This window comes from Neisseria perflava (assembly GCF_002863305.2).
Classification (GTDB): domain Bacteria; phylum Pseudomonadota; class Gammaproteobacteria; order Burkholderiales; family Neisseriaceae; genus Neisseria; species Neisseria perflava_A.
This window is the reverse complement of the sequence record NZ_CP136962.1, coordinates 1,491,139-1,548,809: the sequence shown is the minus strand read 5'-3', so window position 1 is coordinate 1,548,809 and position 57,671 is coordinate 1,491,139. Positions and strand designations below refer to the sequence as shown.

At 49.0% G+C, this 57,671-nt stretch carries 43 protein-coding genes, 3 tRNA genes, 3 rRNA genes and 1 riboswitch (2 of these 50 only partly in view); of the genes, 31 read left to right on the top strand and 18 right to left on the bottom strand.

Annotated elements, in window-relative coordinates:
- From glnA to CYJ98_RS07090, 12 genes are all read left to right on the top strand, one after another.
- Positions 1-440, top strand: the 3' end of a protein-coding gene (gene glnA / locus CYJ98_RS07145; RefSeq protein WP_101755960.1) for a type I glutamate--ammonia ligase. It extends 979 nt beyond the left edge of the window; 440 of the gene's 1,419 nt are visible here — the last part of the coding sequence; the start codon falls outside the window, past its left edge; the stop codon is at positions 438-440.
- Positions 441-650: 210 nt separating this feature from the next.
- The gene (locus CYJ98_RS07140; RefSeq protein ID WP_101755959.1) at positions 651-1,895 is read left to right on the top strand and encodes a hypothetical protein; all 1,245 of its coding nucleotides are present in this window, start codon (positions 651-653) and stop codon (positions 1,893-1,895) included.
- A gap of 62 nt (positions 1,896-1,957) precedes the next feature.
- Entirely contained in the window at positions 1,958-2,608 is a 651-nt protein-coding gene (locus tag CYJ98_RS07135) for a site-2 protease family protein (RefSeq protein WP_101755958.1), read from the top strand.
- A 131-nt stretch (positions 2,609-2,739) separates the two neighbouring features.
- Positions 2,740-3,744 carry a tRNA dihydrouridine synthase DusB gene (gene dusB, locus CYJ98_RS07130; protein WP_101755957.1) on the top strand — a complete coding sequence of 335 codons (1,005 nt, stop codon included), beginning with the start codon at positions 2,740-2,742 and terminating at the stop codon, positions 3,742-3,744.
- 54 nt (positions 3,745-3,798) lie between these two features.
- Positions 3,799-4,038, top strand: a complete 240-nt coding sequence (locus CYJ98_RS07125) for a Fis family transcriptional regulator (protein ID WP_101755956.1) — start codon at positions 3,799-3,801, stop codon at positions 4,036-4,038.
- A 43-nt stretch (positions 4,039-4,081) separates the two neighbouring features.
- Positions 4,082-4,816 carry a glutamine amidotransferase-related protein gene (locus CYJ98_RS07120; protein WP_101755955.1) on the top strand — a complete coding sequence of 245 codons (735 nt, stop codon included), beginning with the start codon at positions 4,082-4,084 and terminating at the stop codon, positions 4,814-4,816.
- 78 nt (positions 4,817-4,894) lie between these two features.
- Positions 4,895-5,767: a DMT family transporter gene (locus tag CYJ98_RS07115; protein ID WP_101755954.1), complete on the top strand. Its 873-nt coding sequence runs from the start codon at positions 4,895-4,897 to the stop codon at positions 5,765-5,767.
- Positions 5,768-5,832: 65 nt separating this feature from the next.
- Entirely contained in the window at positions 5,833-6,651 is an 819-nt protein-coding gene (locus CYJ98_RS07110) for a hypothetical protein (protein WP_101755953.1), read from the top strand.
- Between the two features lie 108 nt (positions 6,652-6,759).
- On the top strand, positions 6,760-7,929 hold the full coding sequence (locus CYJ98_RS07105; protein ID WP_180947879.1) for a chloride channel protein: 1,170 nt from the start codon (positions 6,760-6,762) through the stop codon (positions 7,927-7,929).
- Between the two features lie 163 nt (positions 7,930-8,092).
- Complete coding sequence (purH, locus tag CYJ98_RS07100) at positions 8,093-9,673, top strand: bifunctional phosphoribosylaminoimidazolecarboxamide formyltransferase/IMP cyclohydrolase (RefSeq protein WP_101755952.1); 1,581 nt, start codon at positions 8,093-8,095, stop codon at positions 9,671-9,673.
- A 199-nt stretch (positions 9,674-9,872) separates the two neighbouring features.
- Entirely contained in the window at positions 9,873-10,001 is a 129-nt protein-coding gene (locus CYJ98_RS07095; RefSeq protein ID WP_256388401.1) for a hypothetical protein, read from the top strand.
- Positions 10,002-10,767: 766 nt separating this feature from the next.
- Entirely contained in the window at positions 10,768-18,273 is a 7,506-nt protein-coding gene (locus CYJ98_RS07090) for a YadA-like family protein (RefSeq protein WP_317869911.1), read from the top strand.
- Between the two features lie 430 nt (positions 18,274-18,703).
- Here the strand turns inward: CYJ98_RS07090 and thrB are convergent, their stop codons facing one another.
- Positions 18,704-19,627 (bottom strand): homoserine kinase, encoded by a 924-nt coding sequence (gene thrB, locus CYJ98_RS07085; RefSeq protein WP_101755950.1) that lies wholly within the window; start codon positions 19,625-19,627, stop codon positions 18,704-18,706.
- Positions 19,628-20,149: 522 nt separating this feature from the next.
- Here thrB and CYJ98_RS07080 point away from each other — a divergent pair.
- From CYJ98_RS07080 to CYJ98_RS07050, 7 genes are all read left to right on the top strand, one after another.
- Positions 20,150-21,690: ribosomal RNA gene (locus CYJ98_RS07080) — 16S ribosomal RNA — on the top strand.
- Positions 21,691-21,795: 105 nt separating this feature from the next.
- Positions 21,796-21,872 (top strand) — tRNA-Ile (locus tag CYJ98_RS07075).
- 5 nt (positions 21,873-21,877) lie between these two features.
- Positions 21,878-21,953: transfer RNA gene (locus CYJ98_RS07070), tRNA-Ala, on the top strand.
- A 348-nt stretch (positions 21,954-22,301) separates the two neighbouring features.
- Positions 22,302-25,190: ribosomal RNA gene (locus tag CYJ98_RS07065) — 23S ribosomal RNA — on the top strand.
- A gap of 95 nt (positions 25,191-25,285) precedes the next feature.
- Positions 25,286-25,399: ribosomal RNA gene (gene rrf / locus CYJ98_RS07060) — 5S ribosomal RNA — on the top strand.
- The 16S, 23S and 5S rRNA genes sit together here with 2 tRNA genes alongside, the layout of an rRNA operon.
- Positions 25,400-25,778: 379 nt before the next feature.
- Positions 25,779-26,066: a ComEA family DNA-binding protein gene (locus tag CYJ98_RS07055; protein WP_317869910.1), complete on the top strand. Its 288-nt coding sequence runs from the start codon at positions 25,779-25,781 to the stop codon at positions 26,064-26,066.
- Positions 26,067-26,248: 182 nt separating this feature from the next.
- Positions 26,249-26,743, top strand: coding sequence for a type IV pilin protein (locus CYJ98_RS07050; protein WP_167382852.1), 495 nt, complete (start codon positions 26,249-26,251; stop codon positions 26,741-26,743).
- Between the two features lie 72 nt (positions 26,744-26,815).
- Here the strand turns inward: CYJ98_RS07050 and CYJ98_RS07045 are convergent, their stop codons facing one another.
- The 6 genes from CYJ98_RS07045 to metK form a co-directional block, all read right to left on the bottom strand.
- A complete protein-coding gene (locus tag CYJ98_RS07045) occupies positions 26,816-27,640 on the bottom strand; it encodes an undecaprenyl-diphosphate phosphatase (protein WP_101755248.1) in 825 nt (274 codons plus the stop codon).
- A 44-nt stretch (positions 27,641-27,684) separates the two neighbouring features.
- Positions 27,685-28,326 carry a thiol:disulfide interchange protein DsbA/DsbL gene (locus CYJ98_RS07040; RefSeq protein WP_101755418.1) on the bottom strand — a complete coding sequence of 214 codons (642 nt, stop codon included), beginning with the start codon at positions 28,324-28,326 and terminating at the stop codon, positions 27,685-27,687.
- Positions 28,327-28,337: 11 nt separating this feature from the next.
- Complete coding sequence (locus CYJ98_RS07035; protein WP_101755249.1) at positions 28,338-29,405, bottom strand: SPOR domain-containing protein; 1,068 nt, start codon at positions 29,403-29,405, stop codon at positions 28,338-28,340.
- Positions 29,406-29,559: 154 nt separating this feature from the next.
- Complete coding sequence (locus CYJ98_RS07030; RefSeq protein WP_101755250.1) at positions 29,560-31,056, bottom strand: YifB family Mg chelatase-like AAA ATPase; 1,497 nt, start codon at positions 31,054-31,056, stop codon at positions 29,560-29,562.
- A 13-nt stretch (positions 31,057-31,069) separates the two neighbouring features.
- Positions 31,070-31,390 (bottom strand): accessory factor UbiK family protein, encoded by a 321-nt coding sequence (locus tag CYJ98_RS07025; protein WP_101755251.1) that lies wholly within the window; start codon positions 31,388-31,390, stop codon positions 31,070-31,072.
- Positions 31,391-31,499: 109 nt separating this feature from the next.
- The gene (metK, locus tag CYJ98_RS07020) at positions 31,500-32,669 is read right to left on the bottom strand and encodes a methionine adenosyltransferase (protein ID WP_049351011.1); all 1,170 of its coding nucleotides are present in this window, start codon (positions 32,667-32,669) and stop codon (positions 31,500-31,502) included.
- 173 nt (positions 32,670-32,842) lie between these two features.
- Positions 32,843-32,953, bottom strand: a riboswitch (SAM-I-IV-variant riboswitch).
- Positions 32,954-33,061: 108 nt separating this feature from the next.
- Here metK and CYJ98_RS07015 point away from each other — a divergent pair.
- Positions 33,062-33,940: a lysophospholipid acyltransferase family protein gene (locus CYJ98_RS07015; RefSeq protein WP_070625949.1), complete on the top strand. Its 879-nt coding sequence runs from the start codon at positions 33,062-33,064 to the stop codon at positions 33,938-33,940.
- Positions 33,941-33,988: 48 nt separating this feature from the next.
- Here the strand turns inward: CYJ98_RS07015 and CYJ98_RS07010 are convergent.
- Positions 33,989-34,065: transfer RNA gene (locus tag CYJ98_RS07010), tRNA-Pro, on the bottom strand.
- A gap of 199 nt (positions 34,066-34,264) precedes the next feature.
- Between CYJ98_RS07010 and recC the strand changes: the two genes are divergently transcribed.
- Complete coding sequence (gene recC, locus CYJ98_RS07005) at positions 34,265-37,564, top strand: exodeoxyribonuclease V subunit gamma (RefSeq protein WP_101755252.1); 3,300 nt, start codon at positions 34,265-34,267, stop codon at positions 37,562-37,564.
- A gap of 3 nt (positions 37,565-37,567) precedes the next feature.
- The gene (locus CYJ98_RS07000) at positions 37,568-38,074 is read left to right on the top strand and encodes a thioredoxin family protein (RefSeq protein WP_101755253.1); all 507 of its coding nucleotides are present in this window, start codon (positions 37,568-37,570) and stop codon (positions 38,072-38,074) included.
- Between the two features lie 116 nt (positions 38,075-38,190).
- Here the strand turns inward: CYJ98_RS07000 and lapB are convergent, their stop codons facing one another.
- Together lapB and CYJ98_RS06990 are read right to left on the bottom strand one after the other, a co-directional pair.
- On the bottom strand, positions 38,191-39,360 hold the full coding sequence (lapB, locus tag CYJ98_RS06995; protein ID WP_003684462.1) for a lipopolysaccharide assembly protein LapB: 1,170 nt from the start codon (positions 39,358-39,360) through the stop codon (positions 38,191-38,193).
- A 25-nt stretch (positions 39,361-39,385) separates the two neighbouring features.
- Positions 39,386-39,709, bottom strand: coding sequence for a LapA family protein (locus tag CYJ98_RS06990; RefSeq protein ID WP_101755254.1), 324 nt, complete (start codon positions 39,707-39,709; stop codon positions 39,386-39,388).
- A gap of 212 nt (positions 39,710-39,921) precedes the next feature.
- On the opposite strand from CYJ98_RS06990, the gene ilvE reads away from it, so the two are divergent.
- Both ilvE and CYJ98_RS06980 read left to right on the top strand, forming a co-directional pair.
- Positions 39,922-40,920 (top strand): branched-chain-amino-acid transaminase, encoded by a 999-nt coding sequence (gene ilvE, locus CYJ98_RS06985; protein WP_101755255.1) that lies wholly within the window; start codon positions 39,922-39,924, stop codon positions 40,918-40,920.
- A gap of 831 nt (positions 40,921-41,751) precedes the next feature.
- A complete protein-coding gene (locus CYJ98_RS06980) occupies positions 41,752-44,247 on the top strand; it encodes a right-handed parallel beta-helix repeat-containing protein (RefSeq protein WP_419150081.1) in 2,496 nt (831 codons plus the stop codon).
- Positions 44,248-44,339: 92 nt separating this feature from the next.
- On the opposite strand, the gene metE is transcribed toward CYJ98_RS06980, so the two are convergent.
- From metE to iscX, 3 genes are all read right to left on the bottom strand, one after another.
- Complete coding sequence (gene metE / locus CYJ98_RS06975) at positions 44,340-46,616, bottom strand: 5-methyltetrahydropteroyltriglutamate--homocysteine S-methyltransferase (RefSeq protein ID WP_101755256.1); 2,277 nt, start codon at positions 46,614-46,616, stop codon at positions 44,340-44,342.
- A gap of 89 nt (positions 46,617-46,705) precedes the next feature.
- Entirely contained in the window at positions 46,706-47,587 is an 882-nt protein-coding gene (gene metF, locus CYJ98_RS06970; protein ID WP_049330686.1) for a methylenetetrahydrofolate reductase, read from the bottom strand.
- Positions 47,588-47,758: 171 nt separating this feature from the next.
- A complete protein-coding gene (gene iscX, locus CYJ98_RS06965; RefSeq protein WP_003682097.1) occupies positions 47,759-47,956 on the bottom strand; it encodes a Fe-S cluster assembly protein IscX in 198 nt (65 codons plus the stop codon).
- A 312-nt stretch (positions 47,957-48,268) separates the two neighbouring features.
- Here iscX and CYJ98_RS06960 point away from each other — a divergent pair, with 312 nt between their 5' ends.
- Entirely contained in the window at positions 48,269-48,889 is a 621-nt protein-coding gene (locus tag CYJ98_RS06960) for a hypothetical protein (protein WP_101755420.1), read from the top strand.
- A 76-nt stretch (positions 48,890-48,965) separates the two neighbouring features.
- Here CYJ98_RS06960 and fdx read toward each other — a convergent pair whose 3' ends face one another.
- The 4 genes from fdx to hscA all read right to left on the bottom strand — a co-directional run bounded on the left by fdx (position 48,966) and on the right by hscA (position 52,330).
- A complete protein-coding gene (gene fdx / locus CYJ98_RS06955) occupies positions 48,966-49,307 on the bottom strand; it encodes an ISC system 2Fe-2S type ferredoxin (protein ID WP_003745561.1) in 342 nt (113 codons plus the stop codon).
- Between the two features lie 92 nt (positions 49,308-49,399).
- The gene (locus CYJ98_RS06950) at positions 49,400-49,762 is read right to left on the bottom strand and encodes a TIGR02328 family protein (protein WP_101755257.1); all 363 of its coding nucleotides are present in this window, start codon (positions 49,760-49,762) and stop codon (positions 49,400-49,402) included.
- Positions 49,759-50,388, bottom strand: a complete 630-nt coding sequence (locus tag CYJ98_RS06945) for a GIY-YIG nuclease family protein (protein ID WP_070814300.1) — start codon at positions 50,386-50,388, stop codon at positions 49,759-49,761. Before CYJ98_RS06945 ends, CYJ98_RS06950 begins: the two co-directional genes overlap by 4 nt.
- An 82-nt stretch (positions 50,389-50,470) precedes the next feature.
- Entirely contained in the window at positions 50,471-52,330 is a 1,860-nt protein-coding gene (hscA, locus tag CYJ98_RS06940) for a Fe-S protein assembly chaperone HscA (RefSeq protein WP_101755258.1), read from the bottom strand.
- Between the two features lie 245 nt (positions 52,331-52,575).
- Here hscA and rpsF point away from each other — a divergent pair, with 245 nt between their 5' ends.
- The 5 genes from rpsF (at position 52,576) to mltB (ending at position 55,234) form a co-directional block, all read left to right on the top strand.
- A complete protein-coding gene (gene rpsF / locus CYJ98_RS06935) occupies positions 52,576-52,947 on the top strand; it encodes a 30S ribosomal protein S6 (RefSeq protein WP_004519252.1) in 372 nt (123 codons plus the stop codon).
- Complete coding sequence (gene priB / locus CYJ98_RS06930; protein ID WP_180947864.1) at positions 52,944-53,246, top strand: primosomal replication protein N; 303 nt, start codon at positions 52,944-52,946, stop codon at positions 53,244-53,246. Before rpsF ends, priB begins: the two co-directional genes overlap by 4 nt.
- 6 nt (positions 53,247-53,252) lie before the next feature.
- A complete protein-coding gene (rpsR, locus tag CYJ98_RS06925) occupies positions 53,253-53,483 on the top strand; it encodes a 30S ribosomal protein S18 (protein ID WP_003678863.1) in 231 nt (76 codons plus the stop codon).
- 16 nt (positions 53,484-53,499) lie between these two features.
- Complete coding sequence (gene rplI, locus CYJ98_RS06920; protein ID WP_036490126.1) at positions 53,500-53,952, top strand: 50S ribosomal protein L9; 453 nt, start codon at positions 53,500-53,502, stop codon at positions 53,950-53,952.
- A gap of 202 nt (positions 53,953-54,154) precedes the next feature.
- Positions 54,155-55,234, top strand: a complete 1,080-nt coding sequence (mltB, locus tag CYJ98_RS06915) for a lytic murein transglycosylase B (RefSeq protein ID WP_070825675.1) — start codon at positions 54,155-54,157, stop codon at positions 55,232-55,234.
- 58 nt (positions 55,235-55,292) lie between these two features.
- Here mltB and CYJ98_RS06910 read toward each other — a convergent pair whose 3' ends face one another.
- Entirely contained in the window at positions 55,293-56,006 is a 714-nt protein-coding gene (locus CYJ98_RS06910; protein WP_101755421.1) for an aldose epimerase, read from the bottom strand.
- A 198-nt stretch (positions 56,007-56,204) separates the two neighbouring features.
- Here CYJ98_RS06910 and dnaX point away from each other — a divergent pair, with 198 nt between their 5' ends.
- Positions 56,205-57,671, top strand: the 5' portion of a protein-coding gene (gene dnaX, locus CYJ98_RS06905) for a DNA polymerase III subunit gamma/tau (protein ID WP_101755259.1). It continues 537 nt past the right edge of the window; 1,467 of the gene's 2,004 nt are visible here — the first part of the coding sequence; its start codon is at positions 56,205-56,207; its stop codon lies beyond the right edge, outside the window.

Sequence of the window (57,671 nt, the reverse complement as noted above, 5' to 3'; positions counted from 1 at the left end):
TGCCGCACTTTGAAGCACCGACCAAACTGGCATATTCTGCTAAAAACCGTTCCGCTTCCATCCGCATTCCGTCTGTGAACAGCAGCAAAGCACGCCGCATCGAAGCGCGTTTCCCTGACCCGACCGCCAACCCATACTTGGCGTTTGCCGCTTTGTTGATGGCCGGTTTGGACGGTATTCAAAACAAAATCCATCCGGGCGACCCTGCCGATAAAAACCTGTACGACCTGCCGCCAGAAGAAGATGCATTGGTGCCGACCGTTTGCGCTTCTTTGGAAGAAGCCCTCGCCGCCCTCAAAGCCGACCACGAATTCCTCCTGCGCGGCGGCGTGTTCAGCAAAGACTGGATCGACAGCTACATCGCCTTCAAAGAGGAAGACGTACGCCGTATCCGCATGGCGCCGCATCCGCTGGAATTTGAAATGTATTACAGCCTGTAAAACAGCTGAAACATTTTAAATAGGAAATCAAAGGCCGTCTGAAACTGGATTTGAAGTTTCAGACGGCCTTTAGGCTTGAAATAAATGGGGTGCTCGAATTGGGCATGATAGCGAGAAGCAATAAATCATGCCGTTGGAAAGCCTTTATGGAATCGGTGCCTTGTGTTAAATTGTGCTAATGAAATCATTTCGTCAAAAAGGTTGGGCAGAATGAAGAAGATAATTGGTTTGGCCATTGCTGCGGCATTTGGTTTGAGCGCGTGCAGTAATTTGGATCACAAAACCGCACACGAGGTCATGTCGATTTCCAATGACCGTATTTTAAAAGAAGACCGCAGCTTTAACATCACAGGCAGCTCTCGAATATATATCAGCCCATTGGCTGAAGCTGTATTGGCAGATGAAAAGGTGGAAAAGAAAGCCGAAGCGAAAGCAGAGGATGCCAAAGCCAAAGAGGGGGAGACGGCAGCCTCTATGAAGGTTGCTCAAGAAGACGACGCTGCTTTGAAGCAGGAGTTTTCTGAACGAGAAGAGGCTGAGTTCCGCACTGCAATGCTTGATGCCTTGCCGGACGGCAATATCGCACAAGTTGCCGTTGATTATCTGGATAAATATCCTGCCATATCCAGTTATATAGAAGGGGTTCATCTGAATTATGAGTCGGCAGTTGATTTGTCAACGCGTCAATTTGAGTTGATTCCTGAATTGACCATCAACAACCACAATGAAAAACTTAGTATCAAACTTCCTATGAAACTGGATGCGGAAAAATGGGAAATTTATATAGATCCGCCCGCCAGTGCTGCTGCCATTATTAGTGTGTACACCGATGAGAAAATCGGTAAACGTTTAATCAAAGAACCTTTAAAATTGAGTTTGAAAGAAATCGGTGATTCGAAACGTATGCCTTTTGATCATGTTGCAGAGGCGGGAGTACGTGCTTTTTTGAGTGCCAATAAGGCTATGCCTGCCGATGCATATGTATTTAAAGAAATGGATGCCTTTGGTAAGGCAAACCATGCACGCTATCGTGTACGTCATGTCATGAAACCGGAGTATGATTCTGTCGTAATGAAGGCAATGGCTAAGGCTTTTGATGAAGAATTGTCGAAATTACAGAAAACGCCTCAACCAGGGTCAACAGAAGAAGATTATAAAAATGCGCGGGAATTTTTCAGTATGTCTGTCAACATAAGTGATAACCAGCCACTTAGCGTCCAGCGGATATTCGGTAACAATCTTGTTGTCGACTATTATCTCGACCGCAAAGGCCGCATGTTGGCTTCCCGCATGTATATGCAAATCAACGGCACACATAAGGCCATTAATATTATCGGCGACAGTGTGTACAGCAATTACGGCAAACCGGTCTTCAAATTGAATCCGCAAGGTAAGGGTATTACTTGGAAAGAGCTGAAAGAGTTTTTCAGTTCGAATAAAAAAGAAGACGATTAAAGCCTCGGGCTGTCTGAAAGGATATTTTCTGTTTTCAGACGGCGTGTTTGATAAGGAAAAACATGTTTGCAAATTTTGATTTAGGCGTATTTTTGCTGGCAGTATTGCCCGTGTTGTTGGCCATTACCGTGCGCGAAGTGGCACGCGGTTATACGGCGCGTTATTGGGGCGACCATACCGGCGAGCAGCTTGGGCGTTTGACCCTCAATCCGCTGCCGCACATCGACCCTGTAGGTACGATTGTCGTGCCGCTGGTGTGTCTGATGATAGGCAGTTTTTTGTTTGGTTGGGCGCGTCCTATGCCCATTGATTCGCGCAATTTCCGTGATCCGCGCCGCGCGTGGCGTTGGGTGTCGATTTCAGGTCCGATTGCCAATCTGATTTTGGCGTTCTTTTGGGGCTTTGTCGTCGTATTTTCTGCGTATGTGCCTGAGTCTTATCAAGCGCCATTGGTGCAGATGGCAGGTTACGGCGTGATGGTGAACTCGATTTGGGTCGCATTCAGCCTGATTCCGATTTTGCCTTGGGACGGCGGTATTTTTATTGATACCTTCCTTAATGCCAAGCAGTCCATGCAGTTCCGTAAAATCGAGCCATACGGTACATGGATTATCCTGATCCTGTTGTTTACCGGCCTGCTGGCCAAACTGATTTGGCCGATTATCGCCATGATTCAGGCCGCAGTGCAGATGGTTGTTATGTTGTTTATTTAAATGTTTTGTCTGAAAAGGCCGTCTGAAACCCAGTTTCAGACGGCCTTTTTCATTGTGCAACATGTAAATACGATTGGAAAAGTTGCTTAAAAATTGTACAATTTCAGCCCTTTCAATTTGGCGCACACATCATGTACATCAGCGGTTATTTCATTGACAACCCCATCGCACTCGCCCCCATGGCAGGCATTACGGACAAACCGTTCCGCCGGATTTGCCGCGAGTTTGGCGCAGGGTGGGCGGTGTGCGAAATGCTGACCAGCGATCCGAGCTTGCGCCATACCAAAAAAACCTTGCGCCGCAGCGATTTTGAAGGCGAGGGCGGAGTGGTGGCCGTGCAGATTGCCGGCAGCGATCCGCAGCAGATGGCGGAAGCCGCGCGGTATAACGTCGGCTTGGGCGCTCAGGTCATTGATATAAACATGGGCTGTCCGGCCAAAAAAGTCTGCAATGTGCAGGCAGGCAGCGCATTGATGCAAAACGAGCCTTTGGTTGCCGAAATCTTGAAAGCCGTTGTCAACGCGGTGGACGTACCCGTTACCCTCAAAACCCGTTTGGGCTGGCACGACGAACATCAAAACTTGCCGACCATCGCCAAAATCGCCGAAGAATCAGGTATTGCAGCCCTTGCCATCCATGGCCGCACCCGTACGCAGATGTACAAAGGTGAAGCGCGTTACGAACTGATTGCCGAAACCAAAGGCCGTCTGAACATTCCCGTTTGGGTCAACGGCGATATTACTTCGCCGCAAAAAGCCGCCGCCGTCCTCAAGCAAACCGCCGCAGACGGCATCATGATAGGGCGCGGCGCACAAGGCAGTCCGTGGCTTTTCCGTGATTTAAAACATTATGCCGAACACGGCGTTTTGCCGCCGGCCTTGAGCTTGGCAGAATGCAACGCCACCATTTTGAACCACATCCGCGCCATGCATGAATTTTATGGCGAAATTGCCGGCGTACGCATCGCACGCAAACACATAGGCTGGTATATCGACGAAATGCCCGACGGCGAGCAAACACGCCGAGAAATCAACCGCTTGGACAGCGCCTCAGTACAATACGACACCCTTGCCGCCTATCTTGAGACGCTTTCAGAGAAAACCGACCACTGGGTATGCCACTATCGGGAAGGCTGAAGAGTTTCGGACGGCCTCATCATTTAAAAACAAATCTAAAGAAAGACAATCACGATGAATCAAAAGACGACTGACATTACGCAATGTATTGAACAAAACTTACGACAATACTTCAAAGACTTGGATGGTACGGAACCTTGCGGCGTGTATGATATGGTGTTGCATCAAGTGGAAAAGCCGATGCTTGCCTGCGTGATGGAGCAATGCGGCGGCAACCAGTCTAAAGCGGCGGTCATTTTGGGTTTGAACCGCAATACCCTGCGTAAAAAATTACAACAGCACGGTATGCTGTAATGCGGCATGGCAACTCGTCCTGACGGTCGAAGGAGAAATAACAATGCAAAATCCGAATAAATTAAATATCCATTTCATCCTGCACGAGGCATTTGAAGTGCCGGGCGCATATTTGAAATGGGCGCAATGGCGCGGACATAACATCAGTGCAACCAAAGTGTACGAAAGGGAAGCCCTGCCTGACAATGTGGACGATATAGATTTTTTGATTGTGATGGGCGGGCCGCAATCGCCTGATGAAGACAGGCAGGCATTCCCGTATTACGACCCCCAATCCGAGCTGCGCCTGATGCGTCAGGCGATGGCGGCGGATAAATATATTGTCGGCGTGTGTTTGGGTGCGCAGCTTTTATCCGTTGCCTACGGCGCGCGACACACGCGCAGCCCTGAGCGTGAAATCGGCATTTATCCGATTGAGCTGACGGCGGAAGGTTTGGCGGATGCCCATGTTTCCCTGTTGGGCAAAACCCTGAATACCGGCCATTGGCACGGTGATATGCCCGGTTTGACGGATGAGGCGGTTGTGTTGGCAACCAGCAAAGGCTGTCCGCGCCAGATTATCCGTTTTGCGCCCAAACATTATGCCTTCCAGGCCCATTTGGAGTTTGACCGCGAAGCCGTCGGGCTGCTGATTGCGGCGGACGGGCGCGACAATGTGGCCGAACAAAGCCAAGCCCAAACTTATATCCAACATCCGGATAAAATCGAAGCGGCGGATTTCAGTGAAATGAATGCCAAACTCTTCGACTTTTTGGATTCGCTGACGCAGACAAAATAAAAAAAAGGCCAACCCTCCAGGCCGTCTGAATAATAAATATAGAGAAGAAACGATTAACCCTTTTTAAAAGGTCGGACCATGTTCTATCAAATACTTGCCCTGCTGATTTGGGGCAGCTCTTTTATCGCTGCCAAGTATTCTTACGAGATGATCGACCCGGCGCTGATGGTCGAGGCGCGTTTGTTGATTGCCGCGTTGATGGTGCCGTCGTGCCGCCGTCATTTGGGCAGGATTCCGCGGAGCGAGTGGAAGCCCTTGTTGTGGATTTCCTTTGTCAACTACGTTGTCGTTTTGATGCTCCAGTTTATCGGTTTGAAATACACATCTGCCGCCAGCGCGATTACCATGGTCGGGCTGGAACCTTTGCTGGTCGTCTTTGTCGGTCATTTCTTCTTCAACGACAAAGCCAAACTGTACCACTGGATTTGCTGCGCGGCGGCATTTGCCGGCGTGGGCATGATGGTATTGGGCGGTGCGGAAGAGGGCGGTACGATTGACTGGTTCGGCTGTTTGCTGATTTTGCTCGCGGGGTTCGGTTTCGCCGGCGTGATACGCCCGAGCCAAAAAATGATTGCCCGTATCGGTGCGCCCGCATTTACTGCGGCTTCCATGGCGGCGGCGGCGCTGTTGTGCCTGCCGTTTTCGCTGGTGTTGGCAGACAGTTATCAAATCAACTGGTCATGGGGCGGTACGCTGTCGATTTTATATATGGGGATCGGTTGCAGTTGGCTTGCCTATCTGTTGTGGAACAAAGGCATGAACAAAGTCCCTGCCAACGTCTCCGGCCTGCTGATTTCGCTTGAGCCTGTCATCGGCGTTATCATGGCGGTGTTAATTTTGGGCGAACATTTAAGCGCTATGTCTGCGATGGGCATTACCGTCGTTATTGCGTCCACTTTTGTCGCCGGTATGTTGGCGCGTGTCAGCAACAAACACAAAAAGGCCGTCTGAAAACGGTTTCAGACGGCCTGAAGTAAGCAGTACTTTTTTCAATAAAACATTTTGGGAAAATTTCTATGAAACGCATTATCTCCCTGCTTTTGCTTGCCTGCCCCGTTTTGGCGTCGGCTGCACCCGATAACGACAAAGCCGCCGTACAGGCCGTCATTGCCAAGTATTACAACCGACCGCTTGCCGCGCACAAATGCCAGCTCGCCAAGCCGCCGAAAGACAGTGAGACAGCATCTGACAACATCATGTATTGCATGAAACCTGTCGCCGACCATACCGTAACACGCAACGGCAAAGCCGCGCGCTATGTGTTGTACACAGGTTTTGCCTACGATATGGAACAAAAAGTAAAACAAGACGCTCATGCTTCTTCCGGTCTGGCAGAATTGTTTGTTTTGGAAAAAGCAGACGGCAAGTGGGCAATCAAACAGCACGGAAAAGATAAAATCGGCGCATGGGGCGAGCCGCCGGAGAATAAGGCGTGGAAGTTTGTTCAGGTAGGCGCGCAAAACTGGGGCTATGTTGCCGAATCAAGTTATACAGGCCAAGGCGACACGACGACTTCGCAAAACTTCCTGTTTACCGATGATAGCAACCGAATCCGCAACAGTGTCATGATCAGCGGTAACGATAACGGCGCATATTACGGCAATTGCGATGAATATAAAGGGCGCGAAAAACGCCTCTGCGAAGACACGTTTGTCAGCCTGGAAGCCAAAATTGCTTTTGACAAAAGCCGTCCTGCCGTATCCGGCGTATGGGCGTTGACTGCAAAACTCAGCGGCGTATCAGGAAAGAAAAATTATAAAAATCAGAAATATATTTTCCCTTATAACGGCAAAACCCACGTTGCCCCCAAAAACTATCCCTTGGGCGGACAATAGTTTCCCCGAAAAACGCTTTGATCAAACCATTACTACCTCAAGTCAAAACCCGTGAAAGACACTCATAAACTCTGGGTCGCCCTCATCATTACCGGCATCATCGGCGGCATGGTCGGCATTGTATTAACCGAAATCATGCATACAATTCAACATCTTGCCTATGGTTACGGTTCAGACGGCCTATACGTTTCATTCCGAGAGGGCGTAGCGCAGGCAAGTCCTGCGCGGCGTATCGTGGTCGTGGCCTTTTGCGGCGTGGTGGTCGGCTTGGGGTGGTGGTTGCTCAAACGCTACGGCAGGCCGCAACCGGGTATCAAAGCCGTGGTTAAAAATCCGCTTGCCGGTTTTCCGTTTTTTGAAACCGTCAGCCATGCCCTGTTGCAAATCATCACCGTCGGGCTGGGTTCGCCGCTCGGCCGAGAAGTTGCGCCGCGCGAAATGACCGCCGCTTTCGCTTCAGTCGGCGTCAACCGTTTCGGGATGAACGAAGACGATGCAAGGCTGGTCATCGCGTGTGCCTCGGGTGCAGGTTTGGCGGCCGTGTATAACGTGCCGCTTGCCTCCACACTTTTCATCCTCGAAGCCATGCTGGGCGTATGGACGCAGCAAGCCGTCGCCGCTGCATTGCTGACTTCCGTCATCGCCACCGCCGTCGCACGCATCGGCTTGGGCGACGTACAGCAATATCATCCGGCCAACCTTTCCATCAACACCTCATTACTTTGGTTTTCCGCCATCATCGGCCCGATACTGGGCGCAACCGCCGTCTTTTTCCAGCGCACCGCCCAAAAATTCCCCTTTATCAAGCGCGACAACATCAAAATCATTCCCTTGGCCGTCTGTATGTTTGCACTCATCGGCGCGATTGCCGTTTGGTTCCCCGAAATTTTGGGCAACGGCAAAGCAGGCAACCAATTGACCTTTGGCGGCATGACCGACTGGCAACACAGTCTTGAGCTGACCGCCGTCAAATGGCTGGTCGTCTTGATGGCGCTGGCGGCAGGCGCATACGGCGGCCTGATTACCCCGTCCATGATGCTCGGCAGTACCATCGCCTTTGCCACCGCAGCCGCATGGAATACTTTCTTTCCTGCCATGTCGTCCGAAAGCGCGGCCGTTGTCGGCGCCGCCGTTTTCCTCGGCGTTTCCCTCAAAATGCCCCTGACGGCCATCGTCTTTGTTTTAGAACTCACCTACGCCCCCGTTGCCTTGCTCATGCCCTTATGCGCAGGCATGGCAGGCGCAGTATGCGTGGCGAAGAAAATGGGATTTAAATAGGCAAAAACATCAGGCCGTCTGAAACCAAGTTTCAGACGGCCTTTTACAATAAAATTGTCAACAATATCTATAAAAACCTACTGCCAAAAAGGCGAAAATAGCGGATAATACCGCCCTGAAAATTCATCCCATATCGATTAAACCTTCAACAAAGGAAATCCAAATGTCTTCCATCAAACGCGCCCTGATCAGCCTGTCCGACAAGACAGGCGCAGTCGAATTTGCCCAAACCCTGACCAAGCTCGGTGTTGAAATCCTCTCTACCGGCGGTACAGCAAAGCTCTTGGCTGATGCAGGCGTTCCCGTTATCGAAGTCGCCGACTATACCGGTTTTCCCGAAATGCTCGACGGCCGCGTGAAAACCCTGCATCCGAAAATCCACGGCGGCATCCTCGGCCGTCGCGATTTGGACGAACACGTCGCCAAGATGGAAGAACACGGCATCGGCAATATCGACCTCGTGTGCGTCAACCTCTACCCCTTCGCCGCCACCATCGCCAAACCAAACTGCACACTGGAAGACGCGATTGAAAACATCGACATCGGCGGCCCGACCATGGTGCGCTCTGCCGCGAAAAACTGGAAACACGTCGCCATCGTTACCGACACCGCCGATTTCCCGGCCATCGCCGCCGAACTCGAAGCCAACAACGGCGCATTGAGCGACAAAACCCGTTTCAACCTCTCACGCAAAGCATTCAGCCATACCGCCCAATACGACGGCATGATTTCCAACTATCTGACCTCGCTTTCAGACGACGTCTTGAGCAGCCAGCCCAAAATCGGCGAATTCCCAAGCCAGTTCAACCAAAGCTGGATTAAAGTGCAAGACATGCGCTACGGCGAAAATCCGCACCAACGCGCCGCGTTCTACCGCGATATTTACCCAGCCGCAGGCAGCCTTTCCGCCTACAAACAGCTGCAAGGCAAAGAATTGTCTTACAACAACATCGCCGATGCCGATGCCGCATGGGAAGCCGTCAAATCCTTTGACGCGCCAGCCTGCGTGATTGTGAAACACGCCAATCCGTGCGGCGTCGCCATCGCCTCCAATACCCTGGATGCCTACAAACTCGCCTACGCCACCGACACCACCAGCGCATTCGGCGGCATCATCGCCTTCAACCGCGAAGTGGACGGCGAAACCGTCAAACAAATTACCGACAACCAATTTATGGAAGTCCTCATGGCGCCGAAGTTTACCGCCGAAGCCCTCGAAATCGCCGCAGCCAAGAAAAACGTGCGCGTATTGGAAGTGCCGCTTGAAGCAGGAGCCAACCGCTTTGAACTCAAACGCGTCGGCGGCGGACTGTTGGTACAAACCCCCGACATCCATCGCATCAACCGCGCCGATTTGAAAGTCGTCTCCAAACGCCAACCGACCGAGCAGGAATGGAACGACCTGATGTTTGTCTGGAACGTCGCAAAATACGTCAAATCCAACGCCATCGTCTTCGGCAAAGGCGGTCAAACCTACGGCATCGGCGCAGGCCAAATGAGCCGCGTGGACAGCACCCGCATCGCCGCCCGCAAAGCGCAAGATGCCAATCTCGACCTCAACGGCGCATGTGCCGCTTCCGATGCCTTCTTCCCATTCCGCGACGGCGTAGATGTCATTGCCGAGCAGGGCATCAAAGCCATCATCCATCCGGCAGGCTCCATGCGCGACCAAGAAGTCTTTGACGCAGCGGACGAACACGGCATCGCCATGGTCGTAACCGGCATCCGCCATTTCCGCCACTAATAAGCTGATATAAAATAAAGGCCGTCTGAAAACAAAGTTTCAATATCGTGAAACCAGTTTTCAGACGGCCTTTTCAATCATCAAACAATTTAGCGGTCTCACTGCAAATCAGGACAAAGCAACCAAGCCCCAGTCCGTCCGATTAATACGGCAACACAACGCCCAAGTCTAAAACCAACCCACTCAGAGAAAAAAAAACATGAAACACATCCTCCTCATCCTTACCCTCGCCACACTCACCGCCTGCGCCTCCAGCCATACCGGCGGCTACGGCTATGCCGGCAACAACGGCGCTTCCGCAGGCGTGACCCAAACATTCCGTTGGTAAGGCCGTCTGAAAAACAACACAGTTTTCTACAATAGAGAACAAACAAATCCCAAACGTAAAGGCAAGTTTTACACTTGCCTTTTTAACGCTGTCCATCGGCTTAATAGCGCATAAATTCGTATCATTTGTTCACTATTTATATGTTAGGAAACGTCAAAGGCCGTCTGAAAACAGGCCATACAAACCTATCACACGTTTTAAGCCGATCTTCAATACAAATTTCATTAATTCTCTAAATAAAAGCCCATACTTAAATCTATCACTAAAGAAACTATTTAAATCATATATTATTTATTAATCATTATTGTTTGAGAATAAAAAAGTAAAATCAAACAGCTAGAAAAACCGTTTAAAAAAAGCAACAAGTAAATTTAACGGGCATGACCGTTGAGGCCGAAAAAGTAACACTTTATCGGAAGAGTTGATTTGCGAAACCAAACGCATATAAAATTTGGACAAGGATTCCGAATGCATTGAAAGAAGCTGACAAAAAGTGACTTGTTAAGAAACAAGCTGACAAAAAACGGCACATCGTTTCCCAAACTTCACAAGCTTCTCAAAATGTATCAGCATAAAATCCCTTAAAACAGGCTTTTAGCTGCTATTCGGCCGAATGGAGACTTTTGGCACGGGAATTGCATACAGGAGATTACGGCATGAAACCGCATAAAGGGGAAACTCTGAAATGCGGCAAATGTGTGGACAGGCGGTTTACAGCCGAGCAACACGTCCCAAAAGAAATCAAACCCCTTACAGGAAAATCGATATGAATAAAGTCTTTAAAGTTATTTGGAATCACGCGACCCAGACATGGACCGCGGTTTCCGAAATCAGCCATGCACACGGCAAAAAATCCGCTTCCGATAAGCGTAAAGCCGTAGCTGCTGCAGTTGCAGCGGCAGGTGCCTTGATGGCTTCAGGCGCTGCTCAAGCTGGAGTGGATCTTGGAAATTCTGCAGTTAATATTTCTCCAAATGGCACTTATAACGGAAGTAACAACGTTGGCCAAAACTCTATTGTTGTAGGCTATCAAAACACAACTAATAATGAGTGGGGTACAACTGCGATCGGTGCTAATAATACTGCGACCGCAAACTCTGCATTGGCTGTAGGTAACAACAACCAAGCAACCAAAGGTGCTTCAACTGCAATCGGTGTAAGCTCTATTGCAAGTGGTGAAGCTTCTATTGCAATTGGTAACGTAGCCCAAGCAACTCAAATCCGTGCGACTGCAGTAGGTAACCGTGCGACTGCTACTCAAGACTCCGCAAGTGCATACGGTAACCGTGCAACTGCTGACGCACAATTTGCAACCGCTATCGGTGATAATTCTCATGCAAGTGCTGCGGCTGTTGCAGTGGGTACGCATGCAGATGCTTCACATCAAGATTCTATCGCGATTGGTAATAACGCTCATGGCGCTTGGACCAATGCGATTGCTGTCGGTAAAGATAGCGTAGCAAAACAAGACCACGCGATTGCAGCAGGTACTAGCGCAAATGCGTCAGGTATTCAAGCTATCGGCGTTGGTTCATATACAAAAGCAGAAGGTAATCTGACAGTTGCAGTTGGTCCATATGCGCAAGCCAATAAAGAAGCTGCAGTTGCTGTAGGTTCTAACGCTACTGCTGCTGAGTCTAACTCTATTGCCGTGGGTCAAACTGCTACTGCGTCTAACAATAACTCCATTGCTGTCGGTACTAAAGCGGTTTCTAGAGGCGATAACGCAATTGGTATCGGTGCTTATGCTGAATCAACTGCTCACCGTGCTACCGCTATCGGCGTATTGTCTCAAGCAAATGGCGAAGGCTCATTTGCTGGTGGTGCATCTGCTCAAGCTGTAGGTACTAACTCTGTGGCTATTGGCGGTGCGATGGATGGTACTGGAAGTAATAAAGCAGGTACTGCTGCTAAAGCCGTTGGTAATAACTCTATTGCAGTAGGTTCTAAATCAAATGCTTCTAAAGCTGCTGACGTTGCAGTAGGTTATGGTGCTACAGCAAATGGTACTTCTACCGGTTCTGATGGCGACGGCGTAGTAAATAATGCCGGTTCGGCAATGGCAATCGGTACAGAATCTCAAGCAACCGGTATCGTAGCTACAGCCATCGGTGAGCGCGCTCAAGCTCTGGCAAACGGCGCAGTAGCATTGGGTGGCGACGCTCAAGCGAAACAAGGTTCTGACGTCGCAATCGGTCGCGGTTCCGTAGCGAACGGTACTTCTGCTTCTGCATTCGGTCCTGCTGCTACAGCAACTGGTAAATACTCAGTAGCTTTGGGCGTACAAAGTAACGCTGCTTCTCAACAAGCGATTGCATTGGGCCGTGGCGCTAAAGCCAATGGTGGTGAATATGCAACTGCTCTGGGTAACGGTGCTCAAGCAACAGCTAAAAACACTCTGGCTTTGGGTACAGAAGCTAAATCTACTCTCGAAAACAGCGTAGCCCTGGGTAACGGCTCTACAACCAGCGCATTCGCACCTACTAACAGCGCTACTGTTGGCAACTACACTTACGGCGGTTTCGCAGGCGCAACCAGCATCTTAGGCAACGGCGCAGTATTGTCTGTAGGTTCTGAAGGTAAAGAACGTCAAATCCAAAACGTTGCCGCAGGCCGTATTTCTCAAACTTCTACCGATGCAATCAACGGCTCTCAATTGTTTGCCGTAGCAAGCCGCATCGAAAATCTGAATCCATTTGTATTCCAAGGCCACGATGGTAGCGGTAGCTCACCAGCTGCAGGTACATACAAATACGATCCTAAATCAAATGCCAATAACACCCTGAAACTGATCGCTGGTGAAGGTCTGAAAATGACTTCAAACGGCACTAACGAATACACCCTGAGCGTAGTAGGTGGTGGTGCTAAAGGCGAAAAAGGTGATGCTGGTCCTGCTGGCCCTAAAGGCGAAAAAGGCGATATTGGTCCTGCTGGCCCTAAAGGCGAAAAAGGTGATGCTGGTCCTGCTGGTGCTAAAGGCGAAAAAGGTGATGCTGGTCCTGCTGGCCCTAAAGGCGATACCGGCGAAAAAGGTGATAGCGCTCGCGGCTTAGCTGTTGGAGTTGAAGATAATAACGAAAACGGTACTCACACTATTACTATTACTAATTTAGATGATGGTTCAATCACTACTACTATCGTAAAAGATGGTAAGAACGGTAAAGACGGCGAAGCCGGCGCTAAAGGCGAAAAAGGCGACAAAGGTGACCAAGGTGAAGCCGGCGCTAAAGGCGAAAAAGGCGACAAAGGTGACCAAGGCGAAGCCGGCGCTAAAGGCGAAAAAGGCGACAAAGGTGACCAAGGCGAAGCCGGCGCTAAAGGCGAAAAAGGCGACAAAGGTGACCAAGGTGAAGCCGGTGCTAAAGGCGAAAAAGGCGACAAAGGTGACCAAGGCGAAGCCGGCGCTAAAGGCGAAAAAGGCGACAAAGGTGACCAAGGTGAAGCCGGTGCTAAAGGCGAAAAAGGCGACAAAGGTGACCAAGGCGAAGCCGGCGCTAAAGGCGAAAAAGGCGACAAAGGTGACCAAGGCGAAGCCGGTGCTAAAGGCGAAAAAGGCGACAAAGGTGACCAAGGCGAAGCCGGCGCTAAAGGCGAAAAAGGCGACAAAGGTGACCAAGGCGAAGCCGGTGCCAAAGGCGAAAAAGGCGACAAAGGTGACCAAGGCGAAGCCGGCGCTAAAGGCGAAAAAGGCGACAAAGGTGACCAAGGTGAAGCCGGTGCCAAAGGCGAAAAAGGCGACAAAGGTGACCAAGGCGAAGCCGGCGCTAAAGGCGAAAAAGGCGACAAAGGTGACCAAGGCGAAGCCGGCGCTAAAGGCGAAAAAGGCGACAAAGGTGACCAAGGCGAAGCCGGCGCTAAAGGCGAAAAAGGCGACAAAGGTGACCAAGGCGAAGCCGGCGCTAAAGGCGAAAAAGGCGACAAAGGTGACCAAGGTGAAGCCGGCGCTAAAGGCGAAAAAGGCGACAAAGGTGACCAAGGCGAAGCCGGCGCTAAAGGCGAAAAAGGCGACAAAGGTGACCAAGGCGAAGCCGGCGCTAAAGGCGAAAAAGGCGACAAAGGTGACCAAGGCGAAGCCGGTGCCAAAGGCGAAAAAGGCGACAAAGGTGACCAAGGCGAAGCCGGCGCTAAAGGCGAAAAAGGCGACAAAGGTGACCAAGGTGAAGCCGGTGCCAAAGGCGAAAAAGGCGACAAAGGTGACCAAGGCGAAGCCGGCGCTAAAGGCGAAAAAGGCGACAAAGGTGACCAAGGCGAAGCCGGCGCTAAAGGCGAAAAAGGCGACAAAGGTGACCAAGGCGAAGCCGGCGCTAAAGGCGAAAAAGGCGACAAAGGTGACCAAGGCGAAGCCGGCGCTAAAGGCGAAAAAGGCGACAAAGGTGACCAAGGTGAAGCCGGCGCTAAAGGCGAAAAAGGCGACAAAGGTGACCAAGGTGAAGCCGGCGCTAAAGGCGAAAAAGGCGACAAAGGTGACCAAGGCGAAGCCGGTGCCAAAGGCGAAAAAGGCGACAAAGGTGACCAAGGCGAAGCCGGCGCTAAAGGCGAAAAAGGCGACAAAGGTGACCAAGGTGAAGCCGGTGCCAAAGGCGAAAAAGGCGACAAAGGTGACCAAGGCGAAGCCGGCGCTAAAGGCGAAAAAGGCGACAAAGGTGACCAAGGCGAAGCCGGCGCTAAAGGCGAAAAAGGCGACACTGGTGAAAAAGGTAGCAGCATCACAGGTGAAGTTGTAGATAATGGTGATGGTACCCATACAATCACTGTTACTGATCTTGGTACCGGTTCAGTCACTACTACCATCGTTAAAGACGGTAAAGACGGTGTAGACGGTAAGAATGCTAAAGCCGACGTTAAAGACAATGGCAACGGCACTCACACTGTAACCATCACTGATGGCGAAGGTAATACCACTACCACTATCATTAAAGACGGAGCTAAAGGCGAAAAAGGCGACAAAGGTGACCAAGGTGAAGCCGGCGCTAAAGGCGAAAAAGGCGACAAAGGTGACCAAGGTGAAGCCGGTGCTAAAGGCGAAAAAGGCGACAAAGGTGACCAAGGTGAAGCCGGTGCCAAAGGCGAAAAAGGCGACAAAGGTGACCAAGGTGAAGCCGGTGCCAAAGGCGAAAAAGGCGACAAAGGTGACCAAGGTGAAGCCGGTGCCAAAGGCGAAAAAGGCGACAAAGGTGACCAAGGTGAAGCCGGTGCCAAAGGCGAAAAAGGCGACAAAGGTGACCAAGGTGAAGCCGGTGCCAAAGGCGAAAAAGGCGACAAAGGTGACCAAGGCGAAGCCGGCGCTAAAGGCGAAAAAGGCGACAAAGGTGACCAAGGCGAAGCCGGCGCTAAAGGCGAAAAAGGCGACAAAGGTGACCAAGGTGAAGCCGGCGCTAAAGGCGAAAAAGGCGACAAAGGTGACCAAGGTGAAGCCGGCGCTAAAGGCGATAAAGGCGATAAAGGTGACCAAGGCGAAGCCGGTGCCAAAGGCGAAAAAGGCGACAAAGGTGACCAAGGCGAAGCCGGCGCTAAAGGCGAAAAAGGCGACAAAGGTGACCAAGGTGAAGCCGGTGCCAAAGGCGAAAAAGGCGACAAAGGTGACCAAGGCGAAGCCGGCGCTAAAGGCGAAAAAGGCGACAAAGGTGACCAAGGTGAAGCCGGCGCTAAAGGCGAAAAAGGCGACAAAGGTGACCAAGGTGAAGCCGGCGCTAAAGGCGAAAAAGGCGACAAAGGTGACCAAGGTGAAGCCGGCGCTAAAGGCGATAAAGGCGATAAAGGTGACACTGGTGAAAAAGGTAGCAGCATCACAGGTGAAGTTGTAGATAATGGTGATGGTACCCATACAATCACTGTTACTGATCTTGGTACCGGTTCAGTCACTACTACCATCGTTAAAGACGGTAAAGACGGTGTAGACGGTAAGAATGCTAAAGCCGACGTTAAAGACAATGGCAACGGCACTCACACTGTAACCATCACTGATGGCGAAGGTAATACCACTACTACTATCATTAAAGATGGTAAGAACGCTGAAGCCGATGTTAAAGACAACGGCAACGGCACTCACACTGTAACCATCAAAGACGGTAACGGTAATACCACTACTACCATCCTTAAAGATGGTGCAACTGGTGCTACCGGCGCAACTGGTGCCGATGGTAAGAACGCTGAAGCCGATGTTAAAGACAACGGCAACGGCACTCACACTGTAACCATCAAAGACGGTAACGGTAACACTACTACTACTATCGTTAAAGACGGTGCAACTGGCGCTACCGGTGCAACTGGTGCCGACGGTAAGAATGCTGAAGCCGATGTTAAAGACAACGGCAACGGTACTCACACTGTAACCATCAAAGACGGTAACGGTAACACTACTACTACTATCGTTAAAGACGGTGCAACTGGTGCAGATGGTAAGAACGCTAAAGCTGACGTTAAAGACAACGGCAACGGTACTCACACTGTAACCATCACTGATGGCGAAGGTAATACCACTACTACTATCGTTAAAGACGGTAAGAACGCTGAAGCCGACGTTAAAGACAACGGCAACGGCACTCACACTGTAACCATCAAAGACGGTAACGGTAATACCACTACTACCATCGTTAAAGACGGTGCAACTGGCGCTACCGGTGCAACTGGTGCAGACGGTAAGAATGCTAAAGCTGACGTTAAAGACAACGGCAACGGCACTCACACTGTAACCATCACTGATGGTGAAGGTAATACCACTACTACTATCGTTAAAGATGGTACAGCTGCAGCTAAGGGTGATACTGGTGCTAAAGGTGAAGACGGTAAGAATGCTAAAGCCGACGTTAAAGACAATGGCAACGGTACTCATACAGTGACCATCGTTGACGGTGACGGTAAAACTACTACCACTATCGTTAAAGACGGTAAGAACGCTGAAGCCGACGTTAAAGACAACGGCAACGGTACTCACACTGTAACCATCAAAGACGGTAACGGTAACACCACTACTACCATCGTTAAAGACGGTGCAACTGGTGCTAAAGGTGAAGCTGGTAATACTGGTGCAACTGGTGCCGATGGTAAGAATGCCAAGGCCGATGTTAAAGACAATGGCGACGGTACTCATACAGTGACCATCGTTGACGGTGACGGTAAAACTACTACCACTATCGTTAAAGACGGTGCAACTGGTGCCAAAGGCGATACCGGTGCAACTGGTGCCAAAGGCGATACCGGTGCAACTGGTGAAAACGGTAAGAACGCTGAAGCTGAAGTTAAAGACAACGGCGACGGTACTCACACTGTAACCATCAAAGACGGTAACGGTAACACCACTACTACTGTCGTTAAAGATGGTGCAACCGGTGCAACTGGTGCCGACGGTAAGAATGCTGAAGCTGAAGTTAAAGACAACGGCGACGGTACTCATACTGTAACCATCAAAGACGGTAACGGTAACACTACTACTACTGTTGTTAAAGACGGTGCTAAAGGTGATACTGGTGCAACTGGTGCTAAAGGTGAAAACGGTAAGTCTGCTGAAGGTAAAGTTGAGCGTGATGAAGCTAAAGGTACTTCTACTATCACTATCAACAACTTCGATAAAGACGGTAAAGTCATCTCTACTACTACTGCAACCGTGAAAGATGGTAAAGACGGTAAAGATGGTAAAGATGCTGACGGCACCTTCGGTCTGGTTGACGAGACTGGTACTACTGACGGCTCTATCTCCAAAAAACTGAATAACACTATTCAGATTAAAGGTGATGCGGGTACTAAAGTCCAAGTATTCGACAAAGCAACCGGTAAGACTTCAGAGAAAGAAGTTCAAAACATCTTCGTTAAGAAAGACGGCGATGCGCTGAAAGTCAGCATGAACCCTGATCTGACCGTTAACAGTGTTACTACTAACGAACTGAAAGCAGGTCCTGTAACCATCAACCAAGGTGGTATCGATGCCGGCAACACTACTATCCAAAATGTTGCTCCAGGTAAGAAAGGTACCGATGCGGTTAACGTTGACCAGCTGAACCAAAAATTCGGCGATGTGAACAGCAATGTGAACAAGGTTGACAACAACGCCCGTGCAGGTGTGGCTCAAGCCTTGGCTACTGCCGGTCTGCCACAAGCCTACTTGCCAGGTAAGAGCATGTTGGCTATCGGTGGCGGTCACTACCGCGGTGAAACCGGTTACGCTGTCGGCTTCTCTAGCATCTCCGATGGTGGTAACTGGATCATCAAAGGTACTGCTTCCGGCAACTCACGTGGTCACTTCGGTGCTACCGCAGCAGTTGGTTACCAATGGTAATCTGACTTTCAGACGGCCTGAAAAGGCCGTCTGAAAAGACGAAGCAAAGTAAATGCGGCCTATTTAGGCCGCATTTTTTTATATCTTGAATTGGATTTGTTGGGTTTTTATAAGAAAGAACAATAAGAATGCCATGTGTAATATGCTCTCATGAGGAGTTGGGGGGATGGTGCGATTAATATGAAAAACTTACTTAAAAAAGTAGAGTGAGTTTTTCATATTAATAGATGAATTTAGGGTATGGGAGCAGTATCAAGCAAAATGTTTCATAACTTATGGATGAATAATGATTTGATAGGGGAGTGTTATTAGAGAATCTGGCAAAAGACACGTGAAAAATCCTCTAAATTTGAATAGAAAGAATTTAGAGGATTTTAAGGAAGAGAAAAACTTTTAAACTTATCTAAATTGGATTGTAATAGTTTTATGGCTATCTCTCATTAAGACTCAATAGCAGATCCCTAAATACATTTGGATCTTTAATAAACGTCATTTCTCCTGATTGAGGGAAATGGAAATCGAGCAGGCGAGATACCCAGAAACGAATACATCCGGCTCTTTGTGCCGTAGGGAAATATGCACGTTCTTCATCAGATAAAGGACGCACGCTTTCATAGCCATGGATAAAAGCATCATAAAGAGCAGGGTCTAATTTATTATCGGCTGTCCGCGCCCAGTCGTTAACTGCAATGGCCAAGTCGTACATGAAATTACCATTGCACGCATAATAAAAATCGATAAAGCCGGAAACTTCATCTCCATTAAGCAATACATTATCCTTAAATAAATCGGCATGGATAATACCGGAAGGCAAATGTTCTCCAAGATTTTCATCTAAAGCAGCAATTTCAGCTTGAAGCAGTTTGGCATCTTCGCTATCTAAAACCGGGAGCAACTGGGTGCAGGCATCATGCCACCAACCATCATAACGGGGATTTTTCATTTTTAAAGGAAAATCTTGGCCGGCTAAATGCATTTTGGCCAACATCGCACCAGTGTGGAAACATTGTGCCTCAGTCGGCCAGCCGGTATCGGAGCCATTCAAACAAGTTACCAAGCAAGCAGGTTTTCCGGCTAACATAGAATGCAGTCCGCCATCTTTACGAGCAATCGGAGCGGCGCAGGCAACGCCATTTTGGCTCAAGTGTTGGTTTAGCTCTAAAAAGAAAGGTAGTTCCTCTGATTTTAAAACCTCAAAAACAGTCAATACATAACGACCGGTTGAGGTAGTCAGAAAATAATTACTGTTAGTAATTCCTTGAGCAATCCCCTGCAAAGAGACAAAATCTCCCAAATCATATTGCAGCAAGAAATCGCGCATTTGAGCGTCGGAAACACTGGTATAGACAGACATAGCAAACTCGAAGCTGAAATAAAATCAAAGAAACATCATACCAAAAAACAAGCGTCAACAATATAAATTAAAGAATAGGTCAAATTTAAAAGGCCGTCTGAAATACTCTTTCAGACGGCCTTAGTATTGAATCGGGTTGGATTTGGGAAGCGAATAGGGAGGATTTGAGTGTTTTTAGAAAAATAAAAACCCTGTTAAAACAGGGTGGTGGTTAAATTTCTAGAAATAATTTTGCGAAAGGTGTTGACTGGTTTTGTTGGGAGGCGTATAGTTCGGTTCTTCGCTGCTGACGCGGTGAAGAAAACGAAGCAGACAGTATAACACAGTTAGTTAGAATTTTCGATAATTTTAGTTGACATTTGCTAAATGTACTGTATAATTCGATTCGCTCTTTAAAAAACAGATTACCGATAAGTGTGAGTGCATTAGGCCTCACACTGTTTAAAAGACAGACAAGATAATGTTTTAGACATTGTCCTGTCGGTTTCTTTGAAGCAGACCAGAAGTTATAAGTTAGAGATTGAACATAAGAGTTTGATCCTGGCTCAGATTGAACGCTGGCGGCATGCTTTACACATGCAAGTCGGACGGCAGCACAGAGAAGCTTGCTTCTTGGGTGGCGAGTGGCGAACGGGTGAGTAATATATCGGAACGTACCGAGTAATGGGGGATAACTAATCGAAAGATTAGCTAATACCGCATATTCTCTGAGGAGGAAAGCAGGGGACCTTCGGGCCTTGCGTTATTCGAGCGGCCGATATCTGATTAGCTAGTTGGTGGGGTAAAGGCCTACCAAGGCGACGATCAGTAGCGGGTCTGAGAGGATGATCCGCCACACTGGGACTGAGACACGGCCCAGACTCCTACGGGAGGCAGCAGTGGGGAATTTTGGACAATGGGCGCAAGCCTGATCCAGCCATGCCGCGTGTCTGAAGAAGGCCTTCGGGTTGTAAAGGACTTTTGTCAGGGAAGAAAAGGCTGTTGCTAATACCGACAGCTGATGACGGTACCTGAAGAATAAGCACCGGCTAACTACGTGCCAGCAGCCGCGGTAATACGTAGGGTGCGAGCGTTAATCGGAATTACTGGGCGTAAAGCGAGCGCAGACGGTTACTTAAGCAGGATGTGAAATCCCCGGGCTCAACCTGGGAACTGCGTTCTGAACTGGGTGACTAGAGTGTGTCAGAGGGAGGTAGAATTCCACGTGTAGCAGTGAAATGCGTAGAGATGTGGAGGAATACCGATGGCGAAGGCAGCCTCCTGGGATAACACTGACGTTCATGCTCGAAAGCGTGGGTAGCAAACAGGATTAGATACCCTGGTAGTCCACGCCCTAAACGATGTCAATTAGCTGTTGGGCAACTTGATTGCTTAGTAGCGTAGCTAACGCGTGAAATTGACCGCCTGGGGAGTACGGTCGCAAGATTAAAACTCAAAGGAATTGACGGGGACCCGCACAAGCGGTGGATGATGTGGATTAATTCGATGCAACGCGAAGAACCTTACCTGGTCTTGACATGTACGGAATCCTCCAGAGACGGAGGAGTGCCTTCGGGAACCGTAACACAGGTGCTGCATGGCTGTCGTCAGCTCGTGTCGTGAGATGTTGGGTTAAGTCCCGCAACGAGCGCAACCCTTGTCATTAGTTGCCATCATTTAGTTGGGCACTCTAATGAGACTGCCGGTGACAAGCCGGAGGAAGGTGGGGATGACGTCAAGTCCTCATGGCCCTTATGACCAGGGCTTCACACGTCATACAATGGTCGGTACAGAGGGTAGCCAAGCCGCGAGGTGGAGCCAATCTCACAAAACCGATCGTAGTCCGGATTGCACTCTGCAACTCGAGTGCATGAAGTCGGAATCGCTAGTAATCGCAGGTCAGCATACTGCGGTGAATACGTTCCCGGGTCTTGTACACACCGCCCGTCACACCATGGGAGTGGGGGATACCAGAAGTAGGTAGGGTAACCGCAAGGAGCCCGCTTACCACGGTATGCTTCATGACTGGGGTGAAGTCGTAACAAGGTAGCCGTAGGGGAACCTGCGGCTGGATCACCTCCTTTCTAGAGAAAGAAGAGGTCTGATGCATTCACACTTATCGGTAAACTGTAAAAGATGCGGAAGAGAAAAGCTTGAGTGAAGACAAGATTCGCTTAAGAAGAGAATCCGGGTTTGTAGCTCAGCTGGTTAGAGCACACGCTTGATAAGCGTGGGGTCGGAGGTTCAAGTCCTCCCAGACCCACCAAGAACGGGGGCATAGCTCAGTTGGTAGAGCACCTGCTTTGCAAGCAGGGGGTCATCGGTTCGATCCCGTTTGCCTCCACCAAGAACTTTACAAATCAAAGGAAGCCTGCTATACTTAGCAGCTTATTTTGATTTGCGAAGTGAAATATCGACGCATCGATCTTTAACAAATTGGAAAGCCGAAATCAACAAACAAAGACAATGAGTTTGTTTTGATTTTTTGTTCTTTGCAAAGGATAAAAAATCTCTTGCAAGAGAAAAGAAAACAAACACAGTATTTGGGTGATGATTGTATCGACTTAATCCTGAAACACAAAAGGCAGGATTAAGACACAACAAAGTAGTAAGCTTTATCAAAGTAGGAATTTCAAGTTTGCTTCCCTAGTCAACGGGTAGGCAAACGAAGTCAAAGAGGTTCTTGAAATGATAGAGTCAAGTGAATAAGTGCATCAGGTGGATGCCTTGGCGATGATAGGCGACGAAGGACGTGTAAGCCTGCGAAAAGCGTGGGGGAGCTGGCAATAAAGCTATGATCCCGCGATGTCCGAATGGGGAAACCCACCTCTTAGGAGGTATCCTTATCTGAATACATAGGATAAGCGAAGCGAACCCGGAGAACTGAACCATCTAAGTACCCGGAGGAAAAGAAATCAACCGAGATTCCGCAAGTAGTGGCGAGCGAACGCGGAGGAGCCTGTACGTAATAACTGTCGAGATAGAAGAACAAGCTGGGAAGCTTGACCATAGTGGGTGATAGTCCCGTATTCGAAATCTCAACAGTGGTACTAAGCGTACGAAAAGTAGGGCGGGACACGTGAAATCCTGTCTGAATATGGGGGGACCATCCTCCAAGGCTAAATACTCATCATCGACCGATAGTGAACCAGTACCGTGAGGGAAAGGCGAAAAGAACCCCGGGAGGGGAGTGAAATAGAACCTGAAACCTGATGCATACAAACAGTGGGAGCACCCTTGTGGTGTGACTGCGTACCTTTTGTATAATGGGTCAACGACTTACATTCAGTAGCGAGCTTAACCGAATAGGGGAGGCGTAGGGAAACCGAGTCTTAATAGGGCGAACAGTTGCTGGGTGTAGACCCGAAACCGAGTGATCTATCCATGGCCAGGTTGAAGGTGCCGTAACAGGTACTGGAGGACCGAACCCACGCATGTTGCAAAATGCGGGGATGAGCTGTGGATAGGGGTGAAAGGCTAAACAAACTCGGAGATAGCTGGTTCTCCCCGAAAACTATTTAGGTAGTGCCTCGAGCAAGACACTGATGGGGGTAAAGCACTGTTATGGCTAGGGGGTTATTGCAACTTACCAACCCATGGCAAACTAAGAATACCATCAAGTGGTTCCTCGGGAGACAGACAGCGGGTGCTAACGTCCGTTGTCAAGAGGGAAACAACCCAGACCGCCAGCTAAGGTCCCAAATGATAGATTAAGTGGTAAACGAAGTGGGAAGGCCCAGACAGCCAGGATGTTGGCTTAGAAGCAGCCATCATTTAAAGAAAGCGTAATAGCTCACTGGTCGAGTCGTCCTGCGCGGAAGATGTAACGGGGCTCAAATCTATAACCGAAGCTGCGGATGCCAGTTTACTGGCATGGTAGGGGAGCGTTCTGTAGGCCGATGAAGGTGCATTGTAAAGTGTGCTGGAGGTATCAGAAGTGCGAATGTTGACATGAGTAGCGATAAAGCGGGTGAAAAGCCCGCTCGCCGAAAGCCCAAGGTTTCCTACGCAACGTTCATCGGCGTAGGGTGAGTCGGCCCCTAAGGCGAGGCAGAAATGCGTAGTCGATGGGAAACAGGTTAATATTCCTGTACTTGATTCAAATGCGATGTGGGGACGGAGAAGGTTAGGTTAGCAAGCTGTTGGAATAGCTTGTTTAAGCCGGTAGGTGGAAGACTTAGGCAAATCCGGGTCTTCTTAACACCGAGAAGTGACGACGAGTGTCTACGGACATGAAGTAACCGATACCACGCTTCCAGGAAAAGCCACTAAGCTTCAGTTTGAATTGAACCGTACCGCAAACCGACACAGGTGGGCAGGATGAGAATTCTAAGGCGCTTGAGAGAACTCGGGAGAAGGAACTCGGCAAATTGATACCGTAACTTCGGGAGAAGGTATGCCCTCTAAGGTTAAGGACTTGCTCCGTAAGCCCTGGAGGGTCGCAGAGAATAGGTGGCTGCGACTGTTTATTAAAAACACAGCACTCTGCTAACACGAAAGTGGACGTATAGGGTGTGACGCCTGCCCGGTGCTGGAAGGTTAATTGAAGATGTGCAAGCATCGGATCGAAGCCCCAGTAAACGGCGGCCGTAACTATAACGGTCCTAAGGTAGCGAAATTCCTTGTCGGGTAAGTTCCGACCCGCACGAATGGCGTAACGATGGCCACACTGTCTCCTCCCGAGACTCAGCGAAGTTGAAGTGGTTGTGAAGATGCAATCTACCCGCTGCTAGACGGAAAGACCCCGTGAACCTTTACTGTAGCTTTGCATTGGACTTTGAAGTCACTTGTGTAGGATAGGTGGGAGGCTTTGAAGCAGAGACGCCAGTCTCTGTGGAGCCGTCCTTGAAATACCACCCTGGTGTCTTTGAGGTTCTAACCCAGACCCGTAATCCGGGTCGGGGACCGTGCATGGTAGGCAGTTTGACTGGGGCGGTCTCCTCCCAAAGAGTAACGGAGGAGTTCGAAGGTTACCTAGGTCCGGTCGGAAATCGGACTGATAGTGCAATGGCAAAAGGTAGCTTAACTGCGAGACCGACAAGTCGAGCAGGTGCGAAAGCAGGACATAGTGATCCGGTGGTTCTGTATGGAAGGGCCATCGCTCAACGGATAAAAGGTACTCCGGGGATAACAGGCTGATTCCGCCCAAGAGTTCATATCGACGGCGGAGTTTGGCACCTCGATGTCGGCTCATCACATCCTGGGGCTGTAGTCGGTCCCAAGGGTATGGCTGTTCGCCATTTAAAGTGGTACGTGAGCTGGGTTTAAAACGTCGTGAGACAGTTTGGTCCCTATCTGCAGTGGGCGTTGGAAGTTTGACGGGGGCTGCTCCTAGTACGAGAGGACCGGAGTGGACGAACCTCTGGTGTACCGGTTGTAACGCCAGTTGCATAGCCGGGTAGCTAAGTTCGGAAGAGATAAGCGCTGAAAGCATCTAAGCGCGAAACTCGCCTGAAGATGAGACTTCCCTTGTGGTTTAACCACACTAAAGAGTCGTTCGAGACCAGGACGTTGATAGGTGGGGTGTGGAAGCGCGGTAACGCGTGAAGCTAACCCATACTAATTGCTCGTGAGGCTTGACTCTATCATTTGAAGAACTTCAAAGATAAAAGCTTACTGACTGATTCAGTCATCACCATTTATACTGATTAAGGCTTTACCGATTTGTAACAGTTTAAGTTTGGCGGCCATAGCGAGTTGGTCCCACGCCTTCCCATCCCGAACAGGACCGTGAAACGACTCAGCGCCGATGATAGTGTGGTTCTTCCATGTGAAAGTAGGTCACCGCCAAACACCCATTCCGAAGCCCCCGACTGATGTCGGGGGCTTTTTACATGCCTGTCGTTTCTGTCGGTTTGGCGGCAGAATTGGGGTAACAGGTGTTGGGACCAAACATTGGGGTAGTGATGTGCCGGTGTTTATGGAGTAGTCGTGCATCTTGGTATTGGAATCGGAAATATTTACCCTGTTGTTATTCTTGCACAAAAGTACCGAAAGTTACGGTTAACCGTTTGGAATATTTGAAATTAAACGGTATTTGCGTTATTATGTCGTATGCATTTATATGGAGTAGGGCCGTGTTCTACTGTCGTGTGGCAGTGTCTGCGGGGAAGTAAAACCGTCCTGCAGCCGGCCCGGTTGATTCAATCCAACACGTTATAGGAAAACCCTGATGAAGAAATTTTTATTTGGTGTCTTTGCCACCGTGTGTACGGCATTCTCTTTGGCTGCCGTGAATGTCAATACGGCCTCTTCTGCCGAGCTGGAGGCATTGCCGGGTATCGGCCCGGCTAAGGCGAAAGCGATTGTGGAATACCGTCAGAAGAACGGTGCGTTCAAATCGGTGGAGGAGCTGAAAAACGTGAAGGGCATCGGTGATGCGGTGCTGAACAAGTTGAAGGCGGAGGCGACGGTTTCTTCTGCCGCGCCTAAGGCTGCACAGCCTGCCGTGAAAAAATAAGCCGGACTCTGCCTATATGCCGCCCTGCGGCCGAACCGTTTGCCGGTTGGGCCACGGGGCGGCTTTGTTTGGGGGTGGCAATGAGAGCTTGGACCACTGGGGGCTTTATATTGGGTAAAGGGATAAACGGATAAGGTGCCTCTTGTTGGATAGGGATATAAAAGATAAAGGGAATTAAAGATATGTACTTAAAAACATTTGTTGGCAAACGGAATGGAGCAACTGTGCAGAGGGGGTACTCTTTGATACAGCTGTTGGTGGTGATACTGCTGGTTTCGATCTTGGCAACGGCGGCCTTTACGGCCTATCGGGAGTCAGTCCGCTCGGCCAACTTGCGTGCGGCTCATGCCGCCCTGCTGGAAAATGCGCGCTTTATGGAGCAGTTCTACACAAAAAAGGGCAGCTTTAAGCTGACGTCGACGAAGTGGTCGGAATTGCCGGTGAAGGAGGCGGGCGGTTTCTGTATCAGGATGAGCGGTCAGGCTAAGGGCATCCTGGAGGGTAAGTTTACCTTGAAGGCGGTGGCGTTGGACAGGGAGGCGGAACCGAGGGTATTGCGTTTGAACGAGTCGTTGACAGCAGTAGTGTGCGGGAAGATGAAGAGTAAGGGAAGCTGTACGGACGGCGAGGAGATATTTAGGGGCAATGATGCGGAGTGTAAGCCTTTTATGGGGTGACAATCGAGTGGAAAGGAGATAAGAAAGTAAAAAGGACGTGCACAGGCACGTCCTTTGGTGGGGGAGGATGGGTTATTCGCTCCAGCTGACCCAGCCCAGTATCCAAGTAAGGAGAATCAGACCACCAAATACAATACGGTAGTAGGCAAAAGGAACATAGTTTTTACTGGAAACAAATTTCAGCAAAGCTTTTACTGCCAATAAACCGGCGATAAATGCTGCGATAAAACCGATGGCAATTTGTCCGACATCTTGCAAGGTAAAAAGTTTGTAGTTTTTTAAGATGTCGTAACCTGTGGCCGCAATCATCATTGGTACAGCAAGGAAGAATGAAAATTCGGTAGCCGTTTTACGCTCTAATCCCCACAGCATACCGCCCATGATGGTACTGCCTGAACGTGATGTCCCAGGGATAAGGGCACAAATTTGGGCGCATCCTACAACAAATGCGTCAATTGGGCGCATATCATCGACATGGTTTACTTTAGGTTTGGCTGTTGTTTGGCGGTTTTCAACCCATAAAATAAAGAAGCCACCTAATACCAGCATGGTAGCAACGGTAATCGGGTTGAAAAGATGCAATTTAATTTGTTTACTGAATAAGAGGCCAACAACCGCAGCTGGTATGAAGGCAATAAATAAATTCAGTACAAAGCGATTGGCTGTTCGTTCTTTACCCAGCCCTTTTATGATATGGGTGAATCGTTGGCGGTATTCGAATACGACGGCTAATACTGCACCGAGTTGGATGGCAATTTCGAATACTTTACCGTTACTTTGGAAATTCATTAAGTCGCCAAATACAATCAAGTGACCGGTACTGGAAATAGGGAGAAACTCGGTTAAACCTTCGATAATACCGAGAATAAGTGCTTTAAATAAAATCAGAATGTCCATAAGTTTTCAGACGGCCTTGAGGCCGTCTTTCTTTTGTTGAATAGTTAAAGTGGTTTTGAGGATTGTTCGCGGCGGACTTTGATGATGAGCTCGTCTATGGTTTTCATACCGACTTTCCAGTCGGTACCGTTGAAATTGACTTTGTATTTACCACCGACGATGACAGTTGGTGTGTTTTCAATTCGATAAGTTTCCGTCAATTGCTGCATTTTTGCAGCAGCCGATGCGGCAGCAGGATTGTTGTAGGCTTGAAGCAGTTTTTTACTATCAAAACTCGTTTGTTTACCCACCCACGATCGGAATACATTGGTATCGGCCAGGTTAATTTTTTGTTCGTAAACTGCTTTGAAGATGACTGGATTGGCTTGATATTTCAAACCTGAAAGATTGACGGCTGCGGCAACCTTGGCCAAACCCAACATTTCAGGCATCCAAACGACGTGCTCTGTCCGTAAGGAAACATCTTTAGCGAAGGTTTTACTGTGTTGCAACAAAACCGGATCGAGATGGTAACAATGAACGCAGAAGTAGCCGAAAAACTCAAGCACTTCAATTTTTCCGGCTTGTTGCTGCGGGATAGGACGACTAAGAACAGTATAGTCCACGCCTTCGGTAGCAGCCTGCGCACTCAGACTGAGCAGGCTCAGGCTGAGTGCGGCAATGGTTTGTTTTATACGCTGCTTCATCAGTGATTCCATTATTTGCTAGAACGAATCAAGCCGTTGATATTATGGCCTTGCAGGTTTTTTTGCAGTTTTACAGCAGCTTCCTGCGGCATGGTGTTACTTTGAACTCGGTAAATGGTTTTGTCGCCGTTTTGCGATTCAACCACTTTGGAAGAAACACCTAAAATAGCCAATTTCGCACGTTGTGAATCTGCGCTGGAACGGTCTGCATATGAACCAAGTTGCAGGAATACCTTTTTACCGCTGTTGGCAGCTGCTTCGGCTTTTTCTGCTGACTGTTTACTTGCAGCGTTGCTGCTTTCTTTTGTTGAAGAGGCATTTGCTGCTTTACGTGCTTTTTCGATACTGCCGCTGTTGAGGATTTGCTCAGGTGTCGGCTTGTTTTGTTTTTTGGCTTCGGCTGCTTTTTTTTCAGCCAATTTGCGCTCGGCACGCTCTTTTTGTTTGTCGGTAAGTTGGTCGGCCGCTTTTTTGTCTTTTGCAGTTTTATCAGCAGCTTCTTTTTCAGCTTTGGCTTTTTCTGCGCGTTTTTTTTCTAATTCGGCTTTTTTCTCGGCCAGTTTTTTCTTGGCGGCTTCTTTTTCTGCTTCCGCTTTTGCAGATTTTTCTTTGGCTTCACGTTCGGTTTTGTCGGCGGCAGTTTTGTCTGCTCTTTCTTTGGCTTCGCGTTCAGCTTTATCGGCGGCGGCTTTTTCAGCTTTTTCTTTGGCTTCACGTTCTGCTTGTTCGGCTTTTTCCTGAGCTTCTTTTTCCGCTTGAGCTTTTTCTTCAGCTTCTTTGGCAGCCTTTTCAGCCTCTTCTTTAGTTTTGGCTTCTTTCTCAGCAGCTTCTTTTTCAGCTTTGGCTTTTTCTTCATCTGCTTGGCTGGACGAATTGTCGGTAGCAGGGCGTTTCTCTGCTTTGTCTTGAGGCTTCAGGATTTCAGGTTCTTCACTTTGTTTAGGCTGGGTCAGCTCTTTGAAAACGTTTTGGTTGCCTTGGTTCAGGAAGAACAAAATACCGGCAATAATACCTGTTGCCAGTATCAGACCGAAAAAGAAACCGGCCAAGCCTTTGCCATATTGTGTAGATTTTTTCATGACTTACCTTGTAATAATGTGTTCAGACGGTCTGAAGGGAGACTGTCTGAGTTTGGATTCGATATTTTATCAATAACCGTTATGGACGGCAAAATCCTGATGCTTTGTTTACTCTAGTTTTACTTAAACATAAAGATTCAGGCCGTCTGAAAAGTTAAAGGGCGCGACGGAAGCCTATGGCTTTCATCACATGGGTTTTGCTGACTTCTTCGTCCCCTGCCAAATCGGCCAGCGTACGGGCGACGCGCATGATGCGGTGGAAACTTCGGGCGGAAAGGGATAGTTTTTCGAGCATGGTTCCCAAGGCTTCTTGCGCTTCTTTTTGAATACGGGCTTTGCTATCGAGCTCGCTGACACTCAGTTCGGCATTGACTTTGCCTTGTCGGTTGTATTGGATTTTGCGTGCGACGGTAACGCGTTCCAATACGGTGGCACTGGATTCGCCTGCTTCTTGTTGCATCAGCTCGGCAGCGGAAAGGCTGGGTACTTCGATGGTTAAATCAATACGGTCGAGCAATGGCCCTGAAATTTTGTTGCGATAGCGGGCAACACTTTCAGGCGTGCAACGGCAAGGTTTGGACGGATGGCCAAGATAGCCGCAAGGGCAGGGGTTCATGGCGGCGACAAGTTGGAACTTGGCCGGATAAACTGCTTGGCGTGCGGCGCGGGAAATATGGATTTCGCCGTTTTCCAAAGGTTCGCGCAACACTTCTAATACTTTACGGTCAAACTCGGGCAATTCGTCTAAAAACAACACACCGTGATGCGCCAATGAAATTTCGCCCGGACGTGGGTCTGAACCGCCACCCACCATGGCAGCCGAGCTGGCACTGTGATGAGGGCTGCGGAAAGGACGGTTGCTGTCGAGTTGCTGTTGATGGTTGGGCAGGAGAGAACGCAATGCCCATACTTCGACCAATTCATCTTCGGTCAAAGGCGGAAGGATACCGGGCAAACGTTGCGAAAGCATGGATTTGCCTGTACCCGGCGGACCCATCATCAGCAGGCTGTGTCCGCCTGCCGCTGCGATTTCCAAAGCAAGGCGAGCGGTATGCTGGCCTTTAACATCGGCTAAATCAGGAATTTTACTTTGTTCAGACGGCCTTTGTGGCAGTTTGCATTCGGTTTGTGTCAACGGTTCGATGCCGTTTAAATGGGCGGCCACTTCGCCCAAAGAACGCGCTCCATAAACCGCGATACCGCGCATAACGGCAGTCTGTTCGGCGTTTTCTTGCGGCAATACGAACGAACGGCCTGCCTGCATTCCCTGCCATGCCATGGCCAGTGCGCCGCGCACGGGACGCAGCAGGCCGGATAGCGCCAATTCTCCGGCAAACTCATATTGGGAGAGCTTTTCAGGATTGATTTGTCCCGATGCGGTAAGAATGCCTAAGGCAATCGGCAAATCGAAACGGCCGGATTCTTTTGGGAGGTCGGCCGGTGCGAGGTTGACGGTAATTTTCTTGGCGGGAAAGTCGAAGCCGCTTTGGATAATGGCGGCACGCACACGGTCGCGGCTTTCTTTGACTTCAGTATCGGGCAAACCGACGATATTGAAATGTGGCAAGCCGTTGGCAAGGTGGGCTTCCACTTCGACCACCGGCGCATTCATGCCGCTTAAGGCGCGGCTGTAAACCAAAGCAAGCGACATGTTTCAGACGGCCTTATTCGGCAGCTTTGGTTTGTTGTTTGATTTCGGCAACAGCTTCTTCCGCAGCGACTTCGGCCGCTTTTAAAGCCGCTTCTTCAGGCTCTTGAGCGGCTTCGAGTTTGGCCAAACGGGCTTCCAATTCAGCCAGTTTGGTACGGGTTTTAATCAAAACCTGTTGTTGGATGTCGAATTCTTCGCGGGTCACCAAATCCATGCGGTTGAACGCGCTGCCGAGCATGGCTTTAACGTTTTTTTCCATGTCTTTGGCAGGGCTGTTGGCGATGGTTTCGCTGATTTTGGAGCTGACTTCTTCAAAAAGTTGTTTGCCGAACATAATCCGTATCCTTTATTCAGAATGTATATAGAAATTCAAGTAGCTATTGTATAAGGAAAAAGGCCGTCTGAAAACGTTTTGCTTTTCAGACGGCCTCAAATGCGGAAGTTTACACGCCTGCGGCTGCTTTTAATGCGGCTGCTTTGTCGGTGCGCTCCCAAGTAAATTCAGGCTCTTCGCGACCGAAGTGGCCGTAGGCGGCGGACTTGCTGTAAATCGGGCGCAGTAGGTCGAGCATTTGGACGATGCCTTTAGGACGCAGGTCGAAATGTTCGCGAACCAGGGCAATCAGTTTTTCTTCGCTGATTTTGCCGGTGCCGAAAGTATCGATGGAAATCGAAGTCGGTTCGGCAACGCCAATGGCGTAGGAAACTTGGATTTGGCATTGGGTTGCCAAACCGGCGGCTACGATGTTTTTTGCAACATAGCGGCAGGCGTAAGCGGCGGAACGGTCCACTTTGGACGGGTCTTTGCCGGAGAATGCACCGCCGCCATGCGGAGCTGCGCCGCCGTAGGTGTCGACGATGATTTTACGGCCGGTCAAACCGCAGTCGCCTTGCGGGCCGCCGATAACGAAGCGGCCGGTCGGGTTGATCAGGTATTTGGTTTCGTCGGTCAGCAGTTCAGACGGCAGAACCGGTTTGATGATGTGTTCGATCACGGCGTTTTTCAGCTCTTCGTAACCGATAGACGGATCGTGCTGGGTAGACAGGACGACGGTGTCGATGCGTTTTACTTTGCCGGTTTCGCTGTCGTAAACCACGGTCAGTTGGGCTTTGGCATCAGGGCGCAACCAAGGCAGGCGGCCGTCTTTGCGCAATTCGCTTTGGCGTTGCATCAGGCGGTGGCTGTAATAGATGGCAAACGGCATCAGGGTAGGGGTTTCGTCGCAGGCATAGCCGAACATCAAACCTTGGTCGCCCGCGCCTTGATTCAGGTCGATGCCTTCGCCTTCGTTCACGCCTTGGGCGATGTCCGGAGATTGTTGGTCGTAGTACACGCCGACTGCGCAGCCGTTGGCGTCAAAGCCCAGCTCGGAGGAGTTGTAGCCGATGCGTTTGATGGTTTCGCGGGCGACTTTGATGTAGTCCACTTGGGCAGTAGTAGTAATTTCGCCTGCCAATACACACAAGCCTGTGTTGACCAAGGTTTCTGCGGCAACACGCGCTTTTGGGTCTTGCGCCAAGATGGCATCCAAAATCGCATCGGACACTTGGTCGGCAACTTTATCCGGATGGCCTTCGGATACCGATTCGGAAGTAAACAGATATTCGCTCATTGCTATTCTTTCATTAAAAACAGGCTGCTGTGTTTTCAGACGGCCTTTTATTTCGGACAGCGGAAATCATAACAAAAACTCCGCTTTTTCTCTATACAAGTGAGAAACATTCGCACTTGCCTGCTGTTTCGGAATCCTGTTGCACGTTTCTTACAGGCAAAAAAATTCCCGCATTAAGCGGGTTTGGATTGCTCTGGCGAGCCACATCGGTTTTTCAACCGTCCACCTTACCTTTCCGTTTGAAAAGCAGGTTGGCATGGAATTCCCAACTCTTAATGCAGCGCGGATAGTAGCAGAAAAGCAGGTGTGCCGCAATATATTTGCCCGAAGTCTGTTTTGTTCAGACGGCCTGTTTCGTTTACAATCTGTCCACTTCATTTTGGTAAAACCTTATGCAAACGCTTGTTACCTTTGTTTTTAAATTTTTGGCCGCGCTGCCTTTGGCTTGGTTGCACAAATTAGGCAACCTACTCGGCAGTTTGGGTTTCCGCGTGCTGTCGAAAGATCGCCGGCGGGTATTCGAAAACATGAAACTTGCCGGATTGAACCCGACGGACGAGGCGGTAAAAAAAGTTTTTCGTGAAACGGCAAAAGGTGGCTTGGAATTGCCGGTGGCGTTTTTCAGACGACCTGAGGAAATTGAAAACCTGTTTGTCAGCGTCAATGGTTGGGAACATGTTCAGACGGCCTTGAGCGCGGGTGAAGGTTTGCTGTTTATCACGCCGCACATCGGCAGCTATGATTTGGCGGGCCGCTACATCAGCCAGCAACTGCCGTTTCCGCTGACGGCGATGTACAAACCGCCTAAAATCAAGGCTTTTGATGCGGTGATGCAGGCAGGGCGCGTGCGCGGCAAAGGCAAGACTGCGCCGACCAGTATTCAGGGCGTCAAACAAATCATCAAAGCGCTGCGCGGCGGCGAAGCGACCATTGTGTTGCCGGATCATGTGCCGTCTCCGGAAGAAGGCGGCGACGGCGTGTGGGTAGACTTTTTCGGCAAACCTGCCTACACCATGACGTTGGCGGGCAAGCTGGCGCAAGTCAAAGGCGTAAAGGCTTTGTTTTTCTGCGGCGAGCGTTTGCCCGACGGCAAAGGCTTTGTCCTGCACATCGAGCCTTTGCGCGGCGAATTGAACGGCGATAAGGAGAACGACGCGCGCGTGATCAATGAAAATACCGAATATTGGATACGCCGTTTTCCGGAACAATATTTGTTTATGTACAATCGCTACAAACATCCCGAAGGCGCGCCTTTCCCGCCGGAAATATAGGCTTGCCGAATGTAAAAAACCTGCTTGGACTCAAGCAGGTTTTGTATTTGGTCGGAATGAGAGGATTCGAACCTCCGACCCCTTCGTCCCGAACGAAGTGCGCTACCGGGCTGCGCTACATTCCGAATGTGGGAAATTATAGGATAGGAGAAGCCGGTTTGTACAGGGGTCGATAAATAATTAATAATTGGCTGCCGATGGGTTTGTTTTAGGCCGTCTGAAGCGATGTGTTTCAGACAGCCTGTGTTTTTGTTTGCCGCTTCTGCTGAAGCATTTGTCCTAATGGCATTATAATGTGGGCAATTGTTTTTTAGATTGTCTGTTATGTTTTATCTTTATCAGTCCGACCGTTTGGAAGCGCTTGCCGAAATGTGCGCGCATATTCATCAGGCCTTGCCCTTGGATTCTGTATTGGCGCAGGAAGAAGTGTTGGTGCAGAGCCAGGGGATGCGGCGTTATCTGAATGTGTTTTTTGCGCGCAAACTCGGCGTGGCGGCGAATTTGAAGTTCAGCCTGCCTGCCGGTTTGGCGTGGCAGCTGATGCGTAAATTGGTTCCCGATGTGCCGCCGCTCAGCCCGTTTTCGCCTGAGGTCATGCGTTGGCGTTTGCTGGATTTGTTCCGCAGCGAGGCGTTTCAGACGGCCCCGGAATACGAAAACGTGCGCTTGAAGCTGGAAAGTTATTTGCATAGTTCGGCATCGGCGGATTATCAGCTTGCCGGACAGATGGCGGATATTTTCGACCAATATTTGGTGTACCGCCCGGATTGGATTGATGCGTGGCAGGCTGGGAAGCTGCTGGGTTTGGGCGATGATGAGGATTGGCAGGCGCGGCTGTGGCGTTATTTGGACGATGGCAGCCAATCTGCGCCGCACCGCGTGGCCTTGTGGGAAAAGCTGTTGGCGCAGTTGGATAAATCGGTCTTGCCGCAAAGGTTTTTTGTATTCGGCATTTCGACAATGGCGCCGATGTATTTACAACTGCTGCACCAAATTTCCAAGCATTGCGATGTGTTTGTGTTTGCACTCAATCCGAGCAGCCAATATTGGGGCGAGGTTATCGACGAGGCGCAGATTTTGAAAAGGGGTGATGAGGCGGACTTGTCGCAGGCAGGGCATCCGCTGTTGGCTTCTTTGGGCAAGCAGGGACGCGATTTCTTTGATTTTCTGTCGGAAGTGGAAACCGAGCAGGATATTCAGGTTTATGAAGAGGGAAAAGACGATACCTTGTTGCATTGCCTGCAAAACGATATCCAAAACTTAATCATGCCGTCTGAACGCTTATATCAACAGGAAGAAGGCGAAGCAGGCGCGCAGTCGGTTTTGGTTCAAGTCCACGATGCGGACGGCAATCCAGTGTGTGTCGAGCCGGACAAGCTGCTGAATGACGGCTCCGTTAAAATCGTCGTGGCGCACAGCCCTTTGCGCGAATTGCAGATTTTGAAAGAAGAGTTGTCGCTGGTGTTGCAAAACAATCCCGACTGGCAACCGCACGATATTGCCGTTTTGACGCCAAACATCGAGCCGTACAGCCCGTTTATCGAAGCCGTTTTTGGGCAGGAGCATGCAGGTAGCCAGGCTTTGCCGTATTCGATTTCGGATGTGAAACTCAGCCGCCGTCAGCCGTTGCTGTATGCTTTGGCGCAAACTTTGGACTTGCTGGAAAGCCGGTTTGAAGTGGACAAGGTTTTGCCTTTGCTGGAAAGCCGGTTGGTGTTGCAACGCTTCGGTTTGAGCGAGGAAGATGTGCCGCTGCTGCATGAGACTGTTGCCGGATTGAATGTGCATTGGGGTTTGGACCAAACCATGCGCGAGGGCAAAGACAACCTCTTTACTTGGCAGCAGGCGGTAGAGCGTTTGGCCTTGGGCTGGATGCTGCCTGAAGGCGGCAACGGTATGTGGCAGGGTGTGAGCGCGTGGCATAGTAATGTCAACCAGTTGGACGTGTTCAGCGGTTTTGCCGAATTTATCTGTACTTTGGCTGATATGGCGGCGCAATGGCAAGAGCCTGCCAATGTGGAAAGCTGGGTGCAGCGTTGCCGCGATTTGCTGGAGAAACTGTTTGCTCCGGATACGGACGACCAATACGCCAAGCAGCAGTTTGAGCAGTCTTTGGCGAAATGGCAGGAAGAGGCGCAGTTGGCCGAATTTGACGGATTGTTGCCGTGTAAAACCGTTATCCGCCATATCCGCCGCTTTTTGGACAGCGAAAGCCAAGCCGGATTTTTAAGCGGCGGCATCACTTTTTGCAGTATGGTGCCGATGCGCAGCCTGCCGTTTAAAATGGTTTGCCTACTGGGTTTGAATGACGGCGATTTCCCGCGCAATACCAAAGCAGCGGTGTTTGACCTGATTGCCAAACATCCGAAAAAAGGCGACCGCGCCCGCCGCGATGACGACCGTTACCTCTTCCTCGAAGCTTTAATCAGCGCGCGCGAAATGCTGTATTTGTCTTATATCGGCCGCGATATACGCAATGATGCCGAGTTCGCGCCGTCTTCGTTAATCAGTGAGCTGCTGGATACCATTGCCGCCATGACGGGGAAAAGCGGGCGTGAGTTGTCGGAGAAATGGGTGAAACATCATCCTTTGCAGGCTTTTTCGCGCCGTTATTTCCAAAAGGACGCGCTTTCAGACGGCCTCTTCAGTACGCGCCAAGATTATGCCGATGCGTTGAACCAACCGCAAGCGGAAGCGCAGCCGTTTTTCCGTGAGGCATTAAGTCAGGAAGAACCGGGCAAAACCATTCATCAGGGCGAGCTCGTCAGTTTTTGGCGTAACCCTGTCAAAGTTTGGCTGAAGAAAAATTTAAGCTGGGATCAGCCGTATCTGGACGGCGCATGGGAATCTGCCGAACCGTTTGAGCCGCAACATGAAGGTCGGATTGCCGATGCCTATTTGGATGCGCGGAGCAAAGGTGAAGATTTTGAAGATACGGCCATTCGGCTGAATGCAGAAAGTCTGATGCCGGTAGGCGAATTGGGCGGTTTGTGGCAGAAGCAGTATCAGATATCTGCGAAAAACGTGGATACCGAGTTGATACGCAGTAACAAAAGGCCGTCTGAACCTTATGAGGCATATTTTGACGACTTGGTTTTACAAGGCACCATCGGCAATCTTTACGAATGTGGCCGCATTGTGTTCCTAAATCAAAAAGACAATGCCCCCAACCGCATTGCCCGTTTATTGGAGCATTTGATTTTTTGCGCCATTGCCCCTAAATCCGTTGAAAACCGACAAACCTATATGGTCAGCTTGGGGCAGACCGAAACCTATGCCGCCATCGAGCAACAAACAGCAAAAGAACTTTTGAAAGAATGGCTGGTATATTTCCGAATCGGACAAAATACCCCCTTGCCGTTTTTTGCCAAAACCAGCCTTGCCGCTGCGGAGGAGTACAGCAAAAAAGAAGATTGGGATGCCGCCTTGAGAAAAGCCCATGAGGTTTTTAATGGCAATAAAATGAGCAAAGGGCAGAAAGAATATACCGAAGTGAAGCTGGTGTTTGGCCATTCGGACGAGTCGCCTCTTGATGAGCCGCTATTTGAAAACCTCGTCGTCAATCTGCTTGTGCCGCTTTTGACCGGCGTGGCAGGGAAAACCGATACAACAGAACAGGAGTAAAGCATGGCTACTTATGCAGAATATTTGGATTTTGATACCGAAGAAGACAAATTGAAACAGCAGCAACTCTATCAGGCGACCGAGCTGTCGGCGCAAACGGCAGAGGCGGTTAAAAAGATCAGCCGTCCGCAAAATTGGCTGCTTGCCGCTGCGCCATATTGTCCAGATTGCCGCGTATTTGTGCCGTTTATTCAGAAAATGGCGGAGTTGAATCCCAATATCCGCGTCAACTATATTGCCCGAAACGATTTTGGCGACAGCAGCCGTTTTGAGAATCCACGCCAACAGGAAATCGTCCGCGCCAATCAAAAAATTCCTGCGCTGTTTTTGATGGGTCATGAAGAGGCCGGGCCTGTGTTTAACGAGTTTCCGCAAGTGGTGTTGAGCCAGATTGCGGCAGATGAAACCCGTCGCGCAGAATTGCGCGATGCGTACCGTACCGGCGAATTTAATGCCGATATTGAGGCTCAGATTGTAGCGGCGTTGGCATGGGCAGAGCAGCGTTGTTGAGCAGATATTGCCGGTGTGTACAGCCATGTTTTGAAGCGCTTTGATATTTTGCTTTGTCATAAAAAGGCCGTCTGAAAAGATTTCAGACGGCCTTTTTTTTAATGCTTAACGCTTTATCAAATCTCGATTTTATTCGGCGTAAAGGTTTGCCATTTGTTGCAGGCTGGGCAGTGCCAGAAGAAGACTTGGGATTTGAAGTGGCAGTTGCGGCAGCGGTACATGACGCTTTTTTGCAGCTGGCGGCCGATAATGGAACGAATCATATCGGTGTCGGCTTTCCACTCCGGATTCATACTGCTGAGTTTTAAGCCAAGCAGGCGGTACACGCCGTTGAGGTCGGGTTTTTGGCGGACAAGTTCGACAGCGATTTGCGCCGCTTCGGTTTCGCCTTTGAGCAGCAGGGCCTTCTCGTAGATGACGTTGATCAGGTCAAGATCGGGGAAGGTTTGCATATAGCCGATCAGGCGGTTGAGACCTTCTTCCTGTTTGCCTTGCGCGGCATAGGCTTCATAGAGTTTTTCGCCGACCATGCTCAAATAGGCGTGGTTTTGCTGCTCGATGGCGGAATACGCCTCCACTGCGGCAGGGAAGTTGCCCTGACGGTATTCGATGTCGCCGAGGATGATGTTGGCGCGCGTACATTTCTTGTTGGCTTCGAGTGCTTTGCCGATGTTGTAGCGTGCGGCATCGAAGTTGGACTTGAACAGCGCGGCTTGGGCGATTTCGCAATAGAACTGGGCGATTTCAAACTGGTAGGTCTGTTCGTCATGGCTCAAGAGTTGCGCCATTTCGATGGCTTTTTCCCAATCGCGGTCCTGTTGGTAGATGCTCAAAAGGTGTTGGCGGGCTTCGCGTGCCATATCGCCTTCCTGCAGACCGAGGAAGATTTGTTCGGCACGGTCCACCAAGCCTGCGCTTTGGTAGTTTTGCGCCAGTTCAAAAAGCACGCGCGCGCGTTTTTCGTTGACTGTGTCGGGCGAATCGAGCAGGGCGCGGTGCATATTGATGGCTTTATCGTTTTCGCCGCGCTGACGGTAGAGTTTGCCCAAAGTCAGGTTCAAGTCGTATGACTGCGGCTGTTGGTCGATCACTTCCGCCAATTCGCGCGCGGCGCGGCCGCTGTTGCGGTCAACGAGGGCGTCAAGGCTTTTGTAAAAGCCTGCCGGTATGCTTTTGGCCTGTTTCAGGACGGTCTTCATATCGACGCGCGCGGCAAACCAGCCCATAGCGAAGAAAACGGGGAGGAGGACGATGGGCAGTAAGATGACCCACAATTCGTTGTCCATGGTATTCCTTTATTGATTGGTGGCGTTACGCTTTGGGAGTGGTTTCTGAAGCCGTTGCTGGTGTTTCGGTTTTGACCGGAGTCAGGTCTTTTTCGGAAAGGTGGGCGTGTTTTTTTACTTCGGCGCGCAGGCGGTTGTTTTCGCTGCGTAGGGACAGCAGACGGCCGAAGAGGGCAAACATACCGAACACGATGCCGATAATAAATGCACCGAAAAGCACGACAATCAGCGGCAGATTGATGTTTTGGCCAGGCAGGTAGAAGAAGGATACGGTGTGGGTATTGGTGATGGCCAGCAGGAGGAAAACAAGAAGAATCAGGATTTTGATGATGGTAGAGATGAGTTTCATGGGTTACTCCGGGTTGGCTGCGGTTGGGGCAGGCCGTCTGAAAAATGGTATCAGTTTAAACGATTTGCCGGATTTCGGATAGGACGGCATGTTTCAGACGGCAGGGGGACGGTGTCTTTATGCTGACGGGTACTTGTCAAACCCATATTGAAAGGCGTATTGTTCAGTCTTTAGTTATTATCTTACAAATCAGAATAAGAAAGGCAATCATCATGAGCAGACCAGTCCCAGCCGTATTCGGCAGCGTTTTCCACGCTGAAATGCCCGTTATCGCTTATCGTGAAGGTAAATGGCAACCGGTAGAATGGCAATCTTCCAAAGACCTGACACTCGCCCCCGGCGCACATGCTTTGCATTACGGCAGCGAATGTTTTGAAGGTTTGAAGGCATTCCGTCAGGCAAACGGCAAAATCGTGATGTTCCGCCCGACCGCCAATATCGCGCGCATGCAGCAAAGCGCAGATATTCTGCACCTGCCGCGTCCTGAAACGGAAGCTTATTTGAATGCTTTGATCGAATTGGTCAAACGCTCCGCCGAGGAAATCCCTGATGCGCCAGCCGCTTTGTACCTGCGTCCGACTTTGATCGGTACCGACCCTGTGATCGGTAAGGCCGGTTCTCCTTCCGAAACTGCTTTGCTGTACATTCTGGCTTCTCCTGTCGGCGACTATTTCAAAGCCGGTTCGCCCGTTAAAATCTTGGTGGAAACCGAACACATCCGTTGCGCCCCGCATATGGGCCGCGTGAAATGCGGCGGCAACTACGCTTCCGCCATGCCTTGGGTATTGAAAGCCAAAGCAGAGCACGGTGCAAACCAAGTATTGTTCTGCCCGAATGGCGACGTTCAGGAAACCGGCGCGTCCAACTTTATCCTGATTAACGGCGATGAAATCATTACCAAACCGTTGACCGACGAATTCTTGCACGGCGTTACCCGCGATTCCGTACTGACTGTTGCCAAAGATTTGGGCTACACCGTTACCGAACGCAACTTTACCGTTGATGAGCTGAAAGCAGCTGTGGAAAATGGCGCAGAGGCGATTCTGACCGGTACGGCTGCGGTCATTTCTCCGGTAACTTCTTTCGTGATTGATGGCAAAGAAATCGAAGTGAAGAGCCAAGAGCGCGGTTACGCAATCCGTAAGGCGATTACCGACATTCAATACGGTTTGACAGAAGACAAACACGGCTGGTTGGTCGAAGTTTGTTAAATAGAACGCATTTAATAAAAAAAGGCCGTCTGAAATATTTTTTCAGACGGCCTTTTTTATTGGTTTTTAGATGGTGAAAGCAATAATAAAATACTAAATTTTGCAAATAAACGGTAGTATTTTAAGATAATCGGTATATAATGAGTAGTCATGTTGTAAAAATACATATTGAAAATATCGAATTTTATTAATTTTTAGAAGAAGTTAAAAACAGTTATAGATATTTATTCTGTATATTTTGTAAATTTAGTTAAATAGGGAATGCTAAAGACATGTCGTGTTAGAATTTCCCTCCTTTTTGGCTTCGCGGGATTCACTCTGTCAAGTCAAAAAGGAAACCAGTGCAAGATAAAACCATTTTTATTTTGCTATAAAAATCAAAAATAACTTAACTCTGGATGAACTAATCAATTAAAAAGGGACTCTGATACATTTCCGTCAAAAATAACCGGACACATGGTACGCGGACAGATCGCCTATATAAAGTCATCCAAGGGTTCTGTCTGACACCATGACCGTTTCCAATCAGAAAACCGGCAGAAGGGGAAACGCTGCCGAGTTTCTCAAAGCGGCCAACTTCAGTTTGGCCTTTATACAGGCAATTGTTGTTACGACAGAATCCGTCTTACCTCTTTAATCAATCGGCTTTTTTGTTGCACGCTTGTGCGGTGGGAAAGGCGATATTCGATACAAGGAAATACGCTGATTATGTCACATAAACTTGCTCCTCTTGGCCGTACCCACATTCGTCACGGTTCATCTACACCTGAAGCAAATTCCAAATCATCTTCTCCTCTAAAAGAATGGATACACACCCACAATTGGGGGGATATGCCGTCGGTTTCTCCTGAGCTTAAGCAATTAGGTGGTAAAAATACGGTAACGAGAGAAGTAGTGCATGTGGCGGAGGCAGCAAGATTTGACAGTTCTTTATCATCTTCAGACGGCCTTGTGACAAAAATGCATGTTGCACGGACCAGCGTTGCTTCTGTAAGCAGCGTTTCCAGTAAACATATCATTGAGCCTAAAGTGGCGAGCAAACACGTTGTTTCAAAAGAACCGGTAAACAAGCCGGTTAGTCAATCGATAGAAAAAATTCTGGCTGAAAAGCAAAAAATTTACGAAGAGGCTAAAGAAAAAAAAATAGCCGAAGCCGCCGCAGCCAAAGCAAAGGCGGTTGAACGCGCAAAAGAAGCGCATAAAGCAGCAGTCGAAAAAGCGATTGCAGAGCGTAAAGCCAAACAAGAAGCCGCACGCAAAGAAAAAGAGGCGGAAGACAGAATTGCCGAAGAAAAAGAAACCGTTGAGATTGTCTATAAAAAGAATCTGAAGGATTCAGACGGACATGACAAAATAGCGGGCGTTTCTTCCGGCAAAAAAGCAATCAATAGCCACGATAGCCACCTCAATTCGGGTAAAGCAAACAAAATTGACGACCATGCCGAAGGCAGGGAAGGTCTATCTGGAAAATACCGTGTGTATGAATCCAAAGAGTACGGTAATTACGTCCGCGTGAATGATTTTGGTGCCGATGCACAGGGTAAGAAAGACAGCCTCCAGGCATTTAAAGCAGCTTTAGAGGCGGCGCACAAAGAAAAAGCCATGGTTTTCTTGGATGGTGCTTACTATATTTCCAATCAGATTGTGATGGATAAAACCGTCTCCGGCGCGCGCGGCTTGTTTGGTTCGGGAATGGGCAAAACCAAAGTAACGTTTGATAAAGCGCAAACAGGCGAATTCAATCCGGACACCAACCATGACGATATCCGCGAATTTGCCGGTATTTTAGTCGATGGACAAAACAATAAAACCATTGCCGACTTGTCGGTTCAATATACCAATCCTGATTTTTACCGCAAAGGCTTAAGCTATTTTGGCAAGGTAAACGGCATTTTGGTCAATGATGCGGACAATACTTTAATCAGCAAAGTTGAGGTTTCCGGTGCCAATCGCGCTGGTGTGATGTTTACCTCGACCGCTTCTTTGGAGACGGAAAAAGGGCATAAGCTGACCTTTAAAGCACGCGTACAAAGCGGCGAAATTGATGAAAACTATGAAGCGTTGCCTTTGGGTGAAAACAACCGTATTGTCGATTCGTATCTGCACCACAACCGTGTTGCCGGTGCGCTGATCGGTTTCCAACAAAACTTTATTGGCGAGGGCAACCGTTTGGATTGGAACGGCCACGAAGCGGACGGCGGTACCGGTTATGGTATGGCTGTGGCTGCCGGCAGCTACAATTACGGCATCACATACCGTAAAAACACGACCGACCACAACTATCGCAAGGGCTTGGATGTGCATGATGGTACAGGCATTGTCATCGAAGACAATGTGTTAACGGGTGATCGGCTGTATGGTATTGTTGCCTACAACCGCCAGTTTTCTATGGATAAAGTCAAAATTACCGGCAATACCATTATCCAAGACCCGAACTTCCGTTTGAATGTTGATGATGACTTGGGTAAGTACTACCACATGTATTCAGGGATTCAGGTACAAACCAATACCCAATACAAAGATTTGCACTCGGCTGATAAAGGGTATTTCGATATTAGCGATAATGTCATTAAAAATCTGACGGTTTATCAAAACAATATTCAGACCTACGCGATTGAGTTCCGTAACCATGAAAGCAAAATGGATTACACGCTCAATATGGCAAACAACAAGATCAGCGGCGAATCCACCAAATATCTGATTGCCGTCATCAACGATACTTACGACCGCGTTTTATCTAAAAACGGCATGGGTAGCGGTACCATTACCATCAGCGGCAATGATGCCGATATCGGCAAGATTATGAAAGGCGCGGTACCGGTTTATGTGGAAGAACACCATGGTAATGTCGCTATGCATGGTGCGGTGACAATTCACAACAACAAAATTTCCGTGCGCGAAGAATCTGAAGGCTATGTTGAATTTGCTTATTTGAAAAGCAATGCGAAAGAGTACAACATCACCAATAACACATTGAAACTTGGTGGCGCCCTGAATGATGCTTTGGTAGACGTACACAGTACCAATCCTAAGGGCAAAGCATCTTTAAATGTAGCCAACAACAAAATCATGACGGACATTAAAGGCAAGTTGTATGATTCATGGCTGCGCTTTGAAAATGACATCAAAACGTATTCTGAAGGCAATAGCCATAACGGCGAAGCACTGAAAAAGGTGAATACGACCGGCAGTAAAGTTGCATTGAGCGATATCTTGTCAGAAGCCAACCATATTGTCGAAACGACTAAAGAGACTGTGTATCATCATACTAAGAACGTGTATACATCAGGAGTGGAGGAACATCATACAACGACAGGAATTTTGTAAGTTGTTGAAGTCGTAATCTTTATGTTTTAAATATTGATAAATAAAAAAAGGCCGTCTGAAAATTTTCAGACGGCCTTTTCATCTAACTCACATTATTTAGCCAGTTCGGCACGCAGTTTGTGGGTTACATTCATCATCACTTGGAGTTGTTCCAGAGTTTCTTTCCAGCCACGTGTTTTCAGGCCGCAGTCTGGGTTTACCCACAGACGTTCAACCGGTACAACCTCGATGGCTTTGCGCAACAGGTGCTCAACTTCAGCTTCAGTCGGTACGCGTGGGCTGTGGATGTCGTAAACACCTGGGCCGATGTCGTTCGGGTATTTGAACTCGCCGAATGCAGTCAAGAGCTCCATGTCGGAACGTGAAGTTTCGATGGTGATGACGTCAGCATCCATAGCGGCGATGGCAGGCAGGATGTCGTTGAACTCAGAGTAGCACATATGAGTGTGGATTTGGGTACTGTCTTCGCAACCGGTAGAGGACAGGCGGAAAGATTCGCCGGCCCAGTTCAGGTAGGCATCCCAATCGGCACGTTTCAAAGGCAGACCTTCGCGGATGGCAGGTTCGTCAATTTGGATGACTTTGATGCCGGCTTTTTCCAGATCCAATACTTCGTCGTTCAGAGCCAGTGCGATTTGTTTGCACACGGTAGAGCGAGGAATATCGTTGCGGACGAAAGACCATTGCAGAATGGTTACAGGGCCGGTCAACATACCTTTCATCGGACGTTTGGTCAGGCTTTGAGCATAAGTAGACCAAGCCACAGTCATGGCTTCAGGACGACTTACGTCACCAAAGATGATAGGTGGTTTAACGCAACGTGAGCCGTAGCTTTGTACCCAGCCGTATTGGGTGAAGGCAAAACCGCTCAACAATTCGCCGAAGTATTCAACCATGTCGTTACGCTCGGCTTCGCCGTGTACCAGTACGTCCAAGTCCAGTTTTTCTTGCTCTTCAACCACCAAGGCGATTTCTTTTTTCATCGCGGCTTCGTAATCAGCGGCAGACAGTTCGCCTTTTTTGAAGGTTGCACGTGCTTGGCGGATTTCGGTAGTTTGTGGGAAAGAACCGATGTTGGTAGTCGGCAGCAGAGGCAGGTTCAACCATGCTTGTTGCGCTTTGATACGGTCGGCAAACGGTGATTTGCGTTGGTCTGCGTTGGCAGGCAGGTCGGCAAGGCGTTTGGCAACGTCTGCGCGGTGGATTTCGCTGCTGTTGGCGCGTGAGTCGGCGGCAGCTTGGCTGGCAGCCAGTTCTTCGGCAACAGAATCACGACCTTCGTTCAATGCGGCTTTCAGAACGCGCAATTCTTGGGTTTTTTGCAGGGTGAATGCCAACCAAGAGTACAGGTCAGGTTTGTTGGCTTTCAGTTTTTCTTCAACTGACAAGTCAAATGGAGTGTGCAGTAGAGAGCAAGAGCTGGAGATCCACAAACGGTCGCCCAGTTTGGCTTGCAGAGGCTCGACAGTTTCCAAAACTTTGTTCAGGTTGGCGCGCCAAATATTGCGGCCGTCGATAACGCCGGCAGACAGAACTTTGTCGTAATCGGCAAATGCGTCCAGTTGTTCAGGAGCGCGTACCAAGTCGATGTGCAGGCCGTCAACAGGCAGGGATTTCAGCAAAGTAGCGTGTTCGGCAACAGAACCGAAGTAAGTGCTCAACAGGATTTTGGCGCTTACTTTGCTCAAAGTAGCGTAAACGTCTTTGTATGCTTCTACCCATTCTTTAGGCAGGTCAACAGTCAAAGCAGGCTCGTCGATTTGAATCCACTCGACACCGGCTTCAACCAAAGCAGTCAGGATTTCAACGTAGACAGGCAACAGTTTAGGCAACAGGCTCAGACGGTCGAATTCGACAGCGCCTTTTTCTTTACCAACCCACAGGAAAGTCAATGGGCCGACGATGGTCGGTTTGGCTTTCAGACCCAAAGCTTGGGCTTCTTGCAGCTGTTGAACGTAGTGTTTGGCATTGGCTTTGAATTCGGTATCGGCGTGGAATTCAGGCACCAAGTAGTGGTAGTTGGTGTCGAACCATTTGGTCATTTCGATAGCGAATTGGTCTTTGTTACCACGCGCCAGTTGGAAGAATTGTTCCAAAGACAGGTTTTGGCTGTCGAAGCCGAAGCGGGCAGGGATAGCACCGGTAGCAACTTGCAGGTCGAGGATGTGATCGTAGAAAGTGAAATCGCCTACGGCAACGTAATCAGCGTTGGCAGCAGCTTGGTGTTTCCAGTTTTTCTCGCGCAAGTCTTTAGCAACAGCCAGCAATTCTTGCTCGCTGATTTCTTTGCGCCAGTATTTTTCTTGTGCGAATTTCAATTCGCGGAAGGCACCGACGCGCGGGAAGCCTGAAAAATGCAATGTTGTCATGTTAACTCTCCTAGTTGGAATTTTGAATCAGGCCGGTATGGCCTGAATGTTCGATATTGTAAATCAGAATGGGGAGGCCGTCTGTTTTATTAACGGGGGCGCACACCCAAAATATGGCAGATGGCGTAAGTCAGTTCGCTGCGGTTGAGGGTGTAGAAGTGGAAGTCTTTGACACCTTCGCGCGAGAGGACTTTGACCATGTCGATGGCGATGCTGGCGGCAACAAGGTTGCGCGTGCCTTGGTCGTTATCCAAACCTTCGTACATTTTAGACAGCCAGCTTGGGATTTTGACGTTGGTCACTTGGGCCATTTTGGTCAATTGTTTGAAATTGGTTACGGGCAGAATGCCGGGAACAATTTCAACGTCAATGCCCATCATCACGCAACGGTCGCGAAAGCGCAGATAGCTTTCCACGTCGAAGAAGAATTGGGTAATAACGTGGTTTGCACCCGCATCGATTTTGCGTTTCAGATTGATCAAGTCGGCTTGGGCGGATTTGGCTTCCGGGTGAACCTCAGGATAAGCCGCTACGGAAATATCAAAGTCGGCCACGGAGCGCAACAGTTTGACCAAATCTTCGGCATAGAAAGGTTTTTTCTCGTAGCCGGGCGGCTCGTCGCCACGCAGGGCAACGATGCGGCGGATACCGCTGTCCCAATAGTCTTTGGCAATTTGACGTAACTCGTCAGGGCTGGCATCGATACCGGTCAGGTGGGGGGCTGCGTCAAGGCCGGTTTCTTGTTTGATGCGTTTAACGATACTGTGTGTGCGGTCGCGTTCGCCGGAGTTTGCACCGTAGGTTACGGAAACGAATTTCGGATGCAAGGTTTGCAGGCGATGGATGGAATCCCACAGCATGGTTTCCATTTGTTCGTTTTTCGGCGGGAAAAATTCGAACGAAACATTGATGTCGCCTTTTAAATCTGAAAGGCTGTTGTTTAAAGCGGCGATTTCTCGAGCGTGATTCATAGTTATGCACCTTCTGCATATCTTTTATTTGTTGTCAGGCTGCATAATAAATTTGAGGTTGGTATGAGTCAATTTCGAAATTTTCCGAAATTGTATGAATAGATTTAATAAAGACCTCAGGCCGTCTGAAAAACTGCCTGAGGTCTTGTTTGATAGGGAAAGGGGGAAAGATTATTCTGCTTCATCTATCCATGCTTGTTGCACGGCTTCGAGAATACGCTCGCCGCAACGCGCCGGATCATCGTCAAATTCAGGCAGAGCCATAATCAGATCACGCAGTTGGGTAAAGCGTACGGTTTTCGGGTCGATGCTGTCGCCGTGTAGGTCGTAGAGTTCTTCAGCGATGCGTTGGGTATCTGTCCATTTCATGATGTGTTCCTTTATTGGGTTTGGGCTATTAGTAATTATTTTAATCAAGAAGAAGTCGGACTGCCAGATTGTTTTACGGAAGATGGGCAGATAAATAATGATGTTATTTTTTAACAAAATAGCATATTTGCGTTAAAATACGGCATGACACTTAAAAACTACGGCACATTCGCTTTGAATTTGCCGTTTTATATATTTTATTCCGTTTTGAATGATGGTTTGCGGATGAATAATTTACATTATCCCAATGCAACCAAATCATCTGGAACGGCTCTTAAGACAATCCATCGCTTAAAAATAAAAGGAAAAAAGATGAATAACGCACTCAACGCCAAGCTGTCCAAACTGATTTACGCGCTCGCTTCCGATGATCCGGAGTATCTGTCCAAAGCAGGTGCATTTGACCGTTTGCTGTTGTTGGTTCGCGAATTTTATCGGATGCTGGACGAAACAGAAGGTTTGAAACAGCTGGTGTTCCGTCTGTATTACGGCAAACACTATGGCTTGATTAAACTGGATGCTGCTTCACCCAACGACGATGCAGGCGCATTGAGGTTGAAACGTTGGATGGTTTATTCGCGCATCGCAGAGCGTATCGAAAATTGCGGCAAGCATTTGTCGGTCGTGCTTGAAGATGCAGTGTTGGAAAATGGCGCGGACAAATCGCGTTATATAGAGGAAGCCAATGCCATTATCGAGCGTTTCGGTTTGGTAAGGGATGAGGCAGCACTTTCGGCGATTGAGGCAGAGGAAGCTTTGAAGGCTGAGGCCGAACTGCCGACAGTCAACAAATCTCAGAACGTCGCTCCCCGTTATAACGGCAATATGCATCAAATCAGAATGCAAGAAAAAATTGAAAATTACTCCGCTACGCAGAAAGTGGCTTCCATGCAAATTTCGCGTATGCGTTTTATTTTTCCTCATATCAAATAGTTTGCCGCATAAGCAACAGGCCGTCTGAAAACCATGAATTTGTGGTTTCAGACGGCCTTTTTCATTAAGCCTTGTTTTAATGGTCTTCACGTGCATGGTTGATCGTATATTTGGGAATTTCTACGACCAAATCTTCATCGGCAACAACTGCCTGACAGCTCAAGCGTGAATCGGCTTCCAAGCCCCATGCCTGGTCAAGCAGGTCTTCTTCCAGCTCGCTCGGTTCTTCCAAGCTGTCAAAACCTTTGCGGATGATGACGTGGCAGGTGGTGCAGGCGCAGGATTTTTCACAGGCGTGATCGACTTCGATATCGTGGTCGAGCAGTACGTCAAGGACGGTTTGGCCTTCCGGTGCGTCTTCGATAACCGCGCCTTCGGGGCATAATGTCGCGTGTGGGAGTACGGTAATTTTTGGCATTTTTATTGTCTCGGTTGTTTAAGAGTGGTTGTGGTTAAAGTGGTTTCAGACGGCCTTGGGTATTCAATATTCAGGCCGTCTGAAAAATGGGTTTATAACATGATGCCTTTACTTTTTAAATTTTCCAGACATTCGTCCAAGTAAGCATCATCATGTTCGGCATAAATCGGCGAAGTGGCTGTTTCAGCCGCGTGCGAATGGTATGGGGCAACGGCTTTGCCACGATATAGCGGATCTTTCCATAAAACATCCGGTTTGTAACCGCGCTTTTCCATCTCTTCCATAATCAACGCGTGATACAGATAGAGTTTGTAGGGCGAATGGGTAAAAACATAATTAACCGTCGCATGCGGCCTGCCCCAGCCCGCTCCGCGTAAAGCAGCGCATTCGCGGTGTTGCCCCAAAAGCTGGGCACGGGGGAGTAGGGGGATAAGGGTTTGGTGCCAGAGTCTCATTGTGATTCAAATAATTTTGAATATTCTGCGTAAGCTTTCTCTAAATTTTCTTTTGAGTAGGTAGTATAAATATGAAGACCTTCTTCAATTTCAGTAGTTAGCTTTGTTCCACTTTTCCCAAAGTATTCGTCTTTATAGAGACGGACTTTGGAATTTTTAGGTTTATGTGTATTTTTCGAAGAGATGAGATTTCTTAATATAGAAGGATTTTGTTGGTGCTTTTCTTTGATAAAGGAGATAAATGCACTTCTGTCTATTTCAAAAATTTTTTCTTGATGATGTTCTTCGACAGTTTTTTCAAAACCCAACTCTGCTATTTCATTTTTAGGAAATACAATTTCGCCTCTTAATGAGAGAAAAAGCCTTTTCACAAGATTTTCATCAATTGCAAAAAGCTCAGTTTCTCCTATTCGGCTTTTGCCGAAAATTTCATGAAGTAAGGTTTCTTTTTCTTTATAGTTGTCGGTTTTAATGGCTAGAATGCGCTCTAACCCAGCAACGTTTGCGTAGCCGTTGTTTTCCAAATGGCGCATTCTAATTTCAAAATTATTTTCGTCAGTAATACCAATTTTATATACACCTTTGATGACGGTTTTCATCAGGTAGACAATGCCTGCTTTTTCCATTGTTGTCCTTTATTTTTATTTCTTTAAGAGGATATCTTTTCAGACGGCCTTTTGATTCAAGGCTGTCTAAAACCATTTGCCGTCAAATATCATCCACACTCTGCCCTGTCAGCGCACGTTGGATGTTGCGGTTCATGCGTTTGGCGGCGAAGTTGTCGGTGCTGTGGCTGAGTTTGGCGACGGCGGCGCGGATGTCTTCGGCTTTACCGTCTTTCAGATAGCTTTGCAAAGCGGCGATGTCTTGTTGAATCTGTTGCAATTCTTCGGCTTCCAATAAATCGCTGTCCAACTCAAGGGCGGCATTGACGGCGTCGGTCAGGCTTTCGGCTTCGACTACGGCTTCGGCGCGTGCGCGTGCGGCCATGTCTTCGGCGGCGTTGCTCATGCTGTCTTTGAGCATTTGGGTAATGGTGCCGTCGTCCAAGCCGTAGGAAGGTTTGACTTCGATTTGCGCCTGTACGCCGGTGCTTTGTTCTTGGGCGGAAACGGACAGCAAGCCGTCGGCATCAACTTGGAAGGTTACGCGGATACGTGCTGCGCCTGCGGCCATCGGTGGAATGCCGCGCAGGGTAAATTTGGCCAGGCTGCGGCAGTCGGAAACAAGTTCGCGCTCGCCTTGTACGACGTGTATCGTCATGGCGGTCTGGCCGTCTTTGAAAGTGGTGAAGTCCTGCGCGCGCGCGGTAGGAATGGTGGAGTTGCGCGGGATGATTTTTTCGGCAAGGCCGCCGTAGGTCTCCAGGCCGAGTGATAAAGGTGTCACGTCCAGCAGCAGCCATTCGCCGTCGGTTTTGTTGCCGGCAAGGACATTTGCCTGTATGGCGGCACCGAGTGCAACCACTTCGTCTGGGTTGAGGTTGTTCAACGGAGTTTGTCCAAAGAAGGTGGCGACCGCTTGTTGAACGTGCAACATACGGGTCGAACCGCCGACCATAATCACGCCTTTGATATCTGCCTTGGTCACGCCTGCGTCTTTCAAAGCCTGTTTGACGGGTTCGATGGTTTTTTGTACCAAATTTTGGGTCAGATTGTGAAACTCTTGACGGGTAATGACAGTATGGACTTTATGGCCGTCTGAAAGTGTGGTTTCGATGACGGCTTCGGTTTGAGTGGTTAGTTTTTCTTTGGCGGCACGGACAAGGGAAAGCAGAAGCTGGCTGTCTTGTTCGTTGAGTTTGGAAAGGTCGTTTTGTTCGAGCAGGTGGCAGAACAAGCGATGGTCGAAGTCATCGCCGCCCAATGCGCTGTTGCCGCCGGTGGCTTTAACTTCAAACAGGCCTTTAGTCAGTTGCAATACGGATACGTCGAATGTACCGCCGCCCAGGTCGTAAACGACAAACGTGCCTTCCGAGGCATTGTCCAGCCCGTAGGCGATTGCGGCGGCGGTCGGCTCGTTGAGGAGGCGCAAGACATTCAAGCCTGCCAAACGCGCGGCATCTTTGGTGGCTTGACGTTGGGCATCGTCGAAATAGGCAGGAACGGTAATGACGGAGCCGACCAAATCGCCGCCCAATGTTTCTTCGGCGCGCAATTTGAGGGCTTTGAGGATTTCTGCCGATACTTCGATAGGCGTTTTCGCACCTTGACGGGTGTTTAATTCGACTACGCGCTCATTGGGTGTAAATTGATAGGGCAGGTATTGCGCGTCTTGCGTGAGGTCGGTAAGGGTGCGGCCGATCAGGCGTTTGGCGGAGCTGACGGTATTTAGCGGATCGGTTTTTTGGGCAGAAAGGGCGTTTTTGCCGACTTCGACTCCGCCATCCAAATAACGGACAACCGAAGGCAGGGTGGTACGGCCGTCTGAATCGGGCAGGCAGACTGCACTGCCGCTGCGTACGGTGGCCACCAAGCTGTTGGTTGTACCTAAATCAATGCCTACGGCGAGGCGGTGTTGATGGGGGGCGGCGGACATGCCGGGTTCGGAAATCTGCAAAAGAGCCATGATTGTGTGCCTTCTGATGCTGTATTTATTAGGATGGGGCAGATTTTAGCAGATTTTTGGCAGATAGTTGAGTGGTTTGCTAGGAAATAACCCTAAGGCCTAATGTTGTTTTTTAATTGAAAAGAAAGTGGATTTTGAATCCGGACTTGTATTTTTTAAGAAATGCGGATAAAATTCAGCCTCTTTGCCTTGCCTTTTACTTCGCATGGTGAAAGGCTGTTTTTAATCATCCATAAGGAGATAACATGCGTCATTACGAGATCGTGTTTATCGTTCATCCTGATCAAAGCGAGCAAGTGCCTGCTATGGTTGAGCGTTACAAAACCATGATTACTGAAGCCAACGGTAAAATCCACCGTTTGGAAGACTGGGGCCGTCGTCAATTGGCTTACCCAATCAACAAAATCCACAAAGCACACTATGTTTTGATGAATATCGAAACTACTCCTGAAGTGGTTGAAGAGTTGGAAACTGCTTTCCGCTTCAATGATGCCGTACTGCGTCACCTGACCATCAAAACAAAACACGCTGTAACTGAAGCTTCCCCAATGCTGGGCGGCGAAAAAGCAAAAAACTTGCTGAACGGTGCGGCTGAAGAAGTTGCAGCAGCCGAATAAGATTGAATAATCTGATTAAGCTTACCGCCCGTATCTTGCAGGTTCAGCCTTTGAGATATACGCCGGCAGGAATTCCTGTTTTAGATATTGTGTTGCAACATGAATCTTGGCAGGAAGAAAACGGACAGAAATGTCTGGTCAAATTTGAAATTCCTGCACGGATTTTAGGTAAGCAGGCTGAGGAATGGCAGTATCGGCAAGATGCCGTCATCGAGTCGGAAGGTTTTTTGGCGCAACGCAGCCAACGCTTCCCCAAGCCGGTACTACGCATACAGAACATTAAAGAATATAAAGGTTAAACGACAATGGCTCGTCAATCATTCAAACGTAGAAAATTCTGCCGCTTTACGGCTGAAAAAATCCAAGAAGTTGATTACAAACAAGTTGATTTGTTGAAAGACTTCATCTCTGAAAACGGCAAAATCATCCCTGCCCGCATTACTGGTACTAAAGCACACTACCAACGTCAGTTGGCTACTGCTGTGAAACGTGCCCGTTTCCTGGCTCTGTTGCCTTACACCGATCAACACAAATAATTTTGGAGTTTAAATCATGCAAATTATTCTGTTAGAAAAAATCGGCGGTCTGGGTAACTTGGGTGATATCGTTACCGTTAAAAACGGTTACGCACGCAACTTCCTGATCCCTGCCGGTAAAGCAAAACGTGCAACCGAAGCCAACATGAAAGAATTCGAAGCACGCCGTGCTGAATTGGAAGCCAAACAAGCTGAAATCTTGGCTGATGCTAAAGCCCGTCAAGAAAAACTGGAAGGCCAAACCATTACTGTTGCTCAAAAAGCCGGTGTTGATGGTCGTCTGTTCGGTTCTGTTACCAATGCTGACATCGCTGAAGCGATTGTTGCTACCGGTATCCAAGCTGCTAAAGCAAACGTACGTCTGCCTAACGGTCCTTTGAAAGCTGTTGGCGAATACGAAGTTGAAGTGGCTCTGCACACTGACGCTGTTGCTAAAATTACCGTTGCTGTTGTTGCAGCCGCTGAGTAATTGATTCATTCAAGGCCGTCTGAAAATCAAGGGTTTCCTTGAATTTCAGACGGCCTTGTTTATCTGCTTGAGCCGAAGTAAGTAAATATCGATTTGTCTATATTTTTTAAGTCTGTCTGGAAATATAGCGGAAGAGATGATGTATTGGCCGAATATTCATTCGTGTTCGGGTTTGTCGTATTATTTAGTAAAGAGATTATTTATGAATAAAATCAAAATCTTTGGGATAGGTCTGACTGCTTTGGCTTTAGCTTCATGCGGCACTCCGCAAAAGCCTGCTGTTGATACGGCAAAACCTGTCGAGCCTGTTTCCTCTGCAAAACGCCCTGTATTTGATGCAGCGGCTGAATCTGTTGCCAGCAGCGGTTTTAATGAAAACGTCAATGTTCAGCAGTTTATCCAATATGAAGTGAAAAACCGCCGTTTCAGTGCAGAAGAATTGCGTAACTTCTTCAATGGCGTGGTGTATAAAGGCAATATTATTACCATTATGTACCGCCCAAGCACTTCGCGTCCGTGGTATGAATTTCGCACCGGTAACTCCGGTGCAGCCAAATTTAACGGCGGCAGACAATTCTATGCGGCAAACCGTGCCGTAATCGATGATGTGGCGCGCAAATACGGCGTACCTGCCGAATTGATTGTGGCGATTCTCGGTATTGAAACCAATTACGGTAAAAATACGGGCAGCTTCCGCGTTGCCGATGCCTTGAGTACATTGGCCTTTGATTATCCCCGCCGTGCCGAATTTTTCCAAAACGAATTGAGCGAACTTTTGCTGATGGCAAAAGAAGAAAAAGAAAATATTTTTGACTTCAAAGGCAGCTATGCCGGCGCGATGGGCATGCCGCAATTTATGCCTTCAAGCTACCGTAAATGGGCGGTGGACTATGATGGTGATGGTCATCGCGATATTTGGAATAATGTCGGCGATGTGGCGGCTTCTGTCGCCAATTATATGAAACAGCATGGTTGGCAGACCGGCGGTAAGATGGTTGTGCCGGTAAGTCTGACGATTACCCCGCACTTGCAGGCGATTATCGATGAGAAAACTGCCTTGACGCGCACTGTCGCAGATTTCAAAGCTTTGGGTGTCGTGCCTCAAGCTGCTGTTGCGGATAATGAAAAGGCTGTATTGTATGCTTTGGAAACCAGCCCGGGCGTATTTGAATACTATTTGGGCCTGAATAATTTCTACACAGTATGGCAATACAACCACAGCCGCATGTATGTAACAGCGGTACGCGATATTGCGAATGCAATCAATAACAATGGCCTGTAAGCTATAAGAAAACCACCCTTTGGGGTGGTTTTTAAATATCGAGGATTTGTAAAGGGGGTTAAGCTATCAGTCTGATTTTCATGGCGTAACGTTTTTTGCTGTGTCCTGAAACAAACTGTCCTCCTCGGGCAGGGGATAAAAACGCATTGCCTTCTGCGGTTGGCTCTGCACAAGTATATTGACCGTTTCGATCGCTCCAAAGGGCATACACAGGTAGATTGTGGGTGCGGATATCCAGTTTCAAGCCGTCAAATGCAACGTGTGCATCCTGGTCGGAGGAAACAAATTCGGTATGGGAGATATAGTCGGCATCGTATGGCGCGCCGTTGAAATCAAATTGTGTGCCGGCGGCGGTAAAGTAGGGGTGGAATCCCGGGGAAGTGCGGACGGGTGATTCGCCGTAATTGCAGACAGTTAGGATGGCGATGGCTTCATTTTCGTTAGGCAGACTGTAATCAAGCAACCATTCGACGTGTTCATAGCCTTTTTCTGTGCTGATTAATTTCAAGCCGATATCCGATTCATTTTGATGGCGGATTTCCCAGTCTGAAGTTCTGCCGAAACCATGTTGGGCCAGATGATTTTTGCTGTCCGGTCCGAATTGGGGTAAGCAAACGTGCATGCCACCGCGTAATTTTGTGTCATTAGCGACTTGGACGCTGGTTTTCGGAAATAAGACTTCCCGTCCTTTTAGAATCAGGGAATCAATATATCCGCCCATTGTGTTGACTTGCATAGTGGCTGATTTATTGTGTAGTATGATTTCAGTCATAATGATTTGAGTTTCAAATTGTTTATCATTTGTGTAGCATTCTAACATTGCAATGACATGCTGTCGCTGTCGGCTTGATAGAAAATCCTTAATAAAAATCAAAAAAATGCTAGAATATATGCCATTTTCTGAGGCTGTCTGAAAAGCGGATCATTCTTTTCAGACGGCCTTCCAATTTATTTCCCGTAGAGAAACAACATGGCTTATCAAGTTCTTGCACGAAAATGGCGCCCGAAAACCTTTGCCGATTTGGTCGGTCAGGAACACGTCGTCAAAGCCCTGCGCAATGCGCTGGACGAAGGCCGTCTGCACCATGCCTATCTGCTGACAGGGACACGCGGTGTGGGTAAGACCACGATTGCCAGGATTTTGGCCAAGAGCCTGAACTGCGAAAATGCCGTGCATGGCGAGCCGTGCGGTCAGTGTGAGAGCTGTACGCAAATCGACAGCGGTCGTTATGTGGATTTATTGGAAATCGACGCGGCATCAAATACCGGTATCGACAATATCCGCGAAGTGTTGGAAAACGCGCAATATGCGCCGACAGCGGGTAAATACAAAGTCTATATCATCGACGAAGTGCATATGCTTTCCAAAAGCGCGTTCAATGCCATGCTGAAGACTTTGGAAGAGCCACCTGAACATGTCAAATTTATTTTAGCGACCACCGATCCGCACAAAGTCCCCATTACCGTATTGAGCCGCTGTTTGCAGTTTGTTTTGCGCAACATGACAACCCAGCAGGTTGCAGAGCATTTGGCACATGTTTTGGACCGTGAAAACGTTCCTTATCAGCCGCAGGCCTTGCAGCTTTTAGGGCGTGCCGCCGCCGGCTCGATGCGCGATGCGTTGAGCCTTTTGGATCAGGCGATTGCCATGGGTTCGGGTAAAGTGGCCGAACAAGATGTCCGCCAGATGATCGGAGCGGTCGATAAACAATACTTGTTTGAATTGCTTGAAGGAATCATCAATCAAAACGGTGAGGCCTTGCTGGAAAAAGCTCAGGAAATGTCCGCCAGAGCGATTGGTTTTGACAGCGCATTGGCAGAGTTGGCCATGCTGTTGCAGCGTTTGGCTTTGATTCAAACCATTCCTTCCGCCTTGGCAAATGACGACCCTGAACGTGAAACCTTGCTTCGTTTAAGTCAGGCCTTGAGTGGCGAGCAGATTCAGCTTTATTATCAATGTGCTATTCATGGCAAACAGGATTTGCCGCTGGCTCCGGACGAATATGCCGGTTTTGTCATGACGCTTTTGCGCATGCTTGCATTTGCGCCGTTGGCCGCTTCGGGTTGCGATACGCAAAGTCAGATTGAACACACGGATTTGCATTCCGACCATCAGAAAGCTGAGGCTGAAAAAAAGCCTTTTCAGCTGCCGAAATCTGAGCCGATAGCAGCATCGGCGGTTGAGAAAGAGGCTGTTCCGAGCAAACAAGATACCGTTGAAAGGCCGTCTGAAGAAACAGTTCAGCTTGTTCAGCAACAACAGGCGGATGTACCGCCTTGGGAGGAAATGCCGAGCCACGTATCGGCTGAGCCGCCTCAAATTCAAGCGACGCAGAAGCAAGAAACTGCGGAACCATTGCCTGTTGCAAAAGTTCAGACGCCCCCTGAGCCGGAAACATATCCGCACATGGATGAGGAAATTCCGCCTCCGTATTTT

Excerpts from the sequence above, each read along its gene's own strand:
- lapB (WP_003684462.1), bottom strand. The coding sequence starts at position 39,360 with ATGGACAACGAATTGTGGGTCATCTTACTGCCCATCGTCCTCCTCCCC.
- CYJ98_RS07025 (WP_101755251.1), bottom strand. The coding sequence starts at position 31,390 with ATGTTCGGCAAACAACTTTTTGAAGAAGTCAGCTCCAAAATCAGCGAA.
- CYJ98_RS07115 (WP_101755954.1), top strand. The coding sequence starts at position 4,895 with ATGTTCTATCAAATACTTGCCCTGCTGATTTGGGGCAGCTCTTTTATC.
- CYJ98_RS07055 (WP_317869910.1), top strand. The coding sequence starts at position 25,779 with ATGAAGAAATTTTTATTTGGTGTCTTTGCCACCGTGTGTACGGCATTC.
- CYJ98_RS07090 (WP_317869911.1), top strand. The coding sequence starts at position 10,768 with ATGAATAAAGTCTTTAAAGTTATTTGGAATCACGCGACCCAGACATGG.
- ilvE (WP_101755255.1), top strand. The coding sequence starts at position 39,922 with ATGAGCAGACCAGTCCCAGCCGTATTCGGCAGCGTTTTCCACGCTGAA.
- CYJ98_RS07045 (WP_101755248.1), bottom strand. The coding sequence starts at position 27,640 with ATGGACATTCTGATTTTATTTAAAGCACTTATTCTCGGTATTATCGAA.
- CYJ98_RS06960 (WP_101755420.1), top strand. The coding sequence starts at position 48,269 with ATGAATAACGCACTCAACGCCAAGCTGTCCAAACTGATTTACGCGCTC.
- rpsF (WP_004519252.1), top strand. The coding sequence starts at position 52,576 with ATGCGTCATTACGAGATCGTGTTTATCGTTCATCCTGATCAAAGCGAG.
- thrB (WP_101755950.1), bottom strand. The coding sequence starts at position 19,627 with ATGTCTGTCTATACCAGTGTTTCCGACGCTCAAATGCGCGATTTCTTG.
- CYJ98_RS06990 (WP_101755254.1), bottom strand. The coding sequence starts at position 39,709 with ATGAAACTCATCTCTACCATCATCAAAATCCTGATTCTTCTTGTTTTC.
- rplI (WP_036490126.1), top strand. The coding sequence starts at position 53,500 with ATGCAAATTATTCTGTTAGAAAAAATCGGCGGTCTGGGTAACTTGGGT.
- hscA (WP_101755258.1), bottom strand. The coding sequence starts at position 52,330 with ATGGCTCTTTTGCAGATTTCCGAACCCGGCATGTCCGCCGCCCCCCAT.
- CYJ98_RS07120 (WP_101755955.1), top strand. The coding sequence starts at position 4,082 with ATGCAAAATCCGAATAAATTAAATATCCATTTCATCCTGCACGAGGCA.
- CYJ98_RS07135 (WP_101755958.1), top strand. The coding sequence starts at position 1,958 with ATGTTTGCAAATTTTGATTTAGGCGTATTTTTGCTGGCAGTATTGCCC.
- CYJ98_RS06980 (WP_419150081.1), top strand. The coding sequence starts at position 41,752 with ATGCCGTCGGTTTCTCCTGAGCTTAAGCAATTAGGTGGTAAAAATACG.
- CYJ98_RS07000 (WP_101755253.1), top strand. The coding sequence starts at position 37,568 with ATGGCTACTTATGCAGAATATTTGGATTTTGATACCGAAGAAGACAAA.
- mltB (WP_070825675.1), top strand. The coding sequence starts at position 54,155 with ATGAATAAAATCAAAATCTTTGGGATAGGTCTGACTGCTTTGGCTTTA.
- CYJ98_RS06910 (WP_101755421.1), bottom strand. The coding sequence starts at position 56,006 with ATGACTGAAATCATACTACACAATAAATCAGCCACTATGCAAGTCAAC.
- CYJ98_RS07040 (WP_101755418.1), bottom strand. The coding sequence starts at position 28,326 with ATGAAGCAGCGTATAAAACAAACCATTGCCGCACTCAGCCTGAGCCTG.
- CYJ98_RS07105 (WP_180947879.1), top strand. The coding sequence starts at position 6,760 with ATGGTCGGCATTGTATTAACCGAAATCATGCATACAATTCAACATCTT.
- metE (WP_101755256.1), bottom strand. The coding sequence starts at position 46,616 with ATGACAACATTGCATTTTTCAGGCTTCCCGCGCGTCGGTGCCTTCCGC.
- metF (WP_049330686.1), bottom strand. The coding sequence starts at position 47,587 with ATGAATCACGCTCGAGAAATCGCCGCTTTAAACAACAGCCTTTCAGAT.
- CYJ98_RS07125 (WP_101755956.1), top strand. The coding sequence starts at position 3,799 with ATGAATCAAAAGACGACTGACATTACGCAATGTATTGAACAAAACTTA.
- iscX (WP_003682097.1), bottom strand. The coding sequence starts at position 47,956 with ATGAAATGGACAGATACCCAACGCATCGCTGAAGAACTCTACGACCTA.
- CYJ98_RS06945 (WP_070814300.1), bottom strand. The coding sequence starts at position 50,388 with ATGGAAAAAGCAGGCATTGTCTACCTGATGAAAACCGTCATCAAAGGT.
- CYJ98_RS07110 (WP_101755953.1), top strand. The coding sequence starts at position 5,833 with ATGAAACGCATTATCTCCCTGCTTTTGCTTGCCTGCCCCGTTTTGGCG.
- dusB (WP_101755957.1), top strand. The coding sequence starts at position 2,740 with ATGTACATCAGCGGTTATTTCATTGACAACCCCATCGCACTCGCCCCC.
- CYJ98_RS07015 (WP_070625949.1), top strand. The coding sequence starts at position 33,062 with ATGCAAACGCTTGTTACCTTTGTTTTTAAATTTTTGGCCGCGCTGCCT.
- CYJ98_RS07095 (WP_256388401.1), top strand. The coding sequence starts at position 9,873 with ATGAAACACATCCTCCTCATCCTTACCCTCGCCACACTCACCGCCTGC.
- recC (WP_101755252.1), top strand. The coding sequence starts at position 34,265 with ATGTTTTATCTTTATCAGTCCGACCGTTTGGAAGCGCTTGCCGAAATG.
- CYJ98_RS07140 (WP_101755959.1), top strand. The coding sequence starts at position 651 with ATGAAGAAGATAATTGGTTTGGCCATTGCTGCGGCATTTGGTTTGAGC.
- fdx (WP_003745561.1), bottom strand. The coding sequence starts at position 49,307 with ATGCCAAAAATTACCGTACTCCCACACGCGACATTATGCCCCGAAGGC.
- CYJ98_RS06950 (WP_101755257.1), bottom strand. The coding sequence starts at position 49,762 with ATGAGACTCTGGCACCAAACCCTTATCCCCCTACTCCCCCGTGCCCAG.
- metK (WP_049351011.1), bottom strand. The coding sequence starts at position 32,669 with ATGAGCGAATATCTGTTTACTTCCGAATCGGTATCCGAAGGCCATCCG.
- CYJ98_RS07050 (WP_167382852.1), top strand. The coding sequence starts at position 26,249 with ATGTACTTAAAAACATTTGTTGGCAAACGGAATGGAGCAACTGTGCAG.
- rpsR (WP_003678863.1), top strand. The coding sequence starts at position 53,253 with ATGGCTCGTCAATCATTCAAACGTAGAAAATTCTGCCGCTTTACGGCT.
- CYJ98_RS07035 (WP_101755249.1), bottom strand. The coding sequence starts at position 29,405 with ATGAAAAAATCTACACAATATGGCAAAGGCTTGGCCGGTTTCTTTTTC.
- purH (WP_101755952.1), top strand. The coding sequence starts at position 8,093 with ATGTCTTCCATCAAACGCGCCCTGATCAGCCTGTCCGACAAGACAGGC.
- CYJ98_RS07030 (WP_101755250.1), bottom strand. The coding sequence starts at position 31,056 with ATGTCGCTTGCTTTGGTTTACAGCCGCGCCTTAAGCGGCATGAATGCG.